Here is a 57,671-nt window from a genome sequence, read left to right as displayed (position 1 = left end):
CATGGTCTACTGATGCTGTCTCAATTGATTGTTGTCCGGCAACAAATCCAACAGCCATTGCTAACAAGATTACAACTCCAAGAACAATATTTTTCATTTAATTCACCCCCCTTCAATTTTAGACCATGATTAATTCAAGTAATTTTTCATCGCAACCCATTTTCCTTAGCTCCGCTAATGGAAGATTGATAAATAATTTATCACCAGATTTTTTCAACTTTGCAGTGCTTTCATAAAAATAATTCTTATTTTGATATAGAATCCCCTTTACGTAATCTAGAATTCCAGAATCATATTCATACAATTCCATATTTTCAAGCTCATTTATTACTTTCTCTGCTTTATTAAATTCCTTATTATTAGTATAGTAATATGCTACCTCAATCTTATCAGGGATATTATCAGTGTCGAAATCAAGCCATTTATTATCCTTATTCCAAACGTTGCTTAAAAAGCAAAGTGCTAATCGTAACTTATATTTATGATGTTCATTATCACGCGCAAATTCCAATCCTTTAAGATACTGCTCTTTTGCTTTAGAGTAGCTTTCAAAAATTAAAGTATTTCCATATGTTAAATGCCCAAATACTTTTAGGCGATTTATATTTGAATTTTGAATAACTTGTTCTGAATAATACCTAGATTTTTCAATTTCATTATCATTTAAATGAATATTTGCATTTAATAATGATATTCTATTCATATAGCAATCTTTCACAAAGCCTTCGGGTAAATCGTTGAAATTGAGAAGTGATAATGTGCTTTTCATCAATCCAAACTCGCCTACCTTCAAATACTCATACATCAGCATAGCATTTGAGAAAAACAACATTTCATCTGTTTTACACTTTCCGGTTGCTCTTATTGCATCAGTTAAACTTATCTTACTTTCGCTCAATCTTCTATGTATACTGTATGTATTGCCCCATTCTTGACTTGCTAGGTTTTTTGAGGTAGATAGCCTTGAAACTATCTTGTCTGTTAACGTATCCCATTGATTAATATCTGAGTATTCAACAGATTGTCTGGCACATTTTTTGTTGGGATCCAGTGATAAGAAGTAATCACTTAGAAGCTGCTCCTCATTATCAGGAAACAAGCTTTTAACAATATTAATTAAACCGCCTAAGTTGTCCATTTCTTTCTCTGGGGTGTTGATGAATTTGTAAAAACCATTAACCTTTTCGTACCCTGCTATTTTTGAGAGTTTCGCTGCGAGTTGGTTGTCTTTTTCACATTCATTCTTAATCATCTGCTTAAGATTCATTGGTTACTCCACCCCTTCCCAACTAATGTTCCCTTGTTTATAATATACATTAGAGTTGTCAGAATTACAAGTATTTATTTTATTTTTATTCTAATTATTTTTTAAGGAATACTTATCTGTTTAAAATTCGTATTTTATATGAACCGGCACAATAAGAATCCTTACTGTGCCTTAAAGATATTTAGTCCGAGTTTATCTTTATTGCTCCTTATCACCAGGCCAAATACACATTTCAATTTCACTTTTTAACTTCTTTTTTGTTTCTTCGTCTAATTTGTTATAGAGAGTGCGAAGAAGGTGACGCTGATCAATAATCATGTCAACTAAGACTGACCTGGTACGTTTATTTAAGCCCGTTTTTGTCAGTAGCCACTCGTCTTCATACCCAATAAACTCAAGCAACACTGATTCAAGATCGCGTATCCGTTTTTCCATTTGATCTTTGTATTCAGCTCCTGCTCTAAAACCATTTTTAAACTCTTCATTATCAAATTTGTTCTTATTTAGATTATTGATAAATGTTTCATCCATGTCCATCAACCGCCAAAATATGTGAAATCAAAATAGTACTCAGAGGCATTATCTTTAAACTTCATGTCAAGTAATAGCTCTACCCCTTCGTTCCCTCTTTCAACCGGTATCACGGAAACATCATGTGTACCTAATGGGTAACAATTTAAAAAGAGTTTAGCACTCTCTTCTCCTCTCTTTATTGCTTTATCTATGCTGATATTTGAATTGTTTTCTTGAAATTCTTTATTAATACTTTGTAATACAAAAAATGCCTCAACTTTATCTTCAGATGCCCTGCTATTCGCAACAGTCTTATTTACTTTGTGATCAAATGAATCTCCGATTAATGGCAATGTAAAAAGCTTAAACGCTGTATCCTGAAGAATTTCTTTTTTACCTTTTTCATAAATATCAATGTAATACTCTTTATATAATATCTCATTAACAAATTCTTTTGTTTTTAAATCAACACTTTTTGAAGGATATTTCCCTTTTGGGGTTGCTACCAATAAAATAATGGATTCGTAATTCACACTAAGGCATTTTCTATAATGATTTAATTCTTCCATTCTAAAACCTTCTCCCTTTACATTAATTTTATTTAGACTTCTGTTTTTTAAATTCTCTTCCATTCAACATACTCAAATCGCTGCTGATAAAGGTCTTCCAGGATTGCGGCCCATTCAACCCAGCCATCCGCAACAATACTTTTCTTCTCCCCATCCTCAATCCATTCAATCCAGTACACCTGAACACTCCTCACCTAGTAATAACTTCAATTTGTCTTATGGCAGAGGTTGCTTTAAACTCTGTATGCAACTCGTTTGCGATCACTAAAGCTTCTGACATTGTAGTGAACTTAGAAGCGCCATGAAGCTCCTTAGATGTCTTATAACCACTTCCATCTAATTTAAATGAGTTGAAGTAATCATCATTTTCAAATTGAATAACAAAAAAGGTATCGATAACCGGCATAGCTAACTCCTCTTTAGCAGACCAGCAATTTTTATGGCCAATGGCAGCAATCCAATTAATATGTAAAACACCATGATATTTATTTTATTCTTAAAGAACAGTTCAATCATATTCTGCTCCATACCTGGTGAAAATGAATCAATCAGTTCCTGCTTAAACTCTTCATCATAAACCTGATCAACAAATAAGGCCTTAAATCCTGTCAGAAAGCCTACACCAAGCCAGAGTATTAAGAAATATGCTATTCCAATCAAATTAAAGCCCTCCTTATATACATCGTCTGGTATTATAGTAGTGTTAAATACTTTGTGTAGGTGAAATTTAATGGAAGAGAAAGATTTTGAGACTAATGGCTACGATGTAACAGTTGTATATGATTATAAGGAGTATCCCGATGTTAAATATGGACGCTGCGACAACTGTGATTATGCTTTATTCAAGAGTTCAGTGAAAAGTGGTGTGTTTTTACGTGAGTGTCGTAGGTGTGGTATGAAGAAGAGCATTTAAGTGCTCTTTTTTATTTCACTGGAATCATGTAGCTTACATATACTTCAATTCCGTCTTCAGTTTTATATTCCGCAATCCTGTCTGGATCAGCTTCAATCTTCTCTATGAGTCGTTTCGCATCCTTGTTCCTCTTTGCAATATTGGTAACTACAATCCAAGACCAATAATCCCATTCAGAGATGCAAGATTTAATCTTTTCTGGTATCTTATGACCTCTTGTATAAACCTTGATCATTTACATTCTCCTCACTTAATTATAATTTTTACGTGCTGTTTTACATTAATGATGGTATTCTTCGGCACCTGTAGAAGTTAAGATAACAGAGTAAGTTGTTTTTCCGATCATTGGATCATTGGTTCTTTTTATTGCCTCCGAATAAATCTCTAAAAGTCTTTCATTTGCATGATAGGCATGACGGTTTGACATTTCTGTTGAAATAAAATTAACAGTTTCGCTTATAAGCATGTCTTCGTGATCAGGGGAGTTAGAATTAATTTTAATACTTGAATCGATTTCTAATCCAAGGTAATTATCATCTGATGAAAACCCCAACAATTGTGGTCTTTCGTCTGGTTTAATATATCCAACAAAAAATACGGAAAGTGGGTTAATACCAGAATAATATGCTTCAAACCATGATTTTCCGTAATTAAAAGCTTCTCTAAAAAATAAGAGTGGATCAATATTACTGTTCAAAATATCGCTTTTTTGATCAATAAAATCAAAAGCTTTTTCTGCAATAAACATTCTACCTGCAAAAGAAATTACGTACTTCTTATTAATAATTTTTATTTTCTTATATTCATCTGATTCCACTTTTAAAATTCGGCCCAAGCTATTTGTAGTAGTCACTCTTTTGTCAGCAGTCATTACTATGCTATTGTCGAATTTAACCGCTATTAGCATCGTCATTTGATATCTAACCCTTCAAAAAAGTATTCCTGACTCAACCTGACTTACATAACTGGTTAAAAGACTGGTTTCATTTCAACTTAATCAATCCTTGAAAACAGCTCGTTCATTACTCTGTTAGGATCAATACCATTACTATCTAGATTCTTACTTAGCTGCTCCAATAATAGGACAATCTCTTCTCGATTAAATTTAAATTCTTCCTTGTCTAAGTCTAGTAACAGTTCTAATGACTTCATAACTTTAACAATTTGGACTGGTGAAAGATTTAGTTCGACTTCCTGTTCCCTGTCGATTGCAACTGGAACAGATAATAAAGAAGAAGGGACTTTTAAGATTCTGCTTCCGAAAAGAATTCTAACCATTTGACCGTTCAATTCGTAATACTTGTCTTCTAGTCTTCCTTGAGAACCTTTTTTTCTTATCAAGGAAGCTTTTTCTGACGACCCATTATAGTAATTATCATGCAGCAGAACTGCAGTACCGGCAGTCAAGCTTTGTTTTTCTTCTTCAGAAAGTTCGCTTATTTTAACCCATTCTTTATCTCTAGCCAATTAAAACCCACCTTAATTATATTTTTCAATGATTCTTGAAGCAGCGTCATTAAAAGCTGTTTCTGGACACTCAGAATTAAAAATATTTAACAACTTTTCTTCAGTGAATTCCCTTTTCATATCCGCGATCATTTGGTTTTCACAGTCATAAGAATTAAAACTTAAATGGGCTAAATCACTGAGCGAAGATGATTCTCCTTCTGGGATTGGCCATTCGATTTGCTGGGGATCATACATATAAAAACCACCGATGTATTTAAAGCTTTGGGATTTATCCATCCTTTGAATTGTCGAGTCGTCTAAATTCAGCTCTGATATGAATCTATACATTATGTACTCTCCTTTATTAATTAAGATGAAAGAATGATTTTATTTAAACATTGCATTTAATATATTCGTCAAAATCCGGAAAGATAAGCCAGTCATTTGTCATCAGCTCATCCACTTTTTGCAAAAATTCTTTTGATCTGCCTTTCAATTTAAAATTGCCGTCTCCTCCATAAAATTCGCTCAAGCCTTCATAACCGCCTGATTTATAGTCTGATATAAAACATCTCCCATCAAAATTCCTATTGTTTCCTGCCTTTTCTGAATCTATAATTGCACGAGTTTCTTCCTCTATTGCTTCAAAATTGTAACTCTTTGCAATCCGATTTACCTCTGTCAATCTGGAGATGATTTCATCTGACCAGTTACCCCTCACATCTCTTAGAAGTGCTTCCATTAAGATGATTTCTTCTTGCTTTATCATGGTCTTTCCTCCTCTAATTAAGTTTGTATTCCTACTCCATAACCTTCCCTTCAAGTACAACCTCACTTGCAGTCCAAGTGATCTCATTAACTCCATTCTCATCCATCAAGGTTTTTGCTTTACTATCCGCGCTCACTTTTAGGTCTTCCAAACTTTCGGCTTTAATTATATCGGCTAATAGCATATAGTCCTGATCGTAAAATTTTACTGAATAATCCTTCATATATTCTCTCTCCTTTTGTTGTAATGTGCGCTTTAACTTAACCTCGAAAATTTTCATTTCCTTACTTTTTTTGTAACTTTAGTATACCATGATCACTTAAAGTGATCAATATCTTTTTAATCTTTTTTGTATATCAACAGCTCATGCAACTCAATGTCTAAATATGTACAGACTTTATCTAACAGATCCCTTGGATACCGCTCCATTTCGTCATGATACAGCTTTCTAACTGTGTTGAAACCATGGTCAATATCATTGGACAGCTTTCGAATACTGATATTCCTTTCGTCTAATATCGGCTTTAGATTTGATTTAATCAATTTAACTACCCCACATTCATTATGTATGATCACTTTAAATTATCATCATATGCATAAAAAAGGTCAAGGATATACCTTGACTATGTATTAAGCTTACCAATCAAATGAATCTTCATGTTCAAATCCATAAATACCTTTAATCCACACGTCTTCGCAGCCTGGATTCTTTGTAATCTCTAACACATGATTACGATTTGCATCCCCCTCTACTCGATCTGTAGCAGTATAGTCAGCATAGTTCCCTACAAACTGCTTCTCACTACGTGGGAATACCCAGCCAGCAAGAGTTATCCTACTGATTTTCATATTTAGAGTACACCCTTCTGCATTGCTAATTGTGAATTTGTAGAAGAGCCAAGTGCGATCATAATTCCGATCAAAATAATCTGCCATGGAAAAGCTCTCTGAATCCTCAGCCATGTGAAAATTCACATTTTTGTAGTCTAATGTAAGCTTCGCCTCAGCGCTTGGTGTCGTGAAACACGATATGAACCCAGCGCAAATTAAAGTCAGTACAATTAACTTCTTCATTTCCCCTACCCCCTTCTTCCAAATTATACTACATCCAAAAAGGGGGCGGTCTATATTATGATGTCATCATTGAGATTTTTTATTCTACTTCCTCTGCGCCATATTCAATAAAAGACTCAACATCTTCTTCGTACTCTGCAATGGCTACTTCTTCCGTTAAACCTTCTTGCTGCATTCTTTCTTCAACACTTAATACTCTGCAAATCACTTCGTAATCTTCAAAAGCTTCAAAGGCTTGCTGCCTGGCAATATTAATAGCCTCGTCATAACTGTCAAAATCAAAAGCTTCTTCATCTCTTGTGATATCGTTAATTGAACCGCCCACACCATAGAAAAGTTTATATTTTGTCATGTTAACTGCTCCATTCGATAATTTTATTTTTATCTTGTAAATTAAGTATACACCGAACACTTTAAATAGTCAACCTATTATTTTATATTTATTCCTTTTTTAAAACTCCTAATTTTTAACGCCTTCTGGCTGCAATTAAAATAATTGCATCTTAAAAACCATCCCATTATATTTTTATACATTTGTCCTTAATGCTTCTTTTCCATGGTTAATATCGACACTTAGCCTAGAAAATGAAACTTCTTCTTTGTCTTTATTCTTCATGATATAGCTAGATATATATGTATCTATGAATATCTACGTGTATTTATAAGTATCTACATTTCCATATATCACACGAATATACCTTATTGAGAACAAAAATATTTATTTTAGTTCATTTTTAAGAACAAATCTTCCATTTTTATGATATAATCATCACTGCTTATAGGCAGCCTTACTGCTTATTCGCCATATGGTATAGGAAAGAGGTTCTTTTGATGAACGTAAAACATTCTAACTGTTTCTTTGTTATCAGGCTGTTTGCTGCTCTTTGTGTGCTTATTGGTCATGCTACAAGAGATTTAAACATTTCTGTCTTTGGTTATACTCCAGAGAGTAAAGCAATGTTTCACGCCGGCATATCAATCTTCTTTTTTCTAAGCGCATTTTTTCTTTTCACTTCTTATGAGAGATCCAAGCTTAAAGGAAATAATGTAACGGATTTTTATTGGAGCCGTATTATCAGGATCGCACCCGCAATTTACACCTATGCTATTGTCTCCACCATCCTGTTAATTGTTCTAGGAGCTCTTTCATTCTCAGTATTCACTGTTAAAGAGTACTGGATATGGCTTCTGAGCAATCTTGTGCTATACCCTCAATACTTCCCTGACATATTCCAACATATTGGCACAGGTCGCCTTAACGATTCACTTTGGACAATTCCTGTTCAGATTAGCTTTTACCTTGTGTTACCTGCAATTTATTGGTTTTATAAACGTTTCGGATTCCAAAAAATGATTCTTTGCTCTTTTGCTGCTGCAGCTTTCAGTGTGTTAGTCTCTTTCATAATTTTAAAGTTCGCCCCTGGCAGTGTTTTCGGAAACCTGTACTTACATTCTTTCCTGCCGCAGATGTTTTATTTCACTTTGGGCATCTTCTGGGCTAAGGCATGGAGCAAGTTTCCGCAGCATATCGTTTTATTTTTCTGTTCTATTATTTTATTTTTATTCTTTAAGTTTGACCTTCTATATCTCAGCTCAATAAACAGCACATTATGGAGTTTTTTATGGTTCATTCCTTTGAGCTATGCAATTATTTGGTTCGGGTACAATGGGCCGAAAATATTTTGGCAACTGAACCGGTTAGATGATATCAGTATGGGGATTTTCATATGGCACATGGTGATTATCAACGTCTTCCTATACACCGGAATTAATAAAACACTGTCTGATTACCCGGTGATCATAGTTCTAATTGCTGTCACTGCTGCAATCGCATTTCTTTCGTACAGAATCGTGGAAAAACCCGCTCTTAAATTACGTAATATCAAGAAAAACAAACCAGTCAAAACGAAGATTGCGAGCTAATGGCCAAGGGCTGTTCATGTAGGCAGCCCGTGTCCCATTTAGCATGAAATGGTGTTTTTTTTAAAATAGACTTTGGAATACTAACGTTTCATCCAATAACTTTGATATTTTCGCTTACACATGATGGACAGTCTTCATCAAAGTCATCGCCATTCCATTTATATCCACACTCTTCACACGTGATAAGTAAGTTATCCATTGTTTTATCTCCCCTTTTCATTCTGTTTCGTAAACAACAGATGTCTTTTCATTTTCATTTACTGTCTGTTCCACAACAAAGCCTGTATTTTCAAAAATTTCTCTATAATCTTTAGGATTATGAATGACATAATGCTTAAACCCAAGTTTGTTTGCTCTCTCATTTGCCAGATTGATTGCAAAATCTTTGCTATATCCCAATACAACCCCTCCCTTTTTTAATTAAGTTACATTAAACTGCTGTTTTATACAGAATTGACACTAATCTAAATATCCAAAAGGAAGACTTTCTTTTAATAAAGACTAGTGAACTGCGATTACTTCTGAATCTTTTTCTTTTGAGCCTTTCAAAAGTTCAAGTGAGACGCTATTTAATATACCATTTACTTTCTTTAATTCAATCTCATCTAATCTTCCTCACTAATCGTATATAAATCGTAATAATTTTGCTTAATTAAATATTTACTCTTTCCTAGACGATGACTTTCACTACAAACAGTTTCTCTTGTTTTCTTGTCAAGAACAGAGGTAGACCCTGCTCTATGCCTTGTTTTTAAAACCCTGCTATTGGTATGCTTTAAATACCATTTTTTAAATAAATCATATTCTTCCACCGACACTTCTTTCATTACTGCCATTACTTCATCATCTCCTGTATAAAATTGTTGTTCTATTCTTATTTGTTAATCTGACTGCTGAATGAGATCGCCGTCAAAAAAGATTAATAACTCTACCTGCTGCCCTCTGAGATACGCGTCAAATTTAATTGTCTCATCTTCAATCATTTCTCGGATACTCTCTTTGACAACTTGTTTCACCTGTTCCTCACTCAAATTTTTTCACTCTCCTTAAAGTCCACTTATGCAGCACTTGTATCATATCTGTGTTTCACGTTTTTTGTTCGGAGTCTTTCATAGCAAGGGTCATCTGTTCAATTGCTCTTTGATAGGTTGTTAGCTTACTTAAGTATGCATCTAGATATACTCCACTTGACTGCAATCCATCTTCATAATAGAGCGTTTCATTATTCTCTATTTTTCTTTCAAGATTCGAAATTATATTTTTTATTGTTTTAATTTGACTAGCTAATTGTTTTTTGGCTTGGTCTCTTTCAGCTTCTAGGATCATTAAGTTTGCATTTTTCAATTTCAATCTCCCCATTCTGTTTAACTTTTCAACCTTTTGCTTTCCAAACTTGCCAACCATTTGACTCAGCGAAAGAAGACTTTACTTTCTCCCAATCCCATTCAATGCCTTCATAATTCTTTGCAGGTTTCTGCCCTATCTTAACAGCACAATAGTAATCTTCATTTATTACGAATACTGGTCTATCAGTTCTACCCGATTTATATTGACACTCTGCCATGTCGCTATTATCCCAACCAAAGACCATAGCCAGCATTGTTTTACCTGTATATCTTTTCATTTATTTACGCCACCATTCTGTTTAAAATATGCATTTCATAAAGTATATTGTAATAAACAGCTGCCCCCTGCTTTGACGGCAAAGGGCACTGTATAGCTAAGTTGATTTATATACCCAAACGACTTTAACTTATCACTTTTAACTCTTGTTCAGCTTCTTTAATCATGCTTTTCAATTCGGGAATTTCATTGGCAAACTTTTTGTTTTCAATCGCCTTTTTTAACCATTCATTTAACATTTTGATCCATTTTTTCAGTTTGTCTTTCTTATCAATTATCACTTGTTTTCTAAAATCTTGTATGAAACTATCGTCACCGTAGTACTTTTTAATTACTAAATCTTCGTTACTATTACAGAAATATGCTGAATAACCTGCGTATTTTCTCACAAAACTATACAATCTCCCATATTTTCCAGTCACTTCTTTCAACGAGTTGAAATATTCAAACTCATCTGTTGTCTTATTGAAGACAACAAAAGTTCCCTTTTCCTTCACCCTTTTTTTGAACTTCTCGTTCTCTAAATATGCGTCATATTCTTCTTTCGATACTTCCTCGATTCCTGACCCACTACAGTCAAAGCATTCGCCACCGTTTATATGTCTGTAATAAGGGATTACTCCTTTACCACCGCATTTTTTACATGGAATTTCAAACATTTCAACCTCTCCTTTTTTCATTATTTTATTTTTATTCTTAAAATATGTATACTTCGCTGTTGTTTTAACTTGATTTAAGTATAGCATGACTATTTTAAATAATCAATAACTATTTTATTTTTATTATAAAATTATGTATTTTGTTATGATGTAAGCAAGACAAGCTTCGATGTATCCAGGATATAATAAGAAGCGTTATTTACCGTATCACTGTAAGATTGTGCCCCCTCAAAATCATTTATTACGTCTTTTTCTTCTGCCGTCATATCCTGATATTTTACCTTGCCATACGAAGGAGGAAGCCAGTTTTTCTTTTGGCTGCCAAAAATATTGAACTTCTTAAGTATTTCCTTGTCTTTAAACTCAATGTGACATGTCCCTTTTTTATAGAAAGTGACATAAAAGTACTTTAATTCTATTTTTTTCGTTTCGCCGTAATGCTCAGCTAGCTTTAAAGTTTCATCTATGTTTATGTCTTCTGTTAACCCATTGTCAAGGTAATTGAAAACTTTTTCGATATCCTTCAACTTTTCTAAGACCTTGTAGTCTGTTGGATTATACCGACCATCTAGCCAACTACAATACCCGTTTAGTGGAATAATTATTTTTTTATTAATTTTATATGATTTATTTGTTTTCCACCCATTATATAAGTGCACATTTTTTGATGATTCATCATAGTAATGCTTGTGGCTAAATTCTTCAAAAAGGTTAAGTATTGTATCTTCTACGCCCTGTGTCATCTCTTTGCTCATCTGAATTCTTAATGTATAGATATTGAACAAAGAAAAGTCATAATCTTTTAATTCCTCAACGTGCTGCAAGTACTTTTGTTTCAGGTTGCTTGTAAAGAGCCCCATAAACTGATCATTGTTAAATAACGTATTCCAATACTTCGCCCTAATTTGTTTTATATATGCATTCTCTATGTCATTTTCTTCGGCATTCTTATCAATTTGCAGCTTCAATATTGGAGCACTGTCTTCATTGAATCTATGCAGCATTAAGGGTTTCAAACTGTTGTATTCATTGATTAATTTTAAACCCGCTTTAATCTCATAATTGAATTGTTCTACAATTCCCTTTATAAAATCTGCACTCACTAACTGTGTAGCTTTATAATCGTCATTAATTCTATGAGATTCATCTTTTTTCAATTCTTCTATTAGAACGCTGCTATATTCTTGTTTTTCAATACTTATGTAAATTAGGGCTGTTTGTACTTCGGTGCTTCGTTCGGAGTTATGGAAAGCGTTTTGAACATATTCAACTTCTGCATTTATTTCCTCTAGCTTACGAATGAGAAATTTCCTGTCATTTGAATACGGATTTTTTAATGTTTCGGCGTTTAACAAGCAAACAATTTGGCCGGATCTTTGTTGCTTCTCAATTAACTCAATGGCCTTTAATAAGTGTTTAGCACCGTTGCTAAAAGGTGGATTCATAAAAATCAAATCGTACCTCTTGTATGTGTTAAACGTCAGAAAATCGTCTGCAATCACTCTGTAATCTTTGCCTTTAAGTATGTGTCGTAAGTTTTCATCTTGTTCAATTGTATCCACGTCATACTTCGTATTCCTTCTATAGTTCCTAGTATTTTTAAATTGAGTGTAAATGGCTTCTACTAAGTTTCCTTTACCTGCTGACGGCTCCAGAACAGAGTTGATGTACTTCCATTCTACTTTAAAGGTCATTTTTCGGATTAACTGTGGTGGTGTCGGATAAAAATCCGGATTATCTTTAAACATTTTAATTTCCCCTTTGGTGAGGAAATGAGATGTTCTCCCATCCCCTCATGAGTTTATAGATTAGGCTTATATGTGTTGATTATTGGTTTGAAGCTTTTTTTATTTAGATAACCTAAAACCTCATCGAATTGTCTTTTGTCGCAAGAGTGGTACTTACTATGAATTATTTTCATTCCATTTGGTTCAACCTCTACATTATTCAATACTGTTTCGGGCAGCGAGTGCCACCCTTTGAACATCAATAATTCTGAATAGAAGTGACGATAATATAATTTTCTTTTACTTTCAGGACGGTATGTCAACTTGATTGCATTATCATATTGGGCATATTTAGTTGGCCGGTAACTGTCATATGTTATTCTTTCAGTAATTAAAGATCCAAGATCAGATATGTGAAACAGAGTATATTTTTCACCTTTTTCAAGATCAGCATTTTTAAATTGTTCTTGGATGCTGTCAACTTCATGGAGAATTCTGTATAACGAAATTTTCAATTCTTCTATATCTACTTGTTGGATAATTTTTTTCTTCAACTTCAAACTTTTAAACTTCAACTTTTCTTTAAATAAAGATTTATATTTGTTCCAGTCTTCCTTTTTCCAGATTTTATGTATATTTAATTCTTCAATTACCGAAGTTGAAATATCTTCCAAAATATCTGCTTGATATTTTAACTCCTCTAATTCTCCTTCTTTTAACGCTTGCTTATGAGAAATTGACTTTTCAGTTTTTGCATTGTCCACTAAACCAACATACCTTGCATAAGAATGGCCTTGAGCGTCTAAAATAAATTGCAATTTCCCGCCGTAGTACACTCCTACGCCATATAAATTCCATTTGACTGTGTTCTTTTCTAGATCGTCCATATTGTAATAATCAATCATTGAGTTGATTCTGTTGTCCTCCGTAAAGCTTCCACCGGTTTCCGCAAGAAAATCAAAATCATTTAAAAGCATGTTAGAAAAGTTGTTTAAAGCTTCTTCAGTATTGAAATGTACTTCTTTTGTAATTTTCACATTTTCAAATCTGTAGTCACCTTTAGCAACCTCATCTTTATATTGATCAAGTGTTTGATTTTTGTTTAAGTTGGCAAACTGTGCATCAATAACAAAATACTCTTGATCTTCATTCAGTTGTTTTACTACAATGCTGCTATAGATATTTTCGGCTTGTTTCTTTTCTTCTTCTTGCCGTCTCTTATATTCAGCATTTTTGATTTCTTGTTCTTTTAAATATTCCTGCAGTTCTTTTTCTTTTCTCGCTTTCTCGGCTTCTTTGAATTCTTCCATCTTTGAATCAAACAGAGTCATATCTTCTTTAATTTCTTCTGTTTGTTCTGTCACTGTATATTCCCAATCTAATGAAACACGACCATAAAAGTTGTAACTACCTGCGTAATCAGTGTATGGATCTGCTGGGCTGTAGCAATGGCGATAATTGTTTAAAAGACTGTTGCAATAACCATAAATCGCAGTCAAATAAGCTGACCCTTTTTCATATGGACTTGATTTGATTGTGATGTTAATAGTGCTATGTAAATAGCTTCCCCCAGTAGTAACAGAGAATTTGCATTGTGGGAAACGTTGTCTTATATGCTTTCTTATTTCCTTTGCCATTTCTTTTACTTCTTGTTCCTTATTTACTTCTACTTCACTCCATTGTGTTGCATCCCACAGACCCATTTTTACACCCTTAGCTTTCTTTTTAGTTTTAGTGATTGTTTTAGAAGATGAGACTTCTTGTTTAGTGACACCATTAGCGACCTGCATTGATTTTTCTGTCCGTTTGCTCCACCAACATTTTTTGAATCCAGAGTATCGAAAACCGTTTGATTTAAGATGAGTTAAAACCTCTTGTTCTGGTTTACTATCAAAATAAAGTTCAATTCCGTTTAACTCTTCGTTAATTCTTAAAACAGCTGTCATTTTCAACCTCTCCATTCTTTATCACTATTTTATTTTTACTCTAAATGTATGTAATTCTTTGACTTGATTTAATTTTAACATGATCACTTTAAATATTCAATAGTTATTTTATTTTTATTCTAAAAAAGAAAAACATATTATCGAGGTTCAGCTTGCTGAAACGAGACGGCCGTAAAGGCACTTTCTTTACGGACGAATTTATTATTTTTTATTTAATTATTTTTCTGGTTCTCCTTAAGACTTAGGCTCTAAAACCCTTGATATGACTGGCTTATTTTTTAAGTTTAAGAGGTTTGTCCTCTTTATCAGGTATCGAGCCAGTTTGTGAGCAGCTTCCTCATTCTTAAAGAAGGTATGTACAATGTTATTTCTTCTCCATCCCTAATAGCAGATCTCCATACCCATTGCACTAACTCAGACAATGCAAATGCGTCCTGGTCTATTGTAATACTGTACTTTTCTTTAAAATAATTGTACAGAACAGTATTCGTATATCTGTTTATTGTATATGCTAAGTGTTTCTTATGCTTAAACTCATTTGTTGCACGTGCATTACATGAAACAAATCCCTTTGTATACCCATTGCCCTTTATTCTGTTCTTATGGTCTGAATAAGTCGTCCACATAGCTTCATCACTTGACGACTTAACAATATTATTAAAGTAATTGAATACATTGTTCTTCACCTTTTTGATTGTGTAAGGTGATTTATTTTTATACCAATTAGAAGACAGTGAAAACTCCAGTTGTCCTATTGTGTTTAGATTACCTTCATATATTTTTATTTTGTTTCTTAACTCTTTCTTAAAGATCCTTTCATAATCAGTACTGTGATCAATGAACCTATACTGCCCATCCATGTAAGCTGAAATGTACTTTTGATACTTAATGTTGTTCAGATCGTAGTAATATTTTTGTATTTGAGCATCAAACATATATGTAAGTATGTAAACCTCCTTGAATAACTGGAATACGTCGGCAGGAAAGTTCCAAATCAATATATTGTCTTTGAAATACATTAGATTGTTATTTAACGCCATATCTCGAATGTCATCGTATCGTGTTTCATAGTCTTTTTTTTCTTCATTCCATTTGACAAAACCGTTTTCAACATAAATCAAATTGGAATCAAACAGTGTTGTTAGATCATGTTTCTTCACCTGTAATTGTTCCACTACTTCCATGACTTCATCTAATATCAGTGTGTAATTGCCTGCAAGTATAAGTTCCTTTGTCTCGTCGTTTGCGTTTTTAAAAAGGTTATGAGTTGCCACAATGTTTTTATTCTGTGATAAGAGTTCGTGAAAGGATTCAAACTTATATTGTGTTTTATCACCTTTCTTCTTTACTTTAGGTTCGAAAAATTGTTTGCCCTTTATGCTTTTCTTTATGCGCTCAACTTCATTTAAATAAGGTGTGATGAATATAAAGGTTTCTTCTTTACTGGCAGAATTCATTTTGTTAATCGCTGCAGATGTTTTACCGCTCCCCATAACCGAATCAATTATTTTAATTTTATTCATAATAAATATAGACTTCCCCCTTTAATATTAAAAATAAAGGAACGGATAAATGTTTTACCGCTCCTTTATGTGTGACATTTTATTGTTAAGGCTAACATCATTTGATTACTAAACGTCTTCATGAATTGTCCTTGTCATTAAAATATGTTTAACACCATTGTAAATGCGAGATTACCAAAGGATAAAATTTATTATTCCTCTTCTCCCTCAATATACCACCCAGTATCCACATTGTTTATCTGCCAAACATCATGAGCATCATCAAGGAACCTTACTAAGTCAGATCCCGTTTCTCCATTCCATCCCAAGTGTTCGAGTTTAAATGTCTCTTCTCTAGTTGCTCCTGCATAACCAATTGACAGTGTAAAAGTGACTTCTGTATTTTGATCTACATTTTTCATGTTCATTTGATGGTCTTCCTTTCTTTTACACATTTTTGTTAGTTACATTTGTTTATCTTCTTGCGTAAAGCAAAGTAAATGATCCATAACAAAATGACAATGATACACGTTACTATGAAGATAGCCGTAATAAGCGACTGTATTCCGCTACTGAAATAATCTTTGATGAAGAGGAACAATAAGAATAAAACAATAAATGTTATGTTCGTAAACCATAATGAGAATCGTTTCATGTTTACAATGTGCTTGTCCATGTTATAATATGGGTAGTGACTAAAGGGGAATTAATCCCCTTTAGCGTGTTATCTGCGTATACGTTTGCGTTGTCTCTTGCTACGGAGGCGCTTGCGTGTACGCTTTTTCTTTTTGCTTTTCTTATTCTTCATCAGGTTTTGAATCTTCTCAGCTATCGTTAAACAGTTGATGATTAAAACCGTGATAGGAATAAGGAAAGCAATTGTTATACCCACTTTCTCAAGCACTATGTACACCTCCTTTCCTATAACTCTATTATAGCACATTTTTCCTTCAAAGTCATTTTATTTTTACTCTTAAAATGGATTTTTTTAAATTATTTTGGCACTATTATTCATGTGTGTATAGGCTGTATGAGGCGTTTATGTGGATTGGATACCCAATGATACTATGATTAATTTAAAATTGATTCCAGGTGCATTAGAATGCTTCTGTGATGCATGGTTACTGTGTTATGGGATGGATATATGATGATGTGTGGTTGAAAGTATATGTGATGTGTGTGAGGGTAAGCAATGCTATAGATGGATGTAGTGAGATGAAGGATGAGAAGGAATATTAAGAATGAAAATAAAATAGATGTTCGGATGAAAATGTATAAGATAAAAATAAGACTTCGATTTGCTCCCTCTCGTTATATACACGATTATTTTTAATGAATGGGTATTCACTTTTAAATTGACCACTTAATTATTTTTTAAAAAATAAATATTGTTTTTCATTTGAAATTGTGTTAGGTTTGCAATTTTATCAGCCAAATCTTAAAAACCCTACATAACGTATCTTATATAGGGAATTCAATACCAATATATAGGGGGTATATTAACATCTAAAGGCCAAAAAACAGGAACAAATGTACCCCTAGCACTTCCATTTCCACACCCAACTTATTTTTTCACTTTCCCATTTTTCAGCCTATTTTCACATCGTAATCGCTATCGTAAAAGCCTATAATATCAATGTTTTTCCACCCCTTATTCTCCCCTTTTTCATCAAATTTTTAACTCAACGTCCACTTTTCCTCTCTCCTGTCTACGTTTTACGATCACAAACCACCTTTTATCCCCTTTGACAGCTCTAAATCATTGCTATATCAACTAAATAACCCTTTCCAACAATCATTTACGATAAGTACTTTTTTAGCTCACGAACACTAAGGGGGTCATAAAAAATCAAAATAAAAAAGCCACCTTAATTGGCAGCTTCCCTTTAAAATTAGCGCTTTAGTCTCTTCAGCGCCTCCATATACGAGGTCTTTTTCGATTCCTTGTTCTCCAGTTTCTTCGGTTTAAATAAATCCTCTCTACGGCGATTCTTCGCTTTATAAACAGTTGTTTCTTTAACTTCAGTGTTCCCATTTTCAATTAAATCATCTAACTGCTTCATTCGCTCATTGATCCAGGTTAATCCACTAAGAATCGTTATCGCCCTATTACCTTTATCATAATGCCCTTTAAATAAGTCTAGGGGCATCTTGTTATCAAAGACATTAAACAGCTCATTATACGATATATGCTCCGTTAAGAACTCATGAACATCCAGAATAACTCCAGCTCTCATCACATTTGTAAACTCAACAGAAGTGAAAATCGAATTGTTCCACGACTTTTGTATATCATCATGCAACTTATCAAAATACTTACCCTCATTTGTAAATTCATTGAGGTCTGTTTGAGCAATAGTCATGATTCCTGGTGTGTCAAAAAGCTGATTTAAATCCTTCCTGTCTAATGTACTGATCTTTGAACCTCTGTCCGTGTAATTGAGTAAGACTTCAATTAAATCCAGGAACATTTTGTTTGTTTCCTTGTATAGTCTGCTCTCAGAAAGCTTCCCTTCATATTTGCTCAAAACCATTTGATTATCCAAAGGTAAGACACAGGTCTCTGGCATAGATAAGTCATCAAGTAACTCCAGTGTATTCATCTGGTTAACCAATACCTCGTTATTGTCAGGAAGGATTGGTACAGCAACTATTGTTTTATGTGTAAGACATTCGTTTAACAATTCTAATAATATAGGGGCTACTCCTGAACCGGTTCCACCAGCTGCAGAGAAAACTACGAAAATAACCTGTACTGAAGGCTTTTCCATTGTGTTCTTTATAAACTCAATTGAAGATTCCCAGTTGTTTTTCATATGTTTCGCTGCTATGCTTCTGTCTTTACCTACTCCTTCTGTCCCTACCAGATGAAGCTTATCTTGAATATTGATTAATGAATTAAGGTCTGAAAGTGAATAATTTATTGCAACAGAATGAAATCCTCTCTTCATTGCTTCATCTGCTACACTTCCACCGGCCTGTCCAACTCCAATAAATCCAAACATTAAACCCTCTCCCCTTCTAATTGATATCGTAAAGCTTCTTGTCCATATTGAGTAATAAAAACTGTATGCTCTTTGCTATTTTTCACTATATTAATAAACTGCAAGGCCTCAAGACGATCGATGCTCTTTCTAAAGGTGGCTTCAGTTAACTGAGTTTTTGCTTGAATGGTTTTCTTCCTAATTGATTTAAACTTTAAATCTGCCCCTTCATCGCTCAATAAGCCTAGAATATACAAATCATTTCGAGTTAAATTATCAATGACTGAATCAAAATAAGTATCCATGTAACCCCTCCTTAATATCTGATGATTTTGAAGTATCTTGGTTGATATACGATTATTATATTATTTATTTGCATTTAAATGCAAATATTTTTGTATCTTAATGCAAATAATTACACTCTGCTTGTATGTAAACCAGTCATTTTATAAAATTTATTCAAACAGCAAAAGGATGATTTAAATGGAATATAGGGTTAAAAGTAAGTTGGATTCATTTCTAAGTAGCAAAGGTATCGAAAAGGGCTGGTTAGCAGAGCAAATAAAAGCTGAAAGAGCAAGTATATCTAGATGGTGTAAAAATGACAGCGAGGGATTTGCTACCGTCCTCCCTAGTACATATAATCTTTTATTAATGGCACATATTCTAAATTGTAAAGTTGACGATCTTTTTGAATTAATCGAAATTAAATCCAATTAACTTTGGATTTTTATATTTACAAGAGTAAAAATAAAATATATAATGAAGACACAACCACGTGAAGTGGTCTTTATTTTAATCATTTTGAGAGTAAAAATAAAATAGTGTGGAGGTGTAAGATGAAAAATCAGTATTTATTTAGTCATTTAATGGGGTTTATTGAGGGAAAAGTAGTCGATGGGACAGCAACACCCGAAGAAGAATACCTTTATCAGGATTACAAATGGTACGGAAAGATTAATAAGCAAAGCTTTACATATCGAAGTTTAGTAAATCAATATCTTAATAGCGAATATTAAGCACCTTTAGAGTAAAAATAAAATATATGGAGGGGATTGATTGAAAAGAAAAAAAGACGGATTGTCTAAGCAAGTTCATATCTACAGTGTGGATACATCCGCATTTTACAATGACAAAGAAAATTCATTACATAATAAGATTTTGAAGTCTTATAGATACAGAGATTATCTTAAGACATTAGACAATGTAAATAATAAACATAAGAAATACATATCACAAAGAATTACATACCTTAAAGAATGCCTCTATTCCGCATTCGAAGAACATAACGACATAAGAACACTTCGAACTGACAGCTTAAGGGACAATAAAGTGATTTCTTTATTTGATTCAGTGTTGACCCGTACATTAGGGATTAATGAAAACACCCTTTCAGAGGAAATCATGGTTGTCCAGACTTATCATTTTGAAGTATTGAAGGACATTATTGATCAAGGATTTTTACATAACAATGAAAAATACGTTTATTTCACAAGCAGCGCCGGTCAAATTCGTACAAAGAAGTCATGTTTCATTAAAAAAAGCACCTACGATAAGTATCAGGATGCTTTGACATGCGGCTTAAGTATTGAAAAGATCAACTCCCTTGGTGGTAGTAGCATTAATAAATGGAATAGTTATATGGCCTTATCTAACAGCGCCAGTAGCCCTTGGGAGATTGATATTGATAAAGCTATTGTAGTCAACGACTTAGAAACTGATGTGTCGAGTCTCGTTGACTACATTGATCGAGACACCTACAAGATCACACGAAAAACAATGAACATTCCCATTGAGCATACAGATGGCTGCGGAATGATACTTCCCACTCTTAGTCGTAAAAGCTTCATGGTAAGGCTCCCGTGGGTAAAGGGTTTATTAGTCCCTTTTGATTTTCGTATATTTGCTGAGGAAAACAAAGCTTTTAAAGTAACTGATGTATACGGCAAGGAATGGGACGTAGTGAAAGATGATGTTCAAATTATCTTCACTAAAAGCCAGTTTAAAATGTGGAAGTATTATTCATCGTGGGAAGAATATCAAGGCAATTATAAAAAATATGGATGCTTAGGGGCAAAACTCAACGAAGAAGACCCTTCTATTGAAGGTAAACTCACTTATCAAATGCTCCAGACACTTACAGATATCTCAGATGAAGAATTAATTCAAATGAGCTCAAAGACTGTAAAAGAGATTGCCACATTGGGAACTGACAAAGAAACCATGTTAAGAGTTCTTGGAGCTACGGAGAAAAAGAAACATCGGACAGCTCTTCAGGACGCTTTACTTCTATATCCAGAACTTCTTAACGATGATCACACGAAAGAAATTATTAAAAATAAAAAGAAAAGCATGATTAAAGATGCCAAATCAGGAAAATTGCTTGTTGATGGTGCTCGTTATACATACTTATGCCCTGATCTATATGCTTTCTGCGAAAAATTATTTCTGAATATCCAGAATCCAAAAGGACTGCTTTCAGGAAATGATGTCCATTGTTCTTTATATGATGAAGGGTATATTGACATCCTCCGCTCCCCTCACCTATTCAGAGAGCATGGTGTTAGGTGGAACAAAAAAGATGAGAAATATGAAAAGTGGTTCATTACCCCAGGTGTTTACACAAGCATTCATGATCCGATATCTAAGTTGCTGCAGTTTGATAATGACGGGGATAAGGCCTTAATTATTTCTGATGAGTTAATCGTCAATATTGCCAAGCGTAATATGGAAAACATCGTTCCGTTGTATTATGAAATGTCTGTAGCCCAGAAACAAAAGATTAATAGCAGGAACATCTATGAAGCACTAACTCTTGCTTATGGGATCAATATCGGGGAGTACAGCAACAACATCACTAAGATATGGAACAGCGACAATATAAATCTGGATGTGATCAAATGGTTATGCATGGAAAATAACTTTACTATTGATTTTGCAAAAACCTTATTCATGCCGACCCGTCCTGATCATGTTGATGAAAAAATTAAAGTTTACATAAAAAATAAAGTGCCTTACTTCTTTATCAATGCAAAGGATAAAGAAGAACATAGTGTTGAGTTAATTAATGAAAGCACAGTAAATAAGTTAGACTCCATTATCCCTTCTGACCGAATTAATTTCGCAACAGTGGCAGGAAAATTTGATTACCGCTTCCTGCTCAAGAACAGGGATATTAAATTGGACGATGCAATTATTCGTGAATATAAACGATTAGACCAGAACAAGAAATGGCTCATGAATGATGAGGACATTAAGCCTGGACAAAAACTTTATGTTTATAAGGTTATCAAAGACAGATTGTTGAAAATCCATAATGACGAGCAATATGTTGCTGATGTTTTAGCAAAGTACCTATATAAAAAGAAAAGCAAATTTAAATCAACATTATGGGAGTGCTTTGGTGAGATTCTATTAAATAACTTAGCAATAAACTTAAAGAACAGGAAGGTATGTTTAAGCTGCTTGAAACCTATAAGCAATAAAGGAAACAAGAAAAAATACTGTACAAAATGTTTAAATGAACGAGAAAAGATAAGAAAAAGAGAATGGAAGAGAAAGCAACTGGTAGCGAAATAGAAAGTGCCCTGAGCCTTACTCCCCCAAGGGGTACAGCGATTTTACCGGAAAAAGTTTAACGAAAAAAGCGCCTTGAACCCTTGATATGACTGGTCTGAAAGCCCCTTTTGAGATAATCGCCATAAGGGAGAAAGAAAGCTAATTTCCACATATAAGGGTGAGTACGTCTCCCGTTTTTCAAAAGAAGCATAAACGTTACCGTAATTTTACTTTAACACAAAAATAAACAATATCACTAGGAGGAATTAAAACATGAACAAAACAGAATTTGTTGGAGAAGTTGCAGAAAAATTAGGAGTTACTAAGAAAGAAGCTGCACCTAAAGTGGAAGCAGTATTTAATGTCATCATTGAAGCATTAACAAAAGGTGAATCAATCAAGATTCCAGGAGTTGGAACGTTTGAAGTTCGTGAACGTGCAGCTCGTAAAGGGAGAAATCCGCAATCGGGTGAGGAAATTGATATTCCAGCTACAAAGGCACCTGCCTTCAAGGCTGCTAAAGCTCTAAAAGACGCAGTGAAAGCTTAATAAAATTTACTGAGGACGACAGGAAAGGCTTCCTGCACGCCTTTGTCACATAGAGCTTATGCTCCTAAAAGTGGCAGAGTTAGAAGTTATGGAGGAAATTGTCGACCTCCCCTCTTTTTTCATGTATTCATCTCCAGGTTTATTAATTAGAGTTCTTTTATTGATGGCATGGGGGTGTCGTCAATAATAAGCTGTTTACTGATATGTGGGATATCAGTTCTCCGCTAATATTCATTTGTTTGAGGTCTTGGATGCCAGGGTTTTGGATAAGTGGATATTAGCGGGGTATTGCCCCATCGTGGATTAAGCTTTTTCTAAACATTGCTATTCTCTCTTTCATACGAACAAAAGCATTAAATTCGACTTTACAGCTACAACTGGTCATTGTAGTTAGTCGGATAATGGTCATTTATGAGGGTTCGAGGTTAACTCGAATGTCTGTATCTAAAAGAGATAGCTAAATGGCTATTATCGGGCTAAATATGCCGATAAGACTTAACGCATTAATACAAATTGCGACTGAATCCCATCAGGGTCTTATTATGGGCGGCATATAAACTGAATATTAATTGCGGTGTATTGCTTCGGCTTGCACTTAGGTAAGGAAGATGCGTCTCCCTTCCCTTTAAATAATGCCCTTGTAAGTAATGATGCTTATTATCTGGTCACATAAAAATTTTCCGGGTTAGCGAGTCTTCTATGCTCGTAAAATAAGTGAGATGGTTTTTGGGCGATTGATCACCGCTCCCATTTCACAGAAAAGGATTATTTTCGGTCTTGCCTTTTCAATTTCACTTAGCAACACGTTCACTTTATTTCACTTCATCTCCTTCAATGTTCTGTATGGAGACTTACCTTTCCCATGCACATACCTCCTTACACGGGTCAGAGAAAACTGTGCAAAATAAATGGCGAGCGTTTGAGACGCTTTGTTTCTCAATAAGGCGTGTAACCCGACAAGAGCATTTAAAATGCCATTGAGAAGGCTTATTAGGGTCTTTCCTTCTCAAATTATTTTTCCCTTGGCTCTCAGACTCTGCTGAGCAGTTGGCAAGCAACATAAAAACTTGATATATAAGATGTAAAGGTAATGGGAATTTTAACACGTCCCATAAAGCGTGTATTTTTGTTACCATAGCTCATCTGCCAGGTGTAGAAGGAGAATCCGGTTTTCGCACAGCGATTACCGGTTTTTATGCTCATGTACCATGAAGTACAAGGAGTTCCTGAAGACGTCATAATGACGTCTTTTGTTATTTTCGGCTTACTTATAGTTTGTCGACTACAAAGGTTTCATTCGCTGAACCCGTAATCAGCGTATTCCCGTCTATCCAAAGGCTTGCGTCCCAACGTGAGCTACTTACGTAGGTGAAACGGGGTTAGAATGTAATCAGAACAAGGCCATCTAAATCGTTAGAAGGTCTTTTTGTGCTTGCGTTTTACTTTACTGATCAACCGGAATGTACTTACGATTTTTTCGGTACGCAAGTTATCAATAATCTCCTTCGGGCGTTTCCCCAACGCCTATCCGACTTATCTTTTCATCTCCTTATATCCCCTTTTCGGACGTTACCGATGCTTCGGATCATCGGGCTTCCGAAGGAGCTTATTGAACGTAAATAAAACACATATTGGAGGAATTTAATTTGGCTAAAGGGAAGAAAGAGTATTCTTTTAAGAAATGCACTGTAAATGTTGATGAAGATCAAATTATTGAGCATAAAGGTGATGGCATACACATTCACTCATTATCTAAATACCTAAGAGAGCTTGAAAGCAAAACAGATCCAATTGATTTCACGTTAAAAAGTGACAGTGATGTTGTTCCTCAAGAAACTGAAGGACTTTCTGAGTAGGTGGTGACTGAATGATCGATCCTGTTCAAACTAAGCGTCACTCAGATGAAAACCTTAAAGAATGGAAAATAAGAATCTGCTCTAATAAAGACATTTATAATCTAAACTGGGAAGAAATCAAAGAGTTAATCAACAAGGAAACTGGTGAATCTAAAGGTGAATCTGCTTATAGAAAATGGTTCAACAACTTCATTGAAGGAGTTGAATACCAAAGAGAAAAGTCAGATGAATCAAATAATTCTCTCCTTGAATTGGAACTGAAAAAGGTTGAAATCATGGAAGAGAGAAAAAAGCTCCAAGCTGTAAAGCATGAAATACATAAAAACACACGTGTCAAATGTCGAACAGAGCTTCTATATGAAAATGTAACTGAAGCAATTGAGAAAGTAGGCACTCTTCCTCCGCCTTCCTTCTATCCATTGAAAAGAAACGAAAGAAAAAGGGCTGCTGTTCTTGGATTTGGCGATGAACATTTTGGGAAGCAATTTAAAAGCTGTAACAATGAATACAACGAACAGATTTATTTGCAGCGAATGAATCAGATTCTTTCTGAAACTGTTGAGTACATAAAAGAAGAAAATTTAGATGAGCTAGTTGTATTGAATGGTGCAGACAGTGTTGAAGGTATGGCATTACGCGTATCACAATTAACAGCCCTTCAGTACGGTTTTATTGACCAAGTGATTAAATACTCTAGATATAAAGTTGAATGGCTCAGAGAGCTTTCTAAGCACGTTAAAATCAGATACATACATATCCCCTCTGCGAATCATACAGAGTTACGATTACATAACACAAGCCGCTCAGAAATGCCTAAAGAAGATGTTGAGCGTATCATTGCAACGTATATTCACGACATGCTCAAAGACAATGAACGAATTGAGACACCTCTTCAAGATGAAGGCATTGTGGATTTTAAATTACTTGAATTTGAAATTCTCGCATGTCATGGACACCAAATTAAAAACAAAAAGAATGCTATTCGTGATATCTCACAGTTGAAAAGAAAATTCTACGATTACATGTATATCTCCCACTTCCACCACGGAAATATGCTCACTGTAGGTGAGGCAGCCACTCACAATATCCAAGTTATACAACTCCCTTCCGTTATGGGATCTGATGAATACAGTGACAGCCTAATGACAGGTGCAAAAGCTGGAGCAAACCTATCAATTTATGAGTCTGGCAAAGGTCGGACTATTCAGTACGATTACATATTGAATTAATCCATATAAGCATCATGGTCATTTACAAGGAGAAAAAAATATGTGGATAGATGACGAAATCTTAATTTGGATATGTGACCTCTGCGGTATGTCATGGTGCGAGTGTTGTATTGAATGCGGATCCCTCCATCGGGACTGTAATGATTACTGTTGCAAAGAATGTAGTGAACAAAATGAGGACTACTTATAACCATTATGAAAATTAAACGACACCGAGGTGTCGCTAAAAGGGGAGATCAGTTATATAACCATCTTTCTCTTTGTTTTAGTTGTTCTAATTGCAATTTGAAGTCTTTGTCACTGTAATCTTTGTTTCCACTTGAGGTGCCGATCATTGATAATACCACCTTTCCGCTAGGAATATTACTCGGAGAAGTATCCTTACAGTCATAAGGGGGTAACTGATAATCATTGTAATGTTGGAGTTCATGGGTACTGATGTTCTCAATCGATCTAAGTTTTTGCAACAATCGAATCATATATCCAAAGACATACTCAGCATATTCAATTGTCTCATCATATGTAGGTATTTTCCCTTTATGGGTAACGGCATTTCTAAATGTAACCCTAGTCCTTGAAATTTGTTCAGGGGGCTCTTGAAACTCATTTACATAAAGATAATAAAAAGCGCCTAATTGTCTTTCTGAATTTACAGATACCATTTTAAATGTTTGTTCTCTGAGTTCTTTTGAAGCTCCATTTTTTATCATTAAGATATTAATACAGTATTCGTGTAATCTCTCTATCGCCACGGCAAAACTCGATACGGCTTCCCTTGTATATCCATCGAGCAAAGCATAGGCTCCTAATTCAAAGAGTAATTCAAATTTCTGCACCTGAACAAAACATTTACTTTTATGCCCTTTGCTACAAGTTAGTTCATACATATTAGTCTCATTAACCTCTACTTCTACAGGGCTGTTATTATCGCAAACTGAACAGAATAATTCTATTTTCATTATGACTCCTCCTTATCTGTATTTATATTTAACATCTAACAAAAGGAAAAATCAAAGTAAATTTGTAATTATTTTACGAAGAATTAAAAGCACCTTTTTAGAACGCCTAGTGATGATTGCGATCCCCCTTTCGCTCTATTGCTGGGCATTTTATAAAACGTGTTTTTGAACCAATTATTTGGAGGTGAACCAATGCCAAGAAAAGCTAAAGAAAAGGAAAAATTGATCTGTGCTGCTTGTCAGAAAGAAAAGGACAAAGAGTCAGGGTTCTATAATTCACGAAGCAGTCTGTATGAGAAGACTGGAAAAGTCCCTATTTGCAAGACTTGCTTGAAGAAAAACATTGATTACAACAATATTGAATCAATATATACAGTCTTACAACAGATTGATGTTAAATTTGATCCGTTGTATTGGGAACAAGCTGAAAAGAGAAAAACAGATACATTTAGCGCTTATATGACAATGGCTAATTCATTGAAGCAATTTAACGGTACTGGTTATAAAGACAGTGTTTTTGAAAGACAACCAGAGAAGCCACTTATAGAGGAATCTACGCCTACAAACAATTCTGGTGTTAGCCAATCTGAAATTCCAGATGACCTGATTGATAAATGGGGGATTGGTTACACCCCCGATGAGTACCGTCAGTTTGAAAGAAAATACAATAAACTTATTCGGAATTACGGCGAAAAAACCACACTTCATACTGAAGGCTTGCTTTCATATATTCGTTTTCGCGTAAAAGAGGAGTTAGCAACTGCTAAAGGCGAGGTAAAAGAAGCTAAAGAATGGGGTTCATTAGCTTCAAAGGCAGCTACAGATGCAAAAATTAATGTATCTCAGTTAAGTAAGAGCGATATCAGTGGTGGAGTCGATGTACTTTCTCAATTATTTGAAGCAGTTGAAACAGAATTAGGCATTATCCCCCTTCTCCCTCGTTTGACAGCTCAACCATATGACGACGCTGATCTAATCATTTGGGCGATTATAAATTATTACAGAAGGCTTGAAGATAAGGAAAAAGTCGACTACAAGGACATTTACCACTTCTATGATGAAATGCTCGAAGAGGACTTCAAATCAAAAGGATTGTCGCCTGAAGAAATTGATAAACTAAAGAGTGCTCGCAACAATGTTTTCAGAGACTTGGAGAATGTGTACAGAGAACCACTTTATGACACAGGTGATGAAGATTAATGGCCAGCTATAAAAACTTCACCTCGAAAAACAAGAAGCACACAAAAAATAGAACAGATATTTACGACGCAGCTTTTGAAACCCCTCTGAATCCCGATGACAATTCAAACCTCATTGGCAAGAATATCTCCAAGTGGGCTGAGTTCACCTCATTTATTCGTTTTTATCCAGACATTTTTTACGATATGTTGAAACCCGAAGTCGGCGGAATTGAGCTGGATTTATACCAAAGAGTTATGATGAGAACACTCAGTCGCTTCCCTCAGAACTACTTCTGTATTCCGCGTGGCGGATCAAAAACGCTTACCCAGATTATGGTTGCATACCATACAGCTATTTGCTTTCCTAATGTAACGTTAGCCATTACCGCTTCTACAAAGGAATCAGCGGTGAAAATTTGGAAAGAAAAGCACGAGGAAATTTTAAGGTTTTACCCTTCCATTAAAGATGAAATCAAGAGTGAAAACTTTTCAAAAGACAGTGGTCGAGTTGAATTTCAAAACGGGGCGATCATCGATAACCTGGCAAACGCCCAATCCTCTAAGGGTTTACGTAGAAGACGTGGCTCCTTAGAAGAATCTGCCTTGATTGATAAAGATTTATACGATGATGCTATTGAGCCAATCTTTAACATCCCTCGCACAACCATGACCGGTGAAATAGATCCTGCTGAATTAAATGGGCAGATTAACCGGTTCTCTACATCAGGATATAAAAACTCAGATGAGTACGAAAAAATCCTTACGATGGTTAAGGAAACTGGTGATCTTAAAGGATCCTTTGTATTTGGATCAGATTGGCGCATTCCTATTCACTTTGGTCGTCAAAAAATGTCTGTTATTAATAAAGCGCGACAAGGGAATGTAACTCGCTTCCGTCAGAATTACCTTTGTGACTGGATTGGTGCAAGTGACGGCGCATTAATTAATATCAGTAAATTAATCAAAGCCCGGACTATTACCCATCCCGAACTTTCTTGCCCAAGAGATAAAAATAAGAACTTTTTGCTGCACGAATATGTAATCGGGGTAGACGTTGCCCGCTCAGCGGCTGAATCAAACAATAAAACAGCTATCGTTGTTTTGAAGATAATCAGAAACAGCAACAACCTCATTAGGCAAGTTCAAGTGGTTAATATTATAGAGCCACCAAACGGATTGAGTTTTAAAGAACAATCAATCATGGTAAAAAGAGTTTTCAAAAACTATGGTGGCAATCAAGATACTTCCCTCTCAAGAGTTAAAGCTGTTATTGTCGATGGAAACGGAGTCGGTGGCGGTTTAATCGACCGGTTATTAGAGGATGTTACGGATCCGGAGACCAATGAAGAACTTGGGTGTTGGGCCACAATAAACACTGATCAAAAGCCAGATGTACCAAATTCGCCGGAAATCGTTTATAACCTAAAATCCCAAGGCATTAACCAAGACATTATCACTCAATTCCTGGATTATGTTGAGTCCGGAAAATTGAAGTTACTAAAGTCCTATGATGACATCAAGAACCAAAAAAGCATATCTGATGATGTAATGATTGAAGCAGCATGTATTCAAACTCAATTGTTCATTGACGAAGTTGCAAATCTCAGAATTAAAAAGACACAGAATTCTTTCACTGTTGAGCAAGTTGTAAAAAGAATCGATAAGGATAGGTACAGTGCAATTGCTTATGCACTGTATTACATAGCTTTATTTTTAGAAAAGGAAGAATCCGATGATGAGTATTCATTTGGATTCTTTTTTAATTAGAAATTGAGGAGGTGAATAATGACTACACCTGAACCACAGTCATCATATGAGTTTAATACAAATTTAGCGCCGCTTGATTCATTGTTTTTTAATGATTTATTTAACGGCGTTTCTTACGACAAAGTTAAATCATGGCTAAAAGACCACAACGTCCATAATAAACAGATTAGAGATGCCTCTAAATTGCTTTATAACGCAAATGGTGTGTATAGAAACGTTATTGACTACATGGTAGCCCTCCCTACTTTAGACAGAGTTATTTTGGGATCAAGTAAAGTAGCTGATTTCAAATTGAACAAACAAAAGTTCAATCTGGCTTTAAGGAAAATCAGCGACAAAAGTGTTGTCAGGGATGCATTAGGGAAACTCAGCAAATATGGAACTGGCTTTTATTATTTTGATTCTGTAGCCAATGATTCTTTTCCCACCACTCTAAGTGACAATGAGATCGGATCAATAACTGAATCAAATGCTATTGATGACTTTAATTGTTCCGTCCTCCCCCTTCCCCTCGATTATTGCAAAATTATCGGCAGGAAAAATTCCTCTTATCAAATAGCTTTTGATGTCTCCTATTTTGACAAGTTCACAAGTAACGGAAGATCATTAAAGCTTAGACGCTGGCCAGAAGAAATCAGACAAGGCTATAGAGCTTATAAGAAAGATCAAAATCGAAAATGGCTAGTTCTTGATAACAATAAGACCATTGCTGTTAAAGGAAGCAGCGACATTGAAGATCAATGGGGACGCCCAATCGGTTTATCTGCATTTATTGATATGGTTTATGATGAATACTTTGTTGACACTAAACGAAACATTTTAGATGAACTCAACAGCACTTTAATTTATCAGACATTCCCTGAAGGTGATCAAAAAGGCAAATCAGCTTTATCTCAAAAGCAACAGGAACAGCAGCATGAGAATATAAAAAAAGCATTAGTCGCTAAAGGAAGCGTTAAAGGTGTTAAGTTCTTCTCTTTGGCCTCTGGAACAAAATTAGACAAGTTGGAAACTAATGTAGATTTCTTGAAGGTTAAAGGTGAAGACGAGCTCATTAAACGGATCACTACAAATTTAGGATTTGCAGGATCTGCTCTCAATGGTCAAGACGGTAACTACTCTTCTCAACAAACCAATATCGAGATGGTTTCTTCCCAAATATTCTCCTGGTTAGAACAAATTCAAAGTGAGTTTAACAAGGTGATAAACGCCAATATCATCAAAGATCCTCGCTCTTATATTGAGGTTTACTACCTCCCTCTTACCCACGTTAACAGGAAAGAAAAAGTCCAAAACATGAAAGACCTTTATACAAGTGGTCGAGGAAGCCTTATTGCTTGGATAGCCGCTACTGGCTGGAATCCTGATGCTTACTTATCCCTAATGGAATATGAAAAAGACGAAGGTTTTGATGAAAAATTCCCTGTTCATGCGACCTCTTTCACAATGAGTAAGAATAACGATAAGTCAGCCGGCGCACCTGAGATCGATGATCCGAAAAATGAAAACACGATTAAATCGAAGACAAATAACAGTAACGGAACGCCTTCTGGCTCTTGAGAGGAGGTGATAAGTATTTGAAAAGCACGATTTTAGAAATTAACAATCAGAAGAAAACCAGTGGTCAGACATACATCAAGTGGGTCGTTCTTGAAATTCATGAAAACAATACTCAGTTCAACAAGAACGGTATTACCTGGCTGGAGAAATACATAAACGCTAACCTTGAATCAATCAAGTTAATGCCAATTTGCGCAGAGTTCTTGGATGATGAAAACAGTAAGCCATTCGGACACGGTTTAACAGAAGTCAAGGACGGCACCCCTCTCTTTGAAAACAGCGCAGTGGTTGGTACGACTACCAATGCTTACATTGACACTATTGATGTTAATAGTGAGCCAAAAAGAGTGTTAATAGCTGAAGGCTTCCTATACAACCAGCGCTACCCTAAATTTGTTCAATGGTTAAAATCAAAGATGTTTGATGGTGATTTCCCTGAAACCTCGGTTGAAATAGCAGCTGTAGAAGGCTCAGATGCAATTGAATATGAGGGTGGCTGGAAAGAGCAAGGGCGTATACCTATGAAGTTTGACTTTACAGGTGATGCAATTTTAGGTATCGATCCTGCAGATGACGCTGCCATTTTACTTGAATTAAACAGTAACAAAAAGGAGGATAATTTAATGTCAAAATCTCAAGAAGAAGTAGTCCTTGAGTTAAACAACAAACTTGATAATAAGAATAAAGAAATTGGAGAGTTAAATCAAAAAGTTGAGAAACTTACTGAGGACTTAAAGCAAAAAACTGAAGAACTGAATGCCGCTGTTAAAGCCGCAAAGGATGAAAAAGCTAAGGCTGATGCAAAAGAAAAAGAAGCGCAAAAAGCTAAGGATGAAAAAGCCAAGGCAGATGAAGAGCTTAATTCCCTAAAGGAATTCAAAAACAAGGCGGTAGCCGAAAAGATGCAAGGAGAGCTTAACCAAGCTTTAAAGGAATATTCTCCTGAAGAAAAGGATGTCGCAAAAGAGAAAATTGAAATGTTCTCTAAGTCCCCTTCTGTCGAGCTTAAAAACGAAATTATTTCTGAAATCAACTCAGCAATCGCTCGATCCTTCATCGCTGAACGCTCAAAGAAGCAAGCCTCTGAGACTAATAGCACAAATTTCGATATTTATTCAGAAGTTCGTGATTCTGGGCAACAAAGTTCAGTGACTATTGATGATCTTTATTAAGATAAAATAACACTTTTATAAAATTTAGGAGGAATACTCAATGTTCAAATTCGGAACAATTGGTGCTTATAAACAAGTACGAAATAATCCACGCTGCAAGGCTAGTGTCGATTTAGTCCCTGGTTTAGCCGTAATCCCTAACGATTCTTCTGGTAACGCATTCCCACCAGGCGCATCTTCAACTGCAAAAGGTGATGTGTATGTGGTTGGAAACATTATTGATAAACCTGAAATTCGCAATAAAGAAGACTTCAAAGTTCTAAAAGGTGAATATGTCCTTGCTTTTAATTTAGCTGACTTAAAAGGACTGCCAATTGAACTTAGCTCAGACGTAGTAGTTGATTATGATGCGCTTGTTAAAGATGACGTACTGGTTCCTGCTGCGGACAAATCAGGTAAATGGGTTAAAGCTGGCGATGACGTTGCAGAGTTTAAAGTATCTCTAAAAGTCTTAGAGAAAAATACATTTGGCGGAAAAGGTTTGTACCTAACAGTACAGGCTTAATTAATATTCTGGAGGTAATTATTAATGTTTACAGTTGAATTAAACAATGTTCAAAAAGACTCAAACCATTATGCAAATGCTAAATTGAATGCTAAATCCCCTATTGTAGAAATCTTTTCTGCAGCTGCAACGGGTCAAGATCTTTCCAAGTTTGGAGCAAAAGCCAACGCTGCTATGACCCATGTGAAGGAACTAGCTTCCAAAGCTCTTATGGGCAATCCTGTAGCTAAAGCCGAGATCAACACAATTGTGCGTTATGCCATTGAGCCTAAGCTTATTTCAGCAATTAAGCTATTTGATTTTATGGGCACATTTAGAACTATTGGTTATGATCAGCAACCAATGATGACAACATACGCGCATGAATCCATCCGAAGCCAATTTCAAGCTTCCCGCGGTGACGTACCGTTCGCTACTACAACTTGGAGCGAATATCCAATTGGAACTCAAACCATTTCTTCTGGCTATGCTGTTAACTATCGTGAGATTCAAAGTGGAAACCTTGATAAAGTAGCCGAAGGCATGGAGCAAGTTCAAACAGATATGATGAACAAAGCAATGTACTATGTTGTAAATGAAATGTTCAATGCAATTAAAAATGCAACAGGTGTTAAATACTTTGCTGAAACTGAAGGTATCACCAAATCATCTGTAGACGATATTATCACAAAGATTCGCCGATTTGGGCAACCTTCTATTGTTGGTGACTTTTCTGTTGTTTCTCAGTTAAATGACTTTGCAGGGTTTCAGGCTGTAGCCGGAGATGCTTCAAGCACTAAGCTCCCTCAGTCTGTTATGGATGAAATCCGAAGAACAGGATTGCTTAACACTTATAAAGGTTCTTCTGTTGTAGAATTACCTAACGCTTATAATCTTACTGAATTAAATAAAGCCGGCGACAACTTCAAAACATATCTTCCTGAAGGACTTCTCTTCTTCGTTCCGCAAGGTAAAAAATCCCCTCTTCAAGTATTCCAAAAAGGCGGACTTACTTCAATGAATGGTAACGACATTATTACTGGAACAGAGATTACTCGTTTTGATATGGAAATTGGGGCTGGTGTAGCAAAAGGACAAGAACATCAAATTGGTCTCATCAGAGACACAAAATATGAATTACCACAAATTTAAACAATTTAAAATTTAGGAGGGCTGTGTCCCTCCTTTTATTTTTGGAGGGATTACATGTCTTTTAATTTAGATAAAAAGATTACAATTAAAAATTTATGTCCATGGGATTTATATTTCCGAAAGATTGACACTCACGGAGACTTCAGATTGCCAGCCAATGGGATTAGACAGATTACAGCTGGAGAAGTGCAATCCCAAGTCTATGACAATACCTCGCTATTCACTGGAACTGACGGTCAAGGTACTCATGCCAAAATCTATATTGATGACAAAGAAACCCGTGTACACTTAGGTTTTGAGACTGATGATAAAGACGATAAGCAAGAAGTTGTTACTGTAGAACGGATTAAACAAATCTTGGGGTATAAAACACAAAAAGCCTTCGAAGAAAATGTTCAAAAAGAAATTTTACTTGAGTCTGAAAAAGCTCAGCTGTTTGATGTGGCTAAAAAAGAAAAGATTAATGACTACGCTAAGATTAAGTTCATTGAAGAATACACTGGATTTAAATTTGATACTCAATCATAAGGGGGTTAAATCTTGACTACCTATGATGAAATCATAAACGTTTTCCATTCAAAGTTTCAGTCAAATGAAATATTACCAGATGGACTTGAGTATCAGTTTTTCAAGAATGCTATTGGTGAATATGAAACAGATTTAACTGAACTGGGTTTTGATAAAGAAACAAAAGATTTTAAAGAACCCCTCTCCCCTTCTCAAATTCAAATTTTAGGAAGACTCATGTACAAAGATTATTTAGGAAGATATCGAGACAGAGCCTTAAAATTAAACAACATTGTAGGAAGAGATATTCAATTGACAGGTTTATCTAATACTAAAGCTCAGGTTAATAGATCCTATGAAGATCTTGTCGATGAGATTGAAAAAAAAATGAGCAAACTAAAAGTGAATAATTTTGATTGAGGTGGTTCGGTGTCTGTAGATTGGTATCTTACCTCTTCTTCAAATTATTTGAGTGGCTGGGAAAATGAAGAGTTTAATTCAAACAAGTATGAAATTTTCAAAGAAATCTTAGCAAATTCACCTGAAACTTACGATATTAAATTGAATGGCAAGCCTGCACAGGTAATAATTCAAACCACTCAGGACAGTGAAACAAAAAAAGTCCTTACAGTTTTAGGTTTATTAAATCGTGGTGACTTGATTTTGTATGACGGTAGTTACTGGTTAGTTAATTCACGCCCTACCGATAACAAAATGAATGACAGTGCTACTATGCGGCTTTGTAATTCATCAATTAGTCTAACATCTTCTGACAAACTAATTGATTCCGGAAAGATCGATGAAGTTACAGGGAGACCGATAAAGATTAAAGTGCCTGGTGAGAAAGTTGACATCCCGTGTGTTTTAGAACGGACAACCTCAACAATTGGATCAGAATTGGCTATAAATATTCCTGAAGGGCAAGCACATGTCACCATCCCCTTTTTAAAACATGAAAAATTAAAGAAGGGTCTTTTTCTTTCTTTTTATGGTGAGGAATTCCGTGTTGATGATATAGACTATTCCAAGGTCTATGGAGACACCGGAACAATTAGACTTATAGCCAAAAAGAAAGTTGGAGGTGATAGTGAATGAGTATGATGGTCGAACATATGACAACTGTATTCAGAACCATTATGAATGATACAGAATTGAATCGTCTTTTATATTATAAAGATGACCCTCTCTCCTCTTCTCTCCCTGACGTTCAGACGTTGGAAAATTATTATGATCCAGTTGATGATTCCCCATCGATATTAAGCTCCATAATTAAACGTGCTCCCAAAACTGATGATTTAACCGATCAACCAATTTGCAGGCTTTGTGTTTATCTTGGCAATGGAATCCCTAAACCCTCAATCCAAAGTGCGATGCTGCTAGATCAAGATTTGATGATTGATGTTTATACACACATTAACACCTATGAAGAGACTGAATTCAGGAACCTGAAAATTACTGATCGTATTTGTGACATGCTCTTCAATCGAAATTTTGCTGGTATCGGTAAAAATATTAAGTACACAAGACTGCTCATATCTAACGCACCTGAAGGATATTTGGGATACAAATTAATATTCACTTTCGGAGCTATGAAATGATTGATATGGAGTTTTTCATTACTGGAGAACCTATCTCTACAGAACTTGGTGAATGCAGATTCATTAAAGTTAAAGAGTACGGTCAGTTAGCCAATTATTTAAGGCTAATCAAAATGTCCAAAAAAGAGATCATTTACGTTTATAGCAAAGAAGATGTTAATCGTTTCGGGGAACTTGATGAGCTTGTTGCTGAATTAAAAAAAATGACTCTTTATGAAATTTCGGGTACCCTTCCTAATTTTCAAGAAGCTTACAGCACAGTGTTTTCTAAAATGTTCAATGGAGAAGAAATACTGGATAAGCTTACCCCAGACAATTTCGATTCCATTAGAGAACTGGTATTAAAAATGTGTTGTTTGAAGGAAGAAAAAATAAGCTCCAATCCTGAAATTCAAAAAGCTAATGAGCGAAGCAAAAGAGTCAAGAGTCAAGATGGTGATTCAGTTGATATGGCAGATATCATTAGCACAGTGTCGACTTATACAGGCTACCTTTATAAAGACATTAATGACATGACCCTGTTTCAACTTTATATGACTTATAACCGGATTGCTCAATTCAAGCAATATGACACTTCCACACTCTTTGCTACAGTTTCACCAGAAGCAGGTAAAAACATTGTGAACTGGAATAAACACATTGACTTATTTGAGGAAGAGAAACATTACATAAGCCGAGATAAGTTTATGAAAGAGACCAAAGGTTTTTCTAAGGGCAGCTAAAAGCTGTTCCTTTTTTTATTTTAAGGAGGAAATCTATAGATGAAAACAGTTATTCAAGATACAGCTGATGTTTATTTCAGAAGAAAATCTGATGGTCAGCTTGTATTCACAGCAGAAGCACAAACAGCTTCATTCTCCCAAGCCATCTCCGAAGAAAAACTTCGTGGTGGTATCGGAAATAAACCACTTTATATCTTGAAGTCTGAAAAAGAAATCAATCTTACTGTCAAGAATGCATATTTCGACTTAGAGTGGTTAGCAATGACACAAGGTGAAACAATTGAAGAAGAAGCAAAAGTTCAGGTTTTCGACCGTGAACATGGTCTAATTGTTGATGACAAAAATGCGGTTACACTTAAAGGTAAACCGGTAAGTGATGTAACCTTCTTCAACAAAAGAGGTGTTACGTACAAGACACCTGTGTCAACAGATGGATCTTATTTAATTCCTACTGGATTTGCTGGCACTAAAGAGAAATTAACTGCAGTGTACCAGATTAACAAAATCGGTAGACGCCTCCCTATTAAAGCGAGCAAATTCTCTGAGCGATATGAAGTTGAATACCGTACAATTGCCTATAATCCTGACACTGAAGAGGTTTACAGTGATATCTACATTCAATTCCCTAACGTATCTCCTTCTGGCGAATTTGAAATGTCGCTCGAAAACGGTAATGCATTAGCACCAGAAATTAAATTTGAAGCACTGGCGGACACTGACACTGATGAGATGGCTGTTGTTATTGAAGCGAGTAGAGAAATTAACTTTGTCAAAGACCCAGATCCTGGATCTGATACAGAAACACAAACTAAATCCGTAGACGTTGGCAATTAATTTTACAGGAGTGATTTTTAATGGCAGCAAAACTTAATGATTTCGATGGCGTAAAATCTTCAGCTAGAGATGATGGAAACGGTGGTTTAGTAACTGACATTCATCTCAAATCACAAGAAAAGCCTCTACAAGTTGACTTCCCTCAAGCTGGTTTCTCCTCTTTTAAAACGGATAAATTCACTGTTACTTCAACAGCTCAAAAAGTTACCGCAGGCATCACTGACAGGACAGCACTTACTATTTATCCTCCTGCAGAAGGCACGATTTACATTGGAAACTCTACTGTAACTGCTGATACAGGTATCCCATTGACAGCTGGTGACAAACCTTTTTCGGTGCCTGTTGCTGCTGGCAAAACACTTTATGTTTATGTGATCAATGACGGTACTGACAGAGACGTAAGAGTATTTGAAGCTAAATAAAATGAGGGGATACTTCCCCTCTCATATTTAAATAAAAGTCAGTTTTTAAACAGACTTAGGAGGTGGAGTTGTTGACAGAAACCGATGAAAATATTTTAAAAACCATTCCAGATAAAGCAACCTTTACATTCCACGAAGCAACAACTGCCCCGTCTGAAGGTGAAGAATTTGTAGTATCACATTATCGGGATATTACTGTTAAGATCTCTGGTTCCTCAACTTCAAGAGAAATAAAATTCTTTGCCGTAGATGAAAATGGTGAAAAAACAGAAATTGCTGGAACAAACAAAACTGATTTTCAATTAGGTACGGGCACATTGAATACAAATGAAAACTGGGATTTCGATATTGCGGGGCTTTTCAAATTCATGGTTGAGGTTGTTTCCGTAAATGGAGATGTAACGATTAAAGGAATTGCGGTGAGTTAATGAGTAGTAGCAAATTTGTAGGTCAGCTCAAACAAAATAATGAGCAAATTAATAATCTTAAAGATCAATTTTTCAGAACTGAATCTCACATGTCTGATCATGAAAAACGCTTGAATGACAAAGTTGATGAGTTCATGGAGAAGCAGAATTTCGATTTAAAAATACACATTCAAAACAATGCGAATCCACATCAAGTCACAAAAGAACAAGTCGGATTATCAAATGTAATCAATGAAGAGCAAGCCACAAAAGTAGATTTTGATAGTCATCTTGACGATAAGGAAAATCCCCATTCAGTTACTAAAAGCCAAGTTGGCTTGTCTAAGGTTGATAATGTACAGCAAGCAGCGAAAGTTGATTTTGACGTTCACGATGCAGACCTTGATCGACATATCACAAAGGATGAGCGCAGTTATTGGAACAGCTCCGATGAAAGGACAAAGTCTTTTTTAGCTGAACATACTAACGATCAATCAAACCCACACAAGGTTACTGCTGAACAGGTTGGGCTCGGGAATGTAGACAATGTAAAACAAGCTACTAAAAATGACTTTGACAATCATCTAAATGACACTAATGTCCATATCAACAAATCTGATCGGGATAAATGGAATGCTGCTCAACTTTTCAAACTCACTGCCGATGATGGAAAAGTAATCTACAAAGACAGTTCTGAAAAAACGGAATACAACGATTTGATTACCACCGGATTCTATTTAATCGCCAACCAGGGGCTACACTCCCCTGCTAACTTGTCCAATGTATATTTGGTTGTCATGAATTATGGTGATACAATAGCCCAATTTGCTTTAGAAGCATATTACGGAACTCATAGTTATTTCCGATTTAGAAAGAGTGATTCAACTTGGACTTCATGGCAAACACATGAAACGACCGACGGAGCACAAACAAGAGCTACTGCTGCGCTCAACTCAGCTAAAACCTATACCGATACCAAGCTTTCCTCTACGACATGGTACACTCCTACTTTACAAAACGGATGGGTTAATTACACTGATGCTAACTCTACAGATCAAACAGTGTTTAAAACTCGATATACAAAGGATGCTACAGGGACTGTTTTTGTTGAGGGCGCTATAGCAAAAGGAACAATTGGCTTTGGAGTGGCTGCATTCACTTTGCCTGAAGGATACAGACCTGGAAGAGCGTTTCAGTGGGTTGGTGTAGCTTCCCAAGCAGGAATGTCAGGTGTCCCGCAAACTCACAGAGCACTTATTGACACTGACGGAAAAGTTATTATAGAAAATAGCTCAAACACCTCCAAACCCAATGATTACATTAGCTTAGGCTTTAGTTTTAAGGCCGTGTAGGGAGAATATTATGATGCAAGTATACAAATATGACGAAAATTATATTTACGAATTCCCTGTTGTACTTGAAGACGATAGTCCGCTTCCTGATAATTGCACTACTATAGCTCCATCCGATGGTCTTTATATTCCTAAATTCAGTCCTAAAACGAAAAAATGGGTTGAGTCCGCCTCCAAAGAATACATTGACAGTTTAAAACCCCTTGACCCCGAACCATCGGAAGCTGAAAAAGTTAAAAAACAATTAAGTGATTTAACATATCAACTAATGATGGATGGTGTACTTTAAATGAATTGGTATGAACTTATAAAAGATTATTACAACGATGGTAATGGTGTCTGGGATGAATACCGAGTAGCGCAAGCTGTAGTAAAAGGGAAAATTACACCTGAACAGTACGAAGAAATTGTTGGAAAAAAATATATTGAACCAACTACCTAATTATGATAATTTTAGGTTATGAAAACAATAAATTTTATAACATTCATCAGTGCTTTAGTCTTGCTTGGGGGATGTTCATTTAACGAAGTAGAAACATCAGCTACGGGATTAGGAAAAGGAAGCAGTAAACAATACGAGCCGCTAATGATTGCACACAGAGGCGCATCGGAAATTGAGCCAGAGCATACCCTACTCTCTTATGAACGAGCAATAAAAGACAAAGCAGACTACATCGAAATTGATTTACGACAAACCAAAGACGGTCATCTAGTCGCAAACCATGACAAGACTGTTGATAGAACCACAAACGGCAAAGGAGAAGTTGAGGATCTCACATTAGATCAGATTAAAAAGCTGAGTACTGGAAAAGGACAAAAAATCTTAACGATTGAAGAAATCATTAAAAAGTTTGGACAAACTGCAAACTATTATATCGAGACTAGAACAAACAACAAAGGCAAATTAGTAATGGAGAAAAAGTTAATTGACATACTCTCTAAAAATAAACTAATCGCTAATAACAAAGTTGTTCTAGAATCATTTAGTGACAAAAGTCTAAAGAAATTACATAAGCTTAACAGCCATGTGCCTCTTGTTCAACTTTTAAAAGATGAAGACGTAAAGAATATGAGCAATTCAAAGCTAAAAGAAATACAAAAATATTCTAATGTTGTTGGCCCTAATGCCAAATTGGTTGATAAAGATTTTGTTGAGAAAGTCCACAATAACCATATGAAAGTACATGTGTTTTTTGATACTGATAAAGAAAGAACATACACTTCCAAAATGCTGAAGTTAAAAGTTGATGGACTATTCACAAATAATCCAGCTTATACAGAAAAAGTTCTAAAAGAAGATTATAAATAAAATACAAGTTTTATTTAGACACCTCTCCCTTATTGAGGTGTCTTTTTTAATGTGTACAGAGGATGTATAAGGAGGAAATGAGATGGCATCAAAAAAATTAAATCTTGGGTTGATCGAAGATAGTGTAAGCAAATATGACAAGAAAGAACGAGTAAAACTTACTGATGACGTTCATGTTTATATTTACCCTTACTTCTCCCCTACCCGCTTAACCAAAATGTTCACTGAATTAATGACGGATTCAGAAAGAGCAAACGAAGCAGGAATTAAGTTTCAAGATATCAACCCTGTTCATTGGGGATATTTTTCACTAATTAAGGAATTTACGGATTTAGGCATTCCAAGTGATATCAAAAATAAGGTTAAGTGGTTTGTTAAATTAATAGACTCGGAATTTTTCCCATTGATTCTCAGCAACTTCCCTGAAGAAAGCATGAAGAAGTTTGAAGAGGCAGCAAAGATGATGAAAACGAGTTTAGACAAACTTTCAAATATGTCTCAAGAAGAAATAAATGATCTTATCCTCAATAAGGTTGAAGAGATTGAAAATGAACAAGAGGCTGAATAATGGCCAAGAATATAAAAGAAATAGCAGCACTAATTGAATTTGCCGCGAAGCAAGCCGTTCAAAAACAGGGAAACACAAAAAATACGATGATTAAAACAGGTCAAGAGCATGTGCAATCTGATGTGTACGACGCCTACGATCCCCTGGAATATGAACGCACATCTCTTTTGAAGGACTCCTTTGTCATTCAAAACGAATCTAACGGAATTTCATTAGACAATACCCGTGAAGACAACGGTAAGGATGTTGCCACGGTTGTTGAGACTGGTCAAGGATACACGTATCCAGATAAATACGGTTATGGTTACGGAAAACCTCGCTCATTTATGAAGAATACCGCTGAATCGTTAAAAGATGGACGATTAGTTGCTGCTATGAAAAAAGATTTAAATACAAGTGGTATTAAAACAGAATAACGGTGGTGTATTAATGGCCAGAGAAATAAAACAAAACATGATGCGCTCTAGAGCCGAAAAGTTGCCCGAAGTCACGGATGAAATGTGGGGTCAGGTTGATGACGAGCATAGAAGCTTAACTCAAGAGTTTCTTGACGCCCACTCATTCCGAGATAAAACCAGAAAGCAATACAACTCCTCTCTTCGTCAGTTCTTCTGGTGGGTACATAATTCCTTGAATGGGAAGAAGCTTTACAAAATATCCAAAAGGGATTTCATCAGATATCAAAGCTTCCTGAAAAATAGAGGGATGTCTTCAAGTGGAATAGCTTTAAAAAAGGCTGGAGTATCTTCTTTAAATAACTACATTGAAAATGTTGTTGCTGAAGATGACGATAATTACAAATCATTCAGGAACTTCACAAGAGGTCTCCCTGCCATCCCTAAAACAACCACGTATGAAAAAGTAAAGGTTACTTACGATGAATACAGAACAATGATGAAAGTGCTTGAAGAAGATAAAAACTATTTGGGGATGGCTTGGTTAGCTACTGCCTTTAATGTAGGTGCCAGAAGAGCTGAAATTATTCAGTTTAAAACCGAAATCCTGAATTATGAGATACCTGAAGGTCAATCTTATGTCATGGCTCACAAAGTTCTTGGAAAAGGAAAAGGCGAAGGAAAACCCCTCGACTACATGATTAACACAGAAGCACTGGAATATTTGAAGCTTTGGCACGAACAACGGGGGTATGACCATGAATATCTATTTACTACACAGTACGGTGGCCAACCAAGACAAATGTCAGAGGGTTGGGCTGACTATTTTTGTTCTGATGTTCTTTCTGATATCCTTGGCCGCCGCATTAATCCTCACCTCTTTAAAGCCTCCTGTATTACTTACCTTCTTGAAGTCAAGAAAATTAAGATTGAGCTCGTGAGTAAATATGTTGCACAGCATAATGATGTGTCTACAACAATTAAGCATTACGACCTTCGTGATTTTAAAGAAGAAAAGAATCAAATCTTCTCGTAAACATTATGAGTCTCTTCAATCCTCATCAAAGTTCAATTGAGAATATGCAACAGCAAATTGATGAATTGTCCGAAGCTGTTGCTGAATTAACTAGGCTGCTTGATACTAAAGCAGATAGGAATCAATTCGGGTCTAAACAGATTGATGAATCCAAAATCAGTGATGGTAAGGTTCTTGTTTACAACGTAAGTACCGGTAAACTTGAATACGGAAAGATTAAGAAAAGCCTGCTGGGAGACATATCAATTGATTTGCTTTAGGCAGCACTCTTTAGAAATCCCTCTTTTATGCAGAATCAAGATCCTTCTACCGAAGGGTTTTGCTTATGGATAAAACCTTAAACTTATTTCCATATTTGACGATAATATGGAGAGGTGAAAAATATGAATAAGACAATACTTAAACACAATTTAGTACAGATGAATAGTCGCGACCTGATCAAATACATACAAAAAGAATTCCCGCACTCTGGTGAGCCCTACACAGAACAAAAGCGCAAATTTCAAATCCTAAAATCGCTCAATTCATCAGATTTAATTTTAGCTATTTCCCGTATGAGTCGAATTGAAGCGTCCTTCGATCATACGAAAATGTGGACAGTTGGAAGTGTGCTCATAGGAACATGTTTACTATCTCTCAGAATTATGTTTAGTTTTAATTTGCTTTGGTATATTCTAATCGCAACATCGATTTGCCTTCTCCTACTTTTTGTTGTACGAAAGGATAGGGACATTGTTATTACTGCTACATATTTTAAAGAATTACTTGAGCAGATTAAGTCCGAAAAAGGAAAGTGACCCTCCCCTTTGCTAGTTCTACACTTTTGGAAATCATGATATAATGTAGGAAAATAATACTGGTGGTGGTTGGATGGGCTATAAGATTATGGCTTATGGTGGCTATTTTTTATTCAGCCTTTTCTTCTGTTTAATGGATGGCTGGAGACCTTTGGGGGTTTTTATGATAATTGGCGGTTTGGCTTATTTAGCGCTCGAACCTTACAGAATAAAAAATGCAACTGTTGCTGAAAAGATTAGAAAAAATGCTGAAACACTAAAGACCTATGATAGCGAATTTAACCCTGATAATTTCTTTAGCACTTATAAAACTAAAATTGCTTACAATGAAGATAAATCTATCCTTAAGGTATATCAGCTAAATGGAGAAGAAATAAACGAGTATGTTGTCCCTTTTGCCCAAATTATTCAATCTGAAATCTCACTGGATGACCAGGTGATTTCGAAGGTTGCCAAATCGGGGATTATTGCTGGAGGATTATTAGGCGGCGGAATTGGTGCAACAATTGGTGGTTTGTCAGCCTCCTCTACTCAAACAGAAATGGTGAAGTCAATTACGCTTAAAATTACAGTCGAAAACCTCAAAAATCCTATACACTATATCCACTTCCTCCCTTCTCGCGAGGATGATGGATATGAGCCTCAAGGTTATAAAAAAGATGGAAATATCATACAGCAAGCTTTAAAAAACGCTGAGTATTGGCAAGGTGTCATGGATGTAATTATCAAGAAAACAAGTACAGTCGCTCAATAATTTGAGTGGCTTTTTTATTTGCTCTGATTAGCCCCACTTGAAAGGATGTGACTTATTTTTGAGTCAAGATTTAAAAATAATACTGACCCCAAAAGCTGATACCTCCTCAAAGACTGTCGAACAGTTAAATCAGCAAATTAAATCTTTAGAGAAAAAGCTTAATTCCCTTAATTTAAAGACCAATATTGATGCCTCTGCTTTAAAGACTCTCAACGAATTCTCCTCTGCAGTTGACACTTACCAAAAACATCTCAAATCCTTCAATCAAACAATTAAAGAAACCACAACGGTTACCAGAAATGCCGATGGCACTGTTGAAAAGCTGACGCAGCAATATAAGAAAAATGGCGAAATCATTCAGCGTGAAAAGAAATTCATCGACAATCGTAATCAATCACTACGTGAACAAACCCAAGAAGTTAACAGGCTTGCTCAAGCGACTGAAAAACTAGGTCAGGTACAGAAAAGAACAGAACAGAAGAATTCTCAAGGACAAACGACGAGGGTAACTCAAAAGAACCGCAATGGCTTCGATGATATAACATATACGACTGATCCAAAGACAAATGCTACGTCATCAAAAGTTACAACAAATTACGATCAGCAACGAAAAGCAATTGAACAACTAAAGATAGATTTAGAAAAACTTAGACAGCAAGGAATTGTAACTGACACCACCCTCTCTTCCCTTGGGCGGAAATTAAACACTGCTCAAACAGCTCAACAAATTGAAGCATTACAAAACAGAATTAAAATGCTCGATGATAAGTCTGCTGCTGTGGCTAAAAATAATGAACTCCGAAAAACTATTGAGCTTTATCAACGCCAAGCACAGGTAAACGTACAAAACCTTAATACGCGTTATGGCGATACGATGGGCGCTGGAAATAGACAAGCTATCCAAGAGTACCTCAATGCAGTTAATAGCCTTAATGTAAGTGCCGGCGGAAGCAATATCAGAGCTCAAATGCAAAGCTTGAACATGCAATACAGGGAATTGGCTTCAAATGCGCAAGCAGCAGCTAGTCAAGCCTCGTCTTTTGGTGCGGAGCTAACGCAAGCTTTCAAAAGTATGTCTACATATTTAATCTCTGGTTCTTTGTTCTACGGCGCTATATCTGGACTCAAGGAAATGGTATCTCAGGCTGTTGAAATTGATACTCTAATGACAAACATCAGACGTGTGATGAATGAGCCTGATTACAAGTACAATGAACTTCTTCAAGAGTCAATCGATTTAGGTGACACACTTTCAAACAAAATCACTGACATTCTCCAAATGACCGGTGATTTCGGGCGTATGGGCTTCGATGAAAGTGAATTGTCAACTCTAACAAAAACCGCGCAGGTTCTACAAAACGTCTCTGACTTAACTCCTGATGACACAGTTAACACTTTAACTGCCGCAATGTTAAACTTCAATACTGCAGCCAATGATTCTATTTCAATTGCAGACAAGCTAAATGAAGTGGATAACAACTACGCTGTAACTACTCTTGATCTGGCCAACTCTATTCGAAAAGCAGGAAGCACCGCTTCGACTTTCGGTGTTGAATTAAACGATCTGATTGGTTATACTACAGCAATCGCAAGTACCACTCGTGAATCAGGAAACGTTGTTGGTAACTCACTTAAAACTATTTTTGCCCGGATAGGTAACAACCGAAGCGCAATCAAAGCGTTGGATGAAATCGGAATTTCTGTAAAGACTGCAGGCGGAGAAGCAAAATCTGCGAGTGAGTTGATTAATGAGGTAGCAACCAAATGGAACACATTAACTGATGCTCAAAGACAAAACACCTCTATTGGCGTTGCGAATATCCATCAATTGTCTCGATTTAATGCCTTAATGAACAACTTCTCTATCGCCCAAAATGCCGCCGCAACAGCTTCTAATTCTGCAGGTAGCGCTTGGAGCGAACAGCAGAAATACGCAGATAGCTTACAAGCAAGGTTAAATAAACTTCAAAACAATTTCACTGAATTGGCTATAGCTTCATCGGATGCCTTTATTAGTGACGGATTGATTGAGTTCACTCAAGCTCTGGGTTCTTTGTTAAAAGCCTCCACTGGAATAATTAACACTGTTGGTTTCCTCCCCCCTCTTTTTGTGACGATTAGCACTGCTACATTGTTGCTCAGTAAAAACACTCGAACTTTAGCTACAACTCTTATATTAGGCTCAAAAGCAATGAGACAAGAAACTTTAGCTAGCATCGGATTAGAAGCAGGTATGACCCGTGCTGCTGTTGCATCAAGGGTTTTGAAAACTGCTCTTAGAGGGCTTTTAGTTTCTACAGTGGTTGGAGGCGCGCTTGCTGCGTTGGGTTGGGCTTTAGAAAGCATAGTTTCATCTTTCGCAGATGCAAAAAAAGCTAAAGATGATTTTGAACAGAGTCAACAGACCAATGTTGAAGCAATTACAACCAACAAAGACTCCACAGACAAACTAATAAAACAGTATAAAGAGCTTCAAAAAGCCAAAGATTCAAGAACCCTTTCATCAGATGAAGAGCAAGAATATCTTCAAGTTACTCAGCAATTGGCTCAGACATTCCCCGCTTTAATTCAAGGTTATGACTCTCAAGGAAATGCAATTTTAAAAAGTAATAAAGCTTTAGAAGAAGCTATTGAGAACACTAAAGAATACCTTGAACTTAAAAAGACGGAAACTAAAGACAGCGCCAAGAAAACTTTCGAGGACGCTTCTAAAGAAATTAAAAAGTCTAAAGATGAGTTGAAGCAATACAAACAAATTGCTGATTATAATGATAAAGGCAGACCAAAATGGGACTTCCTTGCTGATGATGAAGATTATAAAATCGCTGCAGATAAAGCGAAGCAAGGTATGCTTAAAGCACAATCTGACATAGCAAGTGGAAATGCAAAGGTTAGAGACAGTGTTCTCTCAATCGCCCAAGCATACAGTTCTATAGATATCAGCAATACTTTAAAAACGAGTATCAATGACATTGTGGGTAAACTCACTTTAAAAGATGATTTGAATCCTGATGATCTCGATAAATTCTCTTCTGCATTGGGTAAACTCCAAGAGAAAATGCAATCGGCATTGAATTCAAACGATGAAAAAGCATTTGATAGCGCGAAAAAGGATCTGCAAACCCTTTTGGAGACCTATTCAAAATCCGGTTCTTCTATTGATGTCTTTAAGTTGAGTTTTGATAAGGCACAAAAGAACATTAAAGATGGAGATAAGGCCATTTCTTCTGTTAAATCGGAAGTTGGTGATTTAGGGGAAACTCTTGCTGAAGCAGGTAATGAAGCTGAAGATTTTGGTCAAAAGCTCAAAGAAGCGCTTGACGCAAATGATATCAGTCAGATTAAAGATGTAATCAAAGGCATGTCAGAGTCAATGCAGTTTGACTCTGTTCAAGGCATTCTTAACGGGGATATTTTTAATAACACCAAAGAACAAGTTGCTCCTTTAAACGAACTTTTAGAAAAGATGGCTGAAGGAAAGAGCATTTCTGCCAATGAAGCTAATGCTCTAATCCAAAAAGATAAAGAATTAGCCAAAGCAATAAGTTATGAAAATGGTGTTATAAAGGTTAACCGAGATGAAGTAATTCGTCAGCGAAAAGTTAAGCTCGATGCCTATAATGACATGGTTCAATATAGCAATAAGCTAATGAAAACTGAAGTCAATAATGCCATTAAAACCTTAAACGCTGATTCCTTACGAATTGACAGCCTTAGAAAGCTTCGGAGAGAGCGTAAGCTCGATATATCCGAGGCAGAATTGTCTCAGCTCGAAGTTAAATCAATTAATAATGTAGCTGATGCGAAGAAAGAATTACATAAGATTGAAGAAAAAATGTTGCAACCTGGTGGATTTTCTAACAGCCAAATCTCTGCAATGGATAGCGTTAGAGCTGCTCTTAAATCCTACATCTCAGCATCTGAAGAAGCTACATCTACTCAGGAAACAAACAAACAAGCGTTAATAGAATCAGGTACTTCCCTTGAAAAATGGACAGACGAGCAAGAGAAAGCAAATGAAGAAACCAAAACGTCCATGTACGTGGCTGATAAATACAAGGAAGCTCTGGAGAAAGTTAATGCTGAAGTCGAAAAGTACAATAAGCAAGTAAACGACTATCCAAAGTATTCCCAAAGTTATCGAAATGCCCTGCAGAAAGAAATTAAAGCTCTTCAACAAAAGAAAAAGCTTATGCAGGAGCAAGCCAAACTCCTCAAGGATCAAATTAAGTCAGGGAACATTGCACAATACGGTATAGTTACCTCTTCCCTTTCCTCTGGTTCATCTTCTGGTGGTTCTTTTTCTTCTGGTGGTGGGTCTTACTCCGGTAAATACTCCAGCTACATTAATTCTGCCGCAAGCAAATACGGTGTTGATCCAGCTCTAATTGCAGCTGTAATCCAACAAGAATCAGGATTCAATGCAAGAGCTCGCTCTGGAGCCGGAGCTGCTGGTTTGATGCAGTTGATGCCTTCCACTGCTAAAAGCTTAGGCGTAAACAATGTTTATGATCCTTATCAGAGCATTATGGGTGGCACGAAATATCTAGCCCAACAACTAAGCAAATTTGGTGGCAATGTTGAGAAAGCACTTGCTGCTTATAACGCAGGGCCTGGTAATGTAATTAAATATGGCGGCGTCCCTCCCTTCAAAGAAACACAGAATTATGTTCAGAAGATCATGTCAAATTACACGAAGTCAATGACTTCTGCCAATTCCTCCATTGCAAGCTACTACACGAAGAACAGCGCGTTTAGAATAAGTTCTAAGTATGGTGCTCAAGATGGCGCTTACCGAGCAACTCCACATAAAGGGACAGACTTTGCCGCAAAAGCCGGTACTGCAATTAAGTCTTTGCAAAGTGGTAAAGTCCAAATTGCTGGTTATAGTAAAACTGCCGGTAACTGGGTTGTCATTCAGCAGGATGATGGAAAAGTTGCTAAGTATATGCATATGCTTGATACCCCTTCTGTTAAAGCCGGTCAAACTGTTAAAGCTGGCCAGACCATCGGTAAAGTTGGCAGTACGGGTAATTCAACAGGAAATCACCTTCATCTTCAAATTGAGGAAAACGGAAAGACAATTGACCCTGAGAAATATTTAAAAGGTGTCGGTACATCTATTTCAGATGCATCTCAAGCTGAAGCAGAACGACAGCAAGCAATCGCACAAGCTAAATCAGACCTCCTCTCTCTCCAAGGTGACATTGATTCAGTAAACGATCAGATACAAGAGCTCAGATATGAGATCGTTCAATCGAAACTCGATGAATATGACAAGCGTATTGGCGATTTTGACGTAAGAATCGCTAAAGACAAAGCGCTCGCTAGTCATTACCTGAGCGACAGTAAAGAATTCCGCAAGTATACAAACGATCAGAAAAAAGCTTTAACTGAACAGCAAAAGATTCAGAGTCAGAAGGTTTCTTTTATTGAAAAAGAAATCAAAACAAACAAAACTCTGAATGCCGCTCAAAGAGCACAGCTTGCTGAGGAATTAAAACAAGCTAAGATTGATCTCATCAATTTCCAAGAAGAAGTAAGAGAACTTCAGGGACAGCTCATCCAATCCAAAGTTGATGAAACGCTTAACGGTATAGAGAAATCAACCAAGAAAACTGAATCCAAGCTTAAAGATGTTAGCAACAAAATATCCATGACCGAGGAAGATAAAGACAAGGTTAAATATTATAGCCAACAGATTAAGCTTATTCAGCAGCAACAGAATGAAGCGAAGAAGTATATCAAACAGTTGGAAGCACAAAAGAAAGCTGCTAAAGGATTCCCGGATATTCAGAAACAAATTACTGAAGAAATCGAGAACTGGAAAGACAAGCAGAAGGATTACAACCTGAAGCTTTACAACACAAAGAAATCAATCAAAGATGTGTACAAATCTCTTGCTGATGAAGTTGTCTCTATCTACAAAGAGATGTACGAAAAGATGCGTGATATCGAATTAAAAGCGCATCAAAAAGCTACGCAAGACTTGATTGATGAGATTGATAAAACTGATGATGAAGCTAAATACCAAAAAGAGCTCAAAGAAAAGAATCAGGCTATTCAGGAAACCAAAGATAAACTAAACAAACTATCCCTTGATGACTCTGATGAAGCAAAATCACAGGTTAAAGACTTAGAAAAGCAACTTCAAGAACAGCAAGAAGCATTAGATGAGTTTCTTAAAGATCGTGAAAACAGTAAGCGAAAAGAATCGTTACAAGATCAGCTTCAAAAAGATGAAGATTCAATTAATAAGAAATATGATGATCTCGTTAATAATGAGCGTGGATTTAAGGAACTTGAGAAAAAGCTAATGGATGGGAAGATTACTGATATTGCTAAGCAACTGAATGAATTCTCTAAGTTCATTAACAGCAATATGGAGTCCATAGGGAAAAGCATCTCCAATAATCTTATCGATAAGCTTAAAGAAGCCTCCAATGCTCTGAATACTGTGACCAAGGGTAATAAAACTGGGAAAAAGGTATCCTCTTTTGCATCGGGTGGATATACAGGTACAGGACTAGGTGCAGGTAAGCTCGCCTTCCTACACGATAAAGAGCTCATCCTTAATAAAACCGACACTGCAAATATCTTGGATACAGTAAAAGCTGTACGTGAGAACAATGCTCCAAGAGAAGAGACGCCTAAATGGGGTCAAGGTGGAAAATTAGCAGCCTTGATTAACAAAGGAATCACCACTATTCCATCAATAATTCCGAATATTAATCAATCAAGTCTTTCTAATAGTTTGATACCGAGCATTCAAAACCTCTCTTCCCCACCAGATGTAGCTAAGACAGTAAATGGCACTATAAACAACAATGATTTTAAAGTTGAATTCACCATTAACGAATCAGGAAATCCTCAGAAAACAGCTGATTTTGTATTCAATAAATTTGCAAATGGTCTTAAAAACAAGGGCATAAATTTCAACAACTCATGAGCCAGTGTATATGCTGGCTCTTCTTATTTTTGAGGTGATAAAAATTGATTAGAGAAAGCCTCTATTTTTTATTTAATAACGAAAAATCAAGTGACTATGGCGTCACAAATGTTAATACTGATTCAGGCTTAGTTGAGGAACCGTTCTTAGGCTCAAGAACAGTCAATGAAACTTATTTAAAGGGTCGACCTGAACCCTACACTGAAGGGGTTAAACAGGAACCTAAGCAATTCCCATTGAATTTTTATCTCGGTGATCACTTTGATGAAAAGAATGTACGAGCAATTAAACGTTGGTTAAGCGTAGATGATTACAAGCCTTTTGCGTTTAGCCAAAACCTTGATATCGTTTATTATACAATGCCTGTAGATACATCTGATTTGGTTCATAATGCCGCTCGTAACGGCTACGTTCGGTTAACTATGAAATGCAACTCCCCTTACGCTTATAGCCGAAATGCAATCACTCATGCATTTGACATATCCTCCGGCTCTGAAATTGTTGAGTTACATAATAAAGGCGACGTAAACATCTTCCCCTCTTTGGAAATATTGAAAATTGCTGACGGTGACATAAAAATCGAAAATCTCAGTGATTTCTCTGAACCATTCATATTCAGCAACTTAAAAGATAAGGAACTCTTAAAAATTAACGGCGAAAAAGAAATCATTGAATCCAATCTTTATGGGAATGAACGCTATGATGATTTCAATGACCAGTACTTGAGAATGGGCTTCGGAAGAAACAGATTAAAGGTTACAGGCAATTGTAAATTAAGATTTTCATTTAGATACAAGTATTTGTAGGAGGGGTTAGACATTTGATTACAATTCGTAAAGACACGGAAATTAAAGATATTCGTCTTTCCCTAGCTAAACCAAATAAAACAAAGATCGCAAATATTGATGAAGTAATCAATCCTATGGTAACGCTCAATCACGGCAGCAATGTACACGAATTAACATTCTCAATCCCTTTAACTGCCACTTACGATGGTGTAAATAAACGGAATCATGTTGTTGATCTATTGAGGCCCTGGTACTTAATAAAATCAGAATTTCATGGACTTACAATCTGGTTTACAGCAGTCAAGAAAACTAAATCATACAGCAATGATATGGACACTATCCAGGTTGAATGCAAATCACTTCAATATGTACTTTCTAAGCAAGGTGTCATTAAGTATGAAGAAACTTCGAAAAATCTTAAAGAGGCCGCTACCGACTGCCTAAAAAATACTGAATGGTCTATCGGTTTCATTGATCCCCTCTTCAATTTAAAATACAGACAGTTTGATATTTCTTCTTCAAACAAGCTTGATTTTATGTATTCGATTTGCGAGAAATTCGAAGCGATTCCTGTTTTTAATACAATTGACTGTACAGTTGATTTTTACAAAGAATCTGATGTGTCTAAATATAAGGGACTCAAAATAACTCCTGCCCAATATATGATTTCTCTGGATGACATTGAGGATATGGATGATGTCGTTACAAGGATTTATGCTACAGGCAAAGATGGATTAAGCATCAACTCCGTAAATCCAACCGGACAATCATACATAGACGATTTTTCGTACTTCCTCTACCCTTTTCAGCGTGACCAGAAACGAAATGTAATCGAAAGAAGCAACTACATGTCTGATGCACTTTGTCATGCAATTTTAGATTACAACTACCTGGTTAATAATGAAGGCAGTTCTTTCTACAAACTTTTAGATGAGAAAAAGAAAGCCGAGGAAAAAGAAACAGCATCGAATAATGACCTATATACGTTGCAGCTTGATTTCCAAAAGATATTGGACAGGATTACAGTTGCAAGTAAAGCCGGCGATGATACTACTGATCTAATAAAGCAAAGAGATGCTAAATCAAAAGAAGTTGAATCAAAAAAAGAAGAAATTAAAGCAATACAAGCTTCTATTACACAAATTTCAACACAGATTACCGCCCTTAAAGATAAACTGTCTTTTGAAAAGAACTTCAGCACTGAACTCCAAAAAGAACTTTCAAAATACATTATTACAGCCGAATGGTCTAATGACAGTATCTTTGATGAGAATGAATTATATGACGCTGCAAACGAAGAACTTGAAAACCGAAATGCACCAGCTGTTAATCTGGCATTAGGTTTAGTGAACTTTTTCAATTGCATTAGTGAAAAACATAACTGGGACAGGTTTTCTCTTGGCGACATCGTAAGGGTGCAACAGAAAAGCTTCTATACCGATGTAAAAGCAACAATAACAGCTATTTCGATTGATTTTGAACAGTCTAACTTGAGCGTTACAGTTTCAAATGGTAAACGCGCTTCATCGGATTTTGAGAACATGCTGAAAACAATTTATCGAACAAATAAAATCAGCACTGAGACAAACAAAAGGAAAATCAAGTACGATGAGGTTACTGAAAACTTCAACCGACGTAATGACAGGATTGCTGTTAAACCCGCCTCCCCTGTTATTGCAAAGGACGGCACTGCTATTTCTCATACGACCAATGATGATGGTTCTGTTGATGTAACTTTCCAATGGGACTATGTTGAATCAGACGAAGATCAATACAATATTGATGGTTTTGAAATTTATCTGCATGGAAGCAACAAAAATGAAGAGTACGTTTTTGGCTCAAAAATGGCAAGTGAAGACTTGAAGAATGTAAAGTATGACAAACGAGCTGCTACATTTACAGGGCTCCCCTCCAATATGTACTACACAATTGGTATTCAAGCCTATCGAAGAGTTGATGCAGATATAGAGATAACTCAATTCATTGGATCTGACATCGTAAAATCCCTTCACCCAAACGAAAACCCCTACCTCCCTTCTTCTACTGTAGAAGTTAAAGGAAAGCTAAATGGCTCGAAATACACGGTCTCCTCAACCGAGCCTGAGGAACCAGAAGCAAACGATTTATGGACTAATACGGTTACAGGTGTTGTTTCATCTTACGACGGCGAAAAATGGGTTTCCAGTGATCAAAAAACTGCTGAATTAGTTGAAACCACAGCAGCACAAGTTGACACTAAGCTGTCCGACTACGATAGTCGCGTTCAAAACATTGAACTCAATAACCTTTTGGTCAACCCGTTGAAATGGAAAGGCGGAAATGTTTCAGCATTTGGCCGTAAATACTATGCCGATGTCAGTTATGATTCAACTGTTTTAAACTTAAATACAATCACTATTCCTATCCTTATTAATGCAGTGGATGCTTCAGACTCAAATCCAACTGTTGTGGATTACACTTATAACGAAGCGTGGGATATGATCCCTAAACTCAAAAATGACGGGTACAACATTATTTTAGAACCCTACCCCTTCATCGCAAATGGAACGATAGCTGAAACCAATTGGGCACCTTCTGATCTAGACCAATGGTTCGCAGCATGGAACAGCATCCTGCAAGACTTCGCTAAAAAATGCGAACAATTTAAATTAGACGGCTTATACATTGCTTCAAACTTAGTTCATATGGAAGACTCAACAGAAAAGTGGAAATCAGTTATTACAGGCCTAAGGAGTTTATTTTCTGGCAAGATACTCTACCGGACAAATTATTGGGTAACCGCTGAGTGGGCTCCTGAAACGATTGCCGCGTATAACAAAAAGCTGAACAATCCTATATTTGGACTAGTCGATATTATTGCAATAGCAGCTTACTTTGAATTAACTGATAATCGAAATCCATCTGTCGATCAGTTAATTGATGCTATTTATAGCGTACCGTTATACGGGCGAGGACAGAATATATTCAAGGAAATCAAAGCATTTTATGATAAATGGAATAAGCCGATCTTCTTTGGTGAACTTGGCATCCCACCTTACAGTAACTCTCCTGAACAGCCCCATAACGCATTCGGTGACCTAGGGGAATACAATGAATCAATTCAGGCGAATTGGTTTGAAGCATGGGTTAGAGTTTTTCAAGCTCAAGATTGGTGGCAAGGATATTCTGTATATGCAATTTCAGATGAGAAGGCTGTGTACAATGTAATTGGCAAGAAAGCCGAATCCATTATCAGAGGACAAACATTAGGCGGTACAAAAGGCAGACTACAGAGCTTAGAAGAAAGAGTCGCGCACTTAGAAGAATTGCTCAAATCAATTACACAATAAGAAAGGACGGTGAATTTAGTTTGGATTTTCCTCAGCTCTATAACGATCCCACCCTTTCTCAAAAAAGGAAGGGCTCAATCAATGACCCTTATTTAAGCTATAGTGAAACTTTAACTGTTTACAATGGTCGAGTCTTACTTACAGAAGTGCCTAACCGTGAGTACAGAGTCGAGGTTAGTGGTGACAGTAAAGAATGGCGAGAAATTGAAGATGGTGAATTAGAAGACAACTATTTTAAGGTTGATTACCTTATGGGAGTTGTCTTTTTCAATGGTTCAAATGAAGGCAAATCACTTACTTTTACATATCAAGGAGAAGGCGCATCCTTCTTCCCTGCCTCAAGAATTTGGATTAAACGGCAAGGAAATATGGTCATTGAAACACTTCAAGGCTTAATTGATGATGCTGAAGATGCCATTATTCGTATCAACGAACGTATTGCTGAATGTGAACGTGTCACCAAGAGATGTATTGAAATAACAAATTGGTGCAGACAAGCAACATCAGATTATGAATATGTAGTTGAAAACACTAGGAAGATTTACTTGCCGTTTGTGTACACCTATCAGGATTTATTAAACACTTATCCTTCCCCTCAAATTGGTTGGACTGTCACTGTAAAAGAAACAGGTATTGAATATAGATGGGATGGTTTCGACTGGATAAATATTAGCATCTCAGATAAGTATGATGGTTTCAACATTGTTTCTAGTTATGTAGAGCCTTACAACATTAGGTCAGTATGGTTGAGAACGAACAATGCTCCCAAAAAGATGAGGATAAAACCATCTGTAGAACCCCCTGACGGAAGCATGGTTTGGATTAGAAAAGGATAAGGAGGAGTATATATTGAACGACAATTTAATTCCCGTAAACACAATGGGTTATATGGACGAAGAAACAGAGCAATGGATACCCATTGATGCTATAGGGTTAAAATCAAATAATATCAGATATACTGCAGACGATATTCAAGAGGCTTTTGATAAAGCTTCTAAGGATATTAAAAACGTAATAAGCACAGTCGATTCTGGTTTAACAGATATCACAAACACTATTGGAGACATTTCAAAAATCCCTGCAGCTGGTGCAACAATTGTTGATAAAGTCTTAAATGAGTTTATCAGACGAAGTGTTAATGTTCAGGATTTTGGAGCTAAGGGTGATGGTGTTACTGATGACACTGAAGCTTTCAAAGCTGCCTTTGCAAGTGGGAAACGAGAGGTTTTTGTACCTGCAGGTATTTATATGGTTCAAGGATTACATATCCCCTCTTATGTCAGACTTTACGGTGTTGGATCAGGATCTATTATCAAGCTTCACCCAACTGCTACCGGAACATCTTGTGTGTTAACCAATAGCGACTACACAAACGGAAACGAATATATCTTAATTGAAGACTTAGCCCTCGATTGGAATTTAGACAAAAAGGACAACACCATTACAAATGGAACAAATGCAAACTGTGTGGGTATTGTTAACTCTAAATTTGTTCGGGTTAGAAACGTCAATGCTCGTA

Annotated in this window: 66 protein-coding genes and 1 pseudogene (2 of these 67 cut by a window edge); 37 read left to right on the top strand and 30 right to left on the bottom strand. The window is 36.0% G+C overall.

Features of this window, described 5'->3' with window-relative positions:
• The 7 genes from ACWJJ4_RS09480 to ACWJJ4_RS09450 all read right to left on the bottom strand — a co-directional run.
• On the bottom strand, positions 1–97 hold the 5' portion of the coding sequence (locus ACWJJ4_RS09480; protein WP_124692917.1) for a lysogeny pheromone AimP family peptide. It extends 44 nt beyond the left edge of the window; only the first 97 of its 141 coding nucleotides appear in the window; the start codon lies at positions 95–97; its stop codon lies beyond the left edge, outside the window.
• A gap of 21 nt (positions 98–118) precedes the next feature.
• A complete protein-coding gene (locus tag ACWJJ4_RS09475; RefSeq protein WP_077722285.1) occupies positions 119–1,267 on the bottom strand; it encodes an AimR family lysis-lysogeny pheromone receptor in 1,149 nt (382 codons plus the stop codon).
• A gap of 198 nt (positions 1,268–1,465) precedes the next feature.
• On the bottom strand, positions 1,466–1,798 hold the full coding sequence (locus ACWJJ4_RS09470) for a hypothetical protein (RefSeq protein WP_353575066.1): 333 nt from the start codon (positions 1,796–1,798) through the stop codon (positions 1,466–1,468).
• A gap of 5 nt (positions 1,799–1,803) precedes the next feature.
• Positions 1,804–2,412 carry a hypothetical protein gene (locus ACWJJ4_RS09465; protein ID WP_182077798.1) on the bottom strand — a complete coding sequence of 203 codons (609 nt, stop codon included), beginning with the start codon at positions 2,410–2,412 and terminating at the stop codon, positions 1,804–1,806.
• Entirely contained in the window at positions 2,397–2,528 is a 132-nt protein-coding gene (locus ACWJJ4_RS09460) for a hypothetical protein (protein WP_094295810.1), read from the bottom strand. The genes ACWJJ4_RS09465 and ACWJJ4_RS09460 overlap by 16 nt, the downstream gene beginning before the upstream one ends.
• A gap of 11 nt (positions 2,529–2,539) precedes the next feature.
• Complete coding sequence (locus ACWJJ4_RS09455; protein ID WP_182077797.1) at positions 2,540–2,755, bottom strand: hypothetical protein; 216 nt, start codon at positions 2,753–2,755, stop codon at positions 2,540–2,542.
• A 2-nt stretch (positions 2,756–2,757) separates the two neighbouring features.
• Positions 2,758–3,009 (bottom strand): hypothetical protein, encoded by a 252-nt coding sequence (locus ACWJJ4_RS09450; RefSeq protein WP_014470146.1) that lies wholly within the window; start codon positions 3,007–3,009, stop codon positions 2,758–2,760.
• A gap of 70 nt (positions 3,010–3,079) precedes the next feature.
• On the opposite strand from ACWJJ4_RS09450, the gene ACWJJ4_RS09445 reads away from it, so the two are divergent.
• Positions 3,080–3,262 carry a hypothetical protein gene (locus ACWJJ4_RS09445; protein WP_014417903.1) on the top strand — a complete coding sequence of 61 codons (183 nt, stop codon included), beginning with the start codon at positions 3,080–3,082 and terminating at the stop codon, positions 3,260–3,262.
• A 10-nt stretch (positions 3,263–3,272) separates the two neighbouring features.
• Here the strand turns inward: ACWJJ4_RS09445 and ACWJJ4_RS09440 are convergent, their stop codons facing one another.
• From ACWJJ4_RS09440 to ACWJJ4_RS09400, 9 genes are all read right to left on the bottom strand, one after another.
• Entirely contained in the window at positions 3,273–3,497 is a 225-nt protein-coding gene (locus ACWJJ4_RS09440) for a hypothetical protein (protein ID WP_182077796.1), read from the bottom strand.
• Positions 3,498–3,542: 45 nt separating this feature from the next.
• On the bottom strand, positions 3,543–4,175 hold the full coding sequence (locus tag ACWJJ4_RS09435; protein ID WP_182077795.1) for a hypothetical protein: 633 nt from the start codon (positions 4,173–4,175) through the stop codon (positions 3,543–3,545).
• A gap of 80 nt (positions 4,176–4,255) precedes the next feature.
• Entirely contained in the window at positions 4,256–4,729 is a 474-nt protein-coding gene (locus ACWJJ4_RS09430) for a hypothetical protein (protein WP_079005074.1), read from the bottom strand.
• Between the two features lie 12 nt (positions 4,730–4,741).
• A complete protein-coding gene (locus tag ACWJJ4_RS09425) occupies positions 4,742–5,059 on the bottom strand; it encodes a hypothetical protein (RefSeq protein ID WP_079005073.1) in 318 nt (105 codons plus the stop codon).
• 43 nt (positions 5,060–5,102) lie between these two features.
• Positions 5,103–5,480 carry a hypothetical protein gene (locus ACWJJ4_RS09420; RefSeq protein WP_014470139.1) on the bottom strand — a complete coding sequence of 126 codons (378 nt, stop codon included), beginning with the start codon at positions 5,478–5,480 and terminating at the stop codon, positions 5,103–5,105.
• Between the two features lie 31 nt (positions 5,481–5,511).
• Positions 5,512–5,703, bottom strand: a complete 192-nt coding sequence (locus ACWJJ4_RS09415) for a hypothetical protein (protein ID WP_014470138.1) — start codon at positions 5,701–5,703, stop codon at positions 5,512–5,514.
• A gap of 116 nt (positions 5,704–5,819) precedes the next feature.
• Positions 5,820–6,023 carry a helix-turn-helix domain-containing protein gene (locus tag ACWJJ4_RS09410; RefSeq protein WP_014470137.1) on the bottom strand — a complete coding sequence of 68 codons (204 nt, stop codon included), beginning with the start codon at positions 6,021–6,023 and terminating at the stop codon, positions 5,820–5,822.
• Between the two features lie 93 nt (positions 6,024–6,116).
• Complete coding sequence (locus tag ACWJJ4_RS09405) at positions 6,117–6,554, bottom strand: hypothetical protein (protein WP_454021608.1); 438 nt, start codon at positions 6,552–6,554, stop codon at positions 6,117–6,119.
• A 79-nt stretch (positions 6,555–6,633) separates the two neighbouring features.
• Positions 6,634–6,906 (bottom strand): hypothetical protein, encoded by a 273-nt coding sequence (locus ACWJJ4_RS09400; RefSeq protein ID WP_060964978.1) that lies wholly within the window; start codon positions 6,904–6,906, stop codon positions 6,634–6,636.
• A 479-nt stretch (positions 6,907–7,385) separates the two neighbouring features.
• On the opposite strand from ACWJJ4_RS09400, the gene ACWJJ4_RS09395 reads away from it, so the two are divergent.
• Positions 7,386–8,477: an acyltransferase family protein gene (locus tag ACWJJ4_RS09395; protein WP_454021607.1), complete on the top strand. Its 1,092-nt coding sequence runs from the start codon at positions 7,386–7,388 to the stop codon at positions 8,475–8,477.
• Positions 8,478–8,693: 216 nt separating this feature from the next.
• Here ACWJJ4_RS09395 and ACWJJ4_RS09390 read toward each other — a convergent pair whose 3' ends face one another.
• The 13 genes from ACWJJ4_RS09390 to ACWJJ4_RS09330 all read right to left on the bottom strand — a co-directional run bounded on the left by ACWJJ4_RS09390 (position 8,694) and on the right by ACWJJ4_RS09330 (position 19,223).
• A complete protein-coding gene (locus tag ACWJJ4_RS09390; protein WP_160228947.1) occupies positions 8,694–8,876 on the bottom strand; it encodes a hypothetical protein in 183 nt (60 codons plus the stop codon).
• Between the two features lie 206 nt (positions 8,877–9,082).
• Positions 9,083–9,313 carry a hypothetical protein gene (locus ACWJJ4_RS09385; RefSeq protein ID WP_160228949.1) on the bottom strand — a complete coding sequence of 77 codons (231 nt, stop codon included), beginning with the start codon at positions 9,311–9,313 and terminating at the stop codon, positions 9,083–9,085.
• A gap of 45 nt (positions 9,314–9,358) precedes the next feature.
• Complete coding sequence (locus ACWJJ4_RS09380) at positions 9,359–9,508, bottom strand: hypothetical protein (protein ID WP_160228951.1); 150 nt, start codon at positions 9,506–9,508, stop codon at positions 9,359–9,361.
• A 55-nt stretch (positions 9,509–9,563) separates the two neighbouring features.
• Positions 9,564–9,821 (bottom strand): hypothetical protein, encoded by a 258-nt coding sequence (locus ACWJJ4_RS09375; protein ID WP_454021606.1) that lies wholly within the window; start codon positions 9,819–9,821, stop codon positions 9,564–9,566.
• Positions 9,822–9,849: 28 nt separating this feature from the next.
• Entirely contained in the window at positions 9,850–10,101 is a 252-nt protein-coding gene (locus ACWJJ4_RS09370; protein ID WP_059293792.1) for a hypothetical protein, read from the bottom strand.
• Between the two features lie 124 nt (positions 10,102–10,225).
• Entirely contained in the window at positions 10,226–10,759 is a 534-nt protein-coding gene (locus tag ACWJJ4_RS09365) for a hypothetical protein (RefSeq protein ID WP_454021605.1), read from the bottom strand.
• A 143-nt stretch (positions 10,760–10,902) separates the two neighbouring features.
• On the bottom strand, positions 10,903–12,507 hold the full coding sequence (locus ACWJJ4_RS09360; protein ID WP_454021604.1) for a DNA N-6-adenine-methyltransferase: 1,605 nt from the start codon (positions 12,505–12,507) through the stop codon (positions 10,903–10,905).
• 53 nt (positions 12,508–12,560) lie between these two features.
• Complete coding sequence (locus tag ACWJJ4_RS09355) at positions 12,561–14,432, bottom strand: LPD29 domain-containing protein (RefSeq protein ID WP_454021603.1); 1,872 nt, start codon at positions 14,430–14,432, stop codon at positions 12,561–12,563.
• A gap of 305 nt (positions 14,433–14,737) precedes the next feature.
• Positions 14,738–15,955, bottom strand: coding sequence for a hypothetical protein (locus tag ACWJJ4_RS09350; protein WP_454021602.1), 1,218 nt, complete (start codon positions 15,953–15,955; stop codon positions 14,738–14,740).
• Between the two features lie 191 nt (positions 15,956–16,146).
• Complete coding sequence (locus ACWJJ4_RS09345; RefSeq protein WP_264818718.1) at positions 16,147–16,362, bottom strand: DUF7167 family protein; 216 nt, start codon at positions 16,360–16,362, stop codon at positions 16,147–16,149.
• A gap of 296 nt (positions 16,363–16,658) precedes the next feature.
• The gene (yonT, locus tag ACWJJ4_RS09340; protein ID WP_391509901.1) at positions 16,659–16,877 is read right to left on the bottom strand and encodes a type I TA system toxin YonT; all 219 of its coding nucleotides are present in this window, start codon (positions 16,875–16,877) and stop codon (positions 16,659–16,661) included.
• Positions 16,878–17,826: 949 nt separating this feature from the next.
• A complete protein-coding gene (locus ACWJJ4_RS09335) occupies positions 17,827–18,939 on the bottom strand; it encodes a tubulin-like doman-containing protein (protein WP_454021601.1) in 1,113 nt (370 codons plus the stop codon).
• Complete coding sequence (locus ACWJJ4_RS09330) at positions 18,939–19,223, bottom strand: hypothetical protein (RefSeq protein ID WP_038458716.1); 285 nt, start codon at positions 19,221–19,223, stop codon at positions 18,939–18,941. Before ACWJJ4_RS09330 ends, ACWJJ4_RS09335 begins: the two co-directional genes overlap by 1 nt.
• 178 nt (positions 19,224–19,401) lie before the next feature.
• Between ACWJJ4_RS09330 and ACWJJ4_RS09325 the strand changes: the two genes are divergently transcribed.
• The 7 genes and pseudogenes from ACWJJ4_RS09325 (at position 19,402) to ACWJJ4_RS09295 (ending at position 26,110) form a co-directional block, all read left to right on the top strand.
• Entirely contained in the window at positions 19,402–19,638 is a 237-nt protein-coding gene (locus tag ACWJJ4_RS09325; RefSeq protein ID WP_020954165.1) for a helix-turn-helix domain-containing protein, read from the top strand.
• Positions 19,639–19,757: 119 nt separating this feature from the next.
• Entirely contained in the window at positions 19,758–19,937 is a 180-nt protein-coding gene (locus ACWJJ4_RS09320; protein WP_160228962.1) for a hypothetical protein, read from the top strand.
• Positions 19,938–19,977: 40 nt separating this feature from the next.
• A complete protein-coding gene (locus ACWJJ4_RS09315) occupies positions 19,978–22,497 on the top strand; it encodes a hypothetical protein (RefSeq protein WP_454021600.1) in 2,520 nt (839 codons plus the stop codon).
• 252 nt (positions 22,498–22,749) lie between these two features.
• The gene (locus tag ACWJJ4_RS09310) at positions 22,750–23,025 is read left to right on the top strand and encodes an HU family DNA-binding protein (protein ID WP_077722257.1); all 276 of its coding nucleotides are present in this window, start codon (positions 22,750–22,752) and stop codon (positions 23,023–23,025) included.
• Positions 23,026–23,599: 574 nt separating this feature from the next.
• Positions 23,600–23,711: pseudogene (locus ACWJJ4_RS09305) on the top strand (hypothetical protein); the annotation flags it as partial.
• 960 nt (positions 23,712–24,671) lie between these two features.
• On the top strand, positions 24,672–24,881 hold the full coding sequence (locus ACWJJ4_RS09300; RefSeq protein ID WP_077722256.1) for a YonK family protein: 210 nt from the start codon (positions 24,672–24,674) through the stop codon (positions 24,879–24,881).
• A gap of 11 nt (positions 24,882–24,892) precedes the next feature.
• On the top strand, positions 24,893–26,110 hold the full coding sequence (locus tag ACWJJ4_RS09295; RefSeq protein ID WP_406616692.1) for a hypothetical protein: 1,218 nt from the start codon (positions 24,893–24,895) through the stop codon (positions 26,108–26,110).
• A 236-nt stretch (positions 26,111–26,346) separates the two neighbouring features.
• Here ACWJJ4_RS09295 and ACWJJ4_RS09290 read toward each other — a convergent pair whose 3' ends face one another.
• Positions 26,347–27,069 carry a hypothetical protein gene (locus ACWJJ4_RS09290; protein ID WP_064778369.1) on the bottom strand — a complete coding sequence of 241 codons (723 nt, stop codon included), beginning with the start codon at positions 27,067–27,069 and terminating at the stop codon, positions 26,347–26,349.
• A gap of 192 nt (positions 27,070–27,261) precedes the next feature.
• Between ACWJJ4_RS09290 and ACWJJ4_RS09285 the strand changes: the two genes are divergently transcribed.
• The 28 genes from ACWJJ4_RS09285 to ACWJJ4_RS09150 form a co-directional block, all read left to right on the top strand.
• A complete protein-coding gene (locus ACWJJ4_RS09285) occupies positions 27,262–28,269 on the top strand; it encodes a hypothetical protein (protein ID WP_454021599.1) in 1,008 nt (335 codons plus the stop codon).
• Positions 28,269–30,017, top strand: a complete 1,749-nt coding sequence (locus tag ACWJJ4_RS09280) for a hypothetical protein (RefSeq protein ID WP_077722254.1) — start codon at positions 28,269–28,271, stop codon at positions 30,015–30,017. Before ACWJJ4_RS09285 ends, ACWJJ4_RS09280 begins: the two co-directional genes overlap by 1 nt.
• Before the next feature lie 18 nt (positions 30,018–30,035).
• Positions 30,036–31,577 (top strand): hypothetical protein, encoded by a 1,542-nt coding sequence (locus tag ACWJJ4_RS09275; RefSeq protein ID WP_454021598.1) that lies wholly within the window; start codon positions 30,036–30,038, stop codon positions 31,575–31,577.
• Between the two features lie 17 nt (positions 31,578–31,594).
• Complete coding sequence (locus tag ACWJJ4_RS09270) at positions 31,595–32,749, top strand: hypothetical protein (protein ID WP_454021597.1); 1,155 nt, start codon at positions 31,595–31,597, stop codon at positions 32,747–32,749.
• Positions 32,750–32,789: 40 nt separating this feature from the next.
• Positions 32,790–33,254, top strand: coding sequence for a hypothetical protein (locus ACWJJ4_RS09265; RefSeq protein WP_265971876.1), 465 nt, complete (start codon positions 32,790–32,792; stop codon positions 33,252–33,254).
• Positions 33,255–33,278: 24 nt separating this feature from the next.
• A complete protein-coding gene (locus ACWJJ4_RS09260; RefSeq protein WP_020954175.1) occupies positions 33,279–34,385 on the top strand; it encodes a hypothetical protein in 1,107 nt (368 codons plus the stop codon).
• A 54-nt stretch (positions 34,386–34,439) separates the two neighbouring features.
• The gene (locus ACWJJ4_RS09255) at positions 34,440–34,913 is read left to right on the top strand and encodes a hypothetical protein (RefSeq protein ID WP_020954176.1); all 474 of its coding nucleotides are present in this window, start codon (positions 34,440–34,442) and stop codon (positions 34,911–34,913) included.
• A gap of 12 nt (positions 34,914–34,925) precedes the next feature.
• Positions 34,926–35,312: a hypothetical protein gene (locus tag ACWJJ4_RS09250; RefSeq protein ID WP_454021596.1), complete on the top strand. Its 387-nt coding sequence runs from the start codon at positions 34,926–34,928 to the stop codon at positions 35,310–35,312.
• A 9-nt stretch (positions 35,313–35,321) separates the two neighbouring features.
• A complete protein-coding gene (locus ACWJJ4_RS09245; RefSeq protein WP_020954178.1) occupies positions 35,322–35,987 on the top strand; it encodes a hypothetical protein in 666 nt (221 codons plus the stop codon).
• A complete protein-coding gene (locus ACWJJ4_RS09240; RefSeq protein WP_454021595.1) occupies positions 35,984–36,490 on the top strand; it encodes a hypothetical protein in 507 nt (168 codons plus the stop codon). Before ACWJJ4_RS09245 ends, ACWJJ4_RS09240 begins: the two co-directional genes overlap by 4 nt.
• On the top strand, positions 36,487–37,212 hold the full coding sequence (locus ACWJJ4_RS09235; RefSeq protein ID WP_077722248.1) for a hypothetical protein: 726 nt from the start codon (positions 36,487–36,489) through the stop codon (positions 37,210–37,212). Before ACWJJ4_RS09240 ends, ACWJJ4_RS09235 begins: the two co-directional genes overlap by 4 nt.
• Positions 37,213–37,251: 39 nt before the next feature.
• The gene (locus tag ACWJJ4_RS09230) at positions 37,252–38,046 is read left to right on the top strand and encodes a hypothetical protein (RefSeq protein WP_077722247.1); all 795 of its coding nucleotides are present in this window, start codon (positions 37,252–37,254) and stop codon (positions 38,044–38,046) included.
• A 20-nt stretch (positions 38,047–38,066) separates the two neighbouring features.
• Positions 38,067–38,468 carry a hypothetical protein gene (locus ACWJJ4_RS09225; RefSeq protein WP_077722246.1) on the top strand — a complete coding sequence of 134 codons (402 nt, stop codon included), beginning with the start codon at positions 38,067–38,069 and terminating at the stop codon, positions 38,466–38,468.
• Positions 38,469–38,539: 71 nt separating this feature from the next.
• Positions 38,540–38,896: a hypothetical protein gene (locus ACWJJ4_RS09220; RefSeq protein ID WP_062623492.1), complete on the top strand. Its 357-nt coding sequence runs from the start codon at positions 38,540–38,542 to the stop codon at positions 38,894–38,896.
• Entirely contained in the window at positions 38,896–40,227 is a 1,332-nt protein-coding gene (locus ACWJJ4_RS09215; RefSeq protein WP_454021594.1) for a pyocin knob domain-containing protein, read from the top strand. The genes ACWJJ4_RS09220 and ACWJJ4_RS09215 overlap by 1 nt, the downstream gene beginning before the upstream one ends.
• 13 nt (positions 40,228–40,240) lie before the next feature.
• Positions 40,241–40,516 (top strand): hypothetical protein, encoded by a 276-nt coding sequence (locus ACWJJ4_RS09210; RefSeq protein ID WP_014470096.1) that lies wholly within the window; start codon positions 40,241–40,243, stop codon positions 40,514–40,516.
• Positions 40,517–40,669 carry an XkdX family protein gene (locus ACWJJ4_RS09205; RefSeq protein ID WP_014470095.1) on the top strand — a complete coding sequence of 51 codons (153 nt, stop codon included), beginning with the start codon at positions 40,517–40,519 and terminating at the stop codon, positions 40,667–40,669.
• 18 nt (positions 40,670–40,687) lie between these two features.
• Positions 40,688–41,536, top strand: a complete 849-nt coding sequence (locus ACWJJ4_RS09200) for a glycerophosphodiester phosphodiesterase family protein (protein WP_014472038.1) — start codon at positions 40,688–40,690, stop codon at positions 41,534–41,536.
• An 82-nt stretch (positions 41,537–41,618) separates the two neighbouring features.
• The gene (locus ACWJJ4_RS09195) at positions 41,619–42,104 is read left to right on the top strand and encodes a hypothetical protein (RefSeq protein WP_161619969.1); all 486 of its coding nucleotides are present in this window, start codon (positions 41,619–41,621) and stop codon (positions 42,102–42,104) included.
• Positions 42,104–42,520, top strand: a complete 417-nt coding sequence (locus ACWJJ4_RS09190; RefSeq protein ID WP_125122855.1) for a hypothetical protein — start codon at positions 42,104–42,106, stop codon at positions 42,518–42,520. The genes ACWJJ4_RS09195 and ACWJJ4_RS09190 overlap by 1 nt, the downstream gene beginning before the upstream one ends.
• Positions 42,521–42,533: 13 nt before the next feature.
• A complete protein-coding gene (locus ACWJJ4_RS09185; RefSeq protein WP_014472041.1) occupies positions 42,534–43,535 on the top strand; it encodes a tyrosine-type recombinase/integrase in 1,002 nt (333 codons plus the stop codon).
• Between the two features lie 44 nt (positions 43,536–43,579).
• Entirely contained in the window at positions 43,580–43,795 is a 216-nt protein-coding gene (locus ACWJJ4_RS09180) for a hypothetical protein (protein WP_454021593.1), read from the top strand.
• 610 nt (positions 43,796–44,405) lie between these two features.
• Positions 44,406–45,086 carry an immunity protein gene (locus tag ACWJJ4_RS09175; RefSeq protein ID WP_454021592.1) on the top strand — a complete coding sequence of 227 codons (681 nt, stop codon included), beginning with the start codon at positions 44,406–44,408 and terminating at the stop codon, positions 45,084–45,086.
• Between the two features lie 58 nt (positions 45,087–45,144).
• Positions 45,145–52,035: a phage tail tape measure protein gene (locus ACWJJ4_RS09170; RefSeq protein WP_454021591.1), complete on the top strand. Its 6,891-nt coding sequence runs from the start codon at positions 45,145–45,147 to the stop codon at positions 52,033–52,035.
• Positions 52,036–52,079: 44 nt separating this feature from the next.
• On the top strand, positions 52,080–52,841 hold the full coding sequence (locus ACWJJ4_RS09165) for a phage tail domain-containing protein (protein WP_454021590.1): 762 nt from the start codon (positions 52,080–52,082) through the stop codon (positions 52,839–52,841).
• 14 nt (positions 52,842–52,855) lie between these two features.
• Positions 52,856–56,152, top strand: coding sequence for a DUF7359 domain-containing protein (locus ACWJJ4_RS09160; RefSeq protein ID WP_454021589.1), 3,297 nt, complete (start codon positions 52,856–52,858; stop codon positions 56,150–56,152).
• A 20-nt stretch (positions 56,153–56,172) separates the two neighbouring features.
• Positions 56,173–56,988 (top strand): hypothetical protein, encoded by an 816-nt coding sequence (locus tag ACWJJ4_RS09155; RefSeq protein ID WP_060964937.1) that lies wholly within the window; start codon positions 56,173–56,175, stop codon positions 56,986–56,988.
• A gap of 13 nt (positions 56,989–57,001) precedes the next feature.
• On the top strand, positions 57,002–57,671 hold the start of the coding sequence (locus tag ACWJJ4_RS09150) for a peptidase G2 autoproteolytic cleavage domain-containing protein (RefSeq protein ID WP_454021588.1). The gene runs 1,913 nt beyond the window's last position; 670 of the gene's 2,583 nt are visible here — the first part of the coding sequence; the start codon lies at positions 57,002–57,004; the stop codon falls past the right edge of the window.

The organism is Bacillus sp. JK62 (assembly GCF_053663455.1).
The sequence above is the reverse complement of the archived record's forward strand: the minus strand, read 5'-3'. Positions and strand labels throughout refer to the sequence as shown.

Bases quoted from the DNA above. Each gene is read 5' to 3' on its own strand.
- ACWJJ4_RS09355 (WP_454021603.1), bottom strand. From the start codon at position 14,432: ATGACAGCTGTTTTAAGAATTAACGAAGAGTTAAACGGAATTGAACTT.
- ACWJJ4_RS09360 (WP_454021604.1), bottom strand. From the start codon at position 12,507: ATGTTTAAAGATAATCCGGATTTTTATCCGACACCACCACAGTTAATC.
- ACWJJ4_RS09310 (WP_077722257.1), top strand. From the start codon at position 22,750: ATGAACAAAACAGAATTTGTTGGAGAAGTTGCAGAAAAATTAGGAGTT.
- ACWJJ4_RS09230 (WP_077722247.1), top strand. From the start codon at position 37,252: ATGAAAACAGTTATTCAAGATACAGCTGATGTTTATTTCAGAAGAAAA.
- ACWJJ4_RS09330 (WP_038458716.1), bottom strand. From the start codon at position 19,223: ATGGATACTTATTTTGATTCAGTCATTGATAATTTAACTCGAAATGAT.
- ACWJJ4_RS09440 (WP_182077796.1), bottom strand. From the start codon at position 3,497: ATGATCAAGGTTTATACAAGAGGTCATAAGATACCAGAAAAGATTAAA.
- ACWJJ4_RS09295 (WP_406616692.1), top strand. From the start codon at position 24,893: ATGATCGATCCTGTTCAAACTAAGCGTCACTCAGATGAAAACCTTAAA.
- ACWJJ4_RS09385 (WP_160228949.1), bottom strand. From the start codon at position 9,313: ATGGCAGTAATGAAAGAAGTGTCGGTGGAAGAATATGATTTATTTAAA.
- ACWJJ4_RS09200 (WP_014472038.1), top strand. From the start codon at position 40,688: ATGAAAACAATAAATTTTATAACATTCATCAGTGCTTTAGTCTTGCTT.
- ACWJJ4_RS09210 (WP_014470096.1), top strand. From the start codon at position 40,241: ATGCAAGTATACAAATATGACGAAAATTATATTTACGAATTCCCTGTT.
- ACWJJ4_RS09445 (WP_014417903.1), top strand. From the start codon at position 3,080: ATGGAAGAGAAAGATTTTGAGACTAATGGCTACGATGTAACAGTTGTA.
- ACWJJ4_RS09255 (WP_020954176.1), top strand. From the start codon at position 34,440: ATGTCTTTTAATTTAGATAAAAAGATTACAATTAAAAATTTATGTCCA.
- ACWJJ4_RS09470 (WP_353575066.1), bottom strand. From the start codon at position 1,798: ATGGATGAAACATTTATCAATAATCTAAATAAGAACAAATTTGATAAT.
- ACWJJ4_RS09400 (WP_060964978.1), bottom strand. From the start codon at position 6,906: ATGACAAAATATAAACTTTTCTATGGTGTGGGCGGTTCAATTAACGAT.
- ACWJJ4_RS09205 (WP_014470095.1), top strand. From the start codon at position 40,517: ATGAATTGGTATGAACTTATAAAAGATTATTACAACGATGGTAATGGT.
- ACWJJ4_RS09275 (WP_454021598.1), top strand. From the start codon at position 30,036: ATGACTACACCTGAACCACAGTCATCATATGAGTTTAATACAAATTTA.
- ACWJJ4_RS09280 (WP_077722254.1), top strand. From the start codon at position 28,269: ATGGCCAGCTATAAAAACTTCACCTCGAAAAACAAGAAGCACACAAAA.
- ACWJJ4_RS09405 (WP_454021608.1), bottom strand. From the start codon at position 6,554: ATGAAGAAGTTAATTGTACTGACTTTAATTTGCGCTGGGTTCATATCG.
- ACWJJ4_RS09395 (WP_454021607.1), top strand. From the start codon at position 7,386: ATGAACGTAAAACATTCTAACTGTTTCTTTGTTATCAGGCTGTTTGCT.
- ACWJJ4_RS09370 (WP_059293792.1), bottom strand. From the start codon at position 10,101: ATGAAAAGATATACAGGTAAAACAATGCTGGCTATGGTCTTTGGTTGG.
- ACWJJ4_RS09420 (WP_014470139.1), bottom strand. From the start codon at position 5,480: ATGATAAAGCAAGAAGAAATCATCTTAATGGAAGCACTTCTAAGAGAT.
- ACWJJ4_RS09415 (WP_014470138.1), bottom strand. From the start codon at position 5,703: ATGAAGGATTATTCAGTAAAATTTTACGATCAGGACTATATGCTATTA.
- ACWJJ4_RS09335 (WP_454021601.1), bottom strand. From the start codon at position 18,939: ATGTTTGGATTTATTGGAGTTGGACAGGCCGGTGGAAGTGTAGCAGAT.
- ACWJJ4_RS09225 (WP_077722246.1), top strand. From the start codon at position 38,067: ATGGCAGCAAAACTTAATGATTTCGATGGCGTAAAATCTTCAGCTAGA.
- ACWJJ4_RS09425 (WP_079005073.1), bottom strand. From the start codon at position 5,059: ATGTATAGATTCATATCAGAGCTGAATTTAGACGACTCGACAATTCAA.
- ACWJJ4_RS09260 (WP_020954175.1), top strand. From the start codon at position 33,279: ATGTTTACAGTTGAATTAAACAATGTTCAAAAAGACTCAAACCATTAT.
- ACWJJ4_RS09320 (WP_160228962.1), top strand. From the start codon at position 19,758: ATGAAAAATCAGTATTTATTTAGTCATTTAATGGGGTTTATTGAGGGA.
- ACWJJ4_RS09475 (WP_077722285.1), bottom strand. From the start codon at position 1,267: ATGAATCTTAAGCAGATGATTAAGAATGAATGTGAAAAAGACAACCAA.
- ACWJJ4_RS09185 (WP_014472041.1), top strand. From the start codon at position 42,534: ATGGCCAGAGAAATAAAACAAAACATGATGCGCTCTAGAGCCGAAAAG.
- ACWJJ4_RS09325 (WP_020954165.1), top strand. From the start codon at position 19,402: ATGGAATATAGGGTTAAAAGTAAGTTGGATTCATTTCTAAGTAGCAAA.
- ACWJJ4_RS09175 (WP_454021592.1), top strand. From the start codon at position 44,406: ATGGGCTATAAGATTATGGCTTATGGTGGCTATTTTTTATTCAGCCTT.
- ACWJJ4_RS09180 (WP_454021593.1), top strand. From the start codon at position 43,580: ATGCAACAGCAAATTGATGAATTGTCCGAAGCTGTTGCTGAATTAACT.
- ACWJJ4_RS09455 (WP_182077797.1), bottom strand. From the start codon at position 2,755: ATGCCGGTTATCGATACCTTTTTTGTTATTCAATTTGAAAATGATGAT.
- ACWJJ4_RS09290 (WP_064778369.1), bottom strand. From the start codon at position 27,069: ATGAAAATAGAATTATTCTGTTCAGTTTGCGATAATAACAGCCCTGTA.
- ACWJJ4_RS09435 (WP_182077795.1), bottom strand. From the start codon at position 4,175: ATGACGATGCTAATAGCGGTTAAATTCGACAATAGCATAGTAATGACT.
- ACWJJ4_RS09350 (WP_454021602.1), bottom strand. From the start codon at position 15,955: ATGAATAAAATTAAAATAATTGATTCGGTTATGGGGAGCGGTAAAACA.
- ACWJJ4_RS09190 (WP_125122855.1), top strand. From the start codon at position 42,104: ATGGCCAAGAATATAAAAGAAATAGCAGCACTAATTGAATTTGCCGCG.
- ACWJJ4_RS09345 (WP_264818718.1), bottom strand. From the start codon at position 16,362: ATGAACATGAAAAATGTAGATCAAAATACAGAAGTCACTTTTACACTG.
- ACWJJ4_RS09285 (WP_454021599.1), top strand. From the start codon at position 27,262: ATGCCAAGAAAAGCTAAAGAAAAGGAAAAATTGATCTGTGCTGCTTGT.
- yonT (WP_391509901.1), bottom strand. From the start codon at position 16,877: ATGTGCTATAATAGAGTTATAGGAAAGGAGGTGTACATAGTGCTTGAG.
- ACWJJ4_RS09235 (WP_077722248.1), top strand. From the start codon at position 36,487: ATGATTGATATGGAGTTTTTCATTACTGGAGAACCTATCTCTACAGAA.
- ACWJJ4_RS09265 (WP_265971876.1), top strand. From the start codon at position 32,790: ATGTTCAAATTCGGAACAATTGGTGCTTATAAACAAGTACGAAATAAT.
- ACWJJ4_RS09365 (WP_454021605.1), bottom strand. From the start codon at position 10,759: ATGTTTGAAATTCCATGTAAAAAATGCGGTGGTAAAGGAGTAATCCCT.
- ACWJJ4_RS09195 (WP_161619969.1), top strand. From the start codon at position 41,619: ATGGCATCAAAAAAATTAAATCTTGGGTTGATCGAAGATAGTGTAAGC.
- ACWJJ4_RS09240 (WP_454021595.1), top strand. From the start codon at position 35,984: ATGAGTATGATGGTCGAACATATGACAACTGTATTCAGAACCATTATG.
- ACWJJ4_RS09465 (WP_182077798.1), bottom strand. From the start codon at position 2,412: ATGGAAGAGAATTTAAAAAACAGAAGTCTAAATAAAATTAATGTAAAG.
- ACWJJ4_RS09215 (WP_454021594.1), top strand. From the start codon at position 38,896: ATGAGTAGTAGCAAATTTGTAGGTCAGCTCAAACAAAATAATGAGCAA.